This window comes from Paenibacillus lupini, from assembly GCF_011761355.1.
GTDB lineage: Bacteria > Bacillota > Bacilli > Paenibacillales > Paenibacillaceae > Pristimantibacillus > Pristimantibacillus lupini.
Genome location: NZ_JAASRW010000005.1, coordinates 576,714 through 626,769 on the forward strand (window position 1 = coordinate 576,714; position 50,056 = coordinate 626,769).

43 protein-coding genes (1 of these 43 running past the window's edge) are annotated in these 50,056 nt (G+C 46.7%); 36 read left to right on the forward strand and 7 right to left on the reverse strand.

The window, feature by feature from the left end; translation table 11 throughout:
• The 7 genes from FHS17_RS19075 to FHS17_RS19105 all read left to right on the forward strand — a co-directional run.
• Positions 1 to 352: the 3' portion of a DUF948 domain-containing protein gene (locus FHS17_RS19075; RefSeq protein WP_167280002.1), read on the forward strand. The gene continues 110 nt to the left of window position 1, outside the view; only the last 352 of its 462 coding nucleotides appear in the window; its start codon lies beyond the left edge, outside the window; the stop codon is at positions 350 to 352.
• 27 nt (positions 353 to 379) lie between these two features.
• A complete protein-coding gene (locus FHS17_RS19080; RefSeq protein WP_167280003.1) occupies positions 380 to 769 on the forward strand; it encodes a YtxH domain-containing protein in 390 nt (129 codons plus the stop codon).
• Positions 770 to 946: 177 nt separating this feature from the next.
• Positions 947 to 1,756, forward strand: a complete 810-nt coding sequence (gene racE / locus FHS17_RS19085) for a glutamate racemase (protein WP_167280004.1) — start codon at positions 947 to 949, stop codon at positions 1,754 to 1,756.
• Between the two features lie 163 nt (positions 1,757 to 1,919).
• On the forward strand, positions 1,920 to 2,816 hold the full coding sequence (locus FHS17_RS19090; RefSeq protein ID WP_167280005.1) for a M14 family metallopeptidase: 897 nt from the start codon (positions 1,920 to 1,922) through the stop codon (positions 2,814 to 2,816).
• Between the two features lie 71 nt (positions 2,817 to 2,887).
• Positions 2,888 to 3,121: a hypothetical protein gene (locus FHS17_RS19095; protein ID WP_167280006.1), complete on the forward strand. Its 234-nt coding sequence runs from the start codon at positions 2,888 to 2,890 to the stop codon at positions 3,119 to 3,121.
• A 42-nt stretch (positions 3,122 to 3,163) separates the two neighbouring features.
• A complete protein-coding gene (locus FHS17_RS19100; RefSeq protein WP_167280007.1) occupies positions 3,164 to 3,466 on the forward strand; it encodes an iron-sulfur cluster assembly accessory protein in 303 nt (100 codons plus the stop codon).
• Positions 3,467 to 3,557: 91 nt separating this feature from the next.
• Positions 3,558 to 4,970, forward strand: a complete 1,413-nt coding sequence (locus FHS17_RS19105; RefSeq protein ID WP_167280008.1) for a PDZ domain-containing protein — start codon at positions 3,558 to 3,560, stop codon at positions 4,968 to 4,970.
• Between the two features lie 333 nt (positions 4,971 to 5,303).
• Here the strand turns inward: FHS17_RS19105 and FHS17_RS19110 are convergent, their stop codons facing one another.
• Together FHS17_RS19110 and FHS17_RS19115 are read right to left on the reverse strand one after the other, a co-directional pair.
• The gene (locus FHS17_RS19110) at positions 5,304 to 7,364 is read right to left on the reverse strand and encodes an LTA synthase family protein (protein ID WP_167280009.1); all 2,061 of its coding nucleotides are present in this window, start codon (positions 7,362 to 7,364) and stop codon (positions 5,304 to 5,306) included.
• A gap of 21 nt (positions 7,365 to 7,385) precedes the next feature.
• Positions 7,386 to 8,522 (reverse strand): THUMP domain-containing class I SAM-dependent RNA methyltransferase, encoded by a 1,137-nt coding sequence (locus FHS17_RS19115; RefSeq protein WP_167280010.1) that lies wholly within the window; start codon positions 8,520 to 8,522, stop codon positions 7,386 to 7,388.
• A gap of 125 nt (positions 8,523 to 8,647) precedes the next feature.
• Between FHS17_RS19115 and FHS17_RS19120 the strand changes: the two genes are divergently transcribed.
• The 4 genes from FHS17_RS19120 to FHS17_RS19135 all read left to right on the forward strand — a co-directional run bounded on the left by FHS17_RS19120 (position 8,648) and on the right by FHS17_RS19135 (position 12,347).
• On the forward strand, positions 8,648 to 9,274 hold the full coding sequence (locus tag FHS17_RS19120) for an O-methyltransferase (RefSeq protein ID WP_167280011.1): 627 nt from the start codon (positions 8,648 to 8,650) through the stop codon (positions 9,272 to 9,274).
• A gap of 267 nt (positions 9,275 to 9,541) precedes the next feature.
• Positions 9,542 to 10,069, forward strand: a complete 528-nt coding sequence (locus tag FHS17_RS19125; protein ID WP_167280012.1) for a prepilin-type N-terminal cleavage/methylation domain-containing protein — start codon at positions 9,542 to 9,544, stop codon at positions 10,067 to 10,069.
• Entirely contained in the window at positions 10,053 to 10,583 is a 531-nt protein-coding gene (locus FHS17_RS19130; protein WP_167280013.1) for a prepilin-type N-terminal cleavage/methylation domain-containing protein, read from the forward strand. Before FHS17_RS19125 ends, FHS17_RS19130 begins: the two co-directional genes overlap by 17 nt.
• 12 nt (positions 10,584 to 10,595) lie before the next feature.
• The gene (locus FHS17_RS19135; RefSeq protein WP_167280014.1) at positions 10,596 to 12,347 is read left to right on the forward strand and encodes a hypothetical protein; all 1,752 of its coding nucleotides are present in this window, start codon (positions 10,596 to 10,598) and stop codon (positions 12,345 to 12,347) included.
• Between the two features lie 150 nt (positions 12,348 to 12,497).
• Here the strand turns inward: FHS17_RS19135 and FHS17_RS19140 are convergent, their stop codons facing one another.
• On the reverse strand, positions 12,498 to 17,180 hold the full coding sequence (locus FHS17_RS19140) for an Ig-like domain-containing protein (RefSeq protein ID WP_167280015.1): 4,683 nt from the start codon (positions 17,178 to 17,180) through the stop codon (positions 12,498 to 12,500).
• Positions 17,181 to 17,433: 253 nt separating this feature from the next.
• Here FHS17_RS19140 and FHS17_RS19145 point away from each other — a divergent pair, with 253 nt between their 5' ends.
• The 14 genes from FHS17_RS19145 to FHS17_RS19210 all read left to right on the forward strand — a co-directional run bounded on the left by FHS17_RS19145 (position 17,434) and on the right by FHS17_RS19210 (position 32,553).
• Positions 17,434 to 19,098, forward strand: a complete 1,665-nt coding sequence (locus tag FHS17_RS19145; protein WP_167280016.1) for a GspE/PulE family protein — start codon at positions 17,434 to 17,436, stop codon at positions 19,096 to 19,098.
• Between the two features lie 51 nt (positions 19,099 to 19,149).
• Positions 19,150 to 20,193 carry a type IV pilus twitching motility protein PilT gene (locus FHS17_RS19150; RefSeq protein ID WP_167280017.1) on the forward strand — a complete coding sequence of 348 codons (1,044 nt, stop codon included), beginning with the start codon at positions 19,150 to 19,152 and terminating at the stop codon, positions 20,191 to 20,193.
• Complete coding sequence (locus FHS17_RS19155; RefSeq protein WP_167280018.1) at positions 20,193 to 21,401, forward strand: type II secretion system F family protein; 1,209 nt, start codon at positions 20,193 to 20,195, stop codon at positions 21,399 to 21,401. The genes FHS17_RS19150 and FHS17_RS19155 overlap by 1 nt, the downstream gene beginning before the upstream one ends.
• Before the next feature lie 73 nt (positions 21,402 to 21,474).
• Positions 21,475 to 21,909, forward strand: a complete 435-nt coding sequence (locus tag FHS17_RS19160; protein WP_167280019.1) for a competence type IV pilus major pilin ComGC — start codon at positions 21,475 to 21,477, stop codon at positions 21,907 to 21,909.
• Positions 21,910 to 21,986: 77 nt separating this feature from the next.
• Positions 21,987 to 22,745, forward strand: a complete 759-nt coding sequence (locus FHS17_RS19165; RefSeq protein WP_167280020.1) for a prepilin peptidase — start codon at positions 21,987 to 21,989, stop codon at positions 22,743 to 22,745.
• 16 nt (positions 22,746 to 22,761) lie between these two features.
• Positions 22,762 to 24,258, forward strand: coding sequence for a pilus assembly protein PilM (gene pilM, locus FHS17_RS19170; protein WP_167280021.1), 1,497 nt, complete (start codon positions 22,762 to 22,764; stop codon positions 24,256 to 24,258).
• The gene (locus tag FHS17_RS19175) at positions 24,251 to 24,850 is read left to right on the forward strand and encodes a GspMb/PilO family protein (protein ID WP_167280022.1); all 600 of its coding nucleotides are present in this window, start codon (positions 24,251 to 24,253) and stop codon (positions 24,848 to 24,850) included. Before pilM ends, FHS17_RS19175 begins: the two co-directional genes overlap by 8 nt.
• 213 nt (positions 24,851 to 25,063) lie before the next feature.
• Positions 25,064 to 26,134, forward strand: a complete 1,071-nt coding sequence (hemE, locus tag FHS17_RS19180; protein WP_167280023.1) for a uroporphyrinogen decarboxylase — start codon at positions 25,064 to 25,066, stop codon at positions 26,132 to 26,134.
• Positions 26,127 to 27,074 (forward strand): ferrochelatase, encoded by a 948-nt coding sequence (hemH, locus tag FHS17_RS19185; protein ID WP_208420453.1) that lies wholly within the window; start codon positions 26,127 to 26,129, stop codon positions 27,072 to 27,074. Before hemE ends, hemH begins: the two co-directional genes overlap by 8 nt.
• 16 nt (positions 27,075 to 27,090) lie before the next feature.
• Positions 27,091 to 28,539, forward strand: coding sequence for a protoporphyrinogen oxidase (hemG, locus tag FHS17_RS19190; RefSeq protein WP_243865429.1), 1,449 nt, complete (start codon positions 27,091 to 27,093; stop codon positions 28,537 to 28,539).
• Between the two features lie 78 nt (positions 28,540 to 28,617).
• Positions 28,618 to 29,961, forward strand: a complete 1,344-nt coding sequence (locus FHS17_RS19195) for a CapA family protein (protein WP_167280024.1) — start codon at positions 28,618 to 28,620, stop codon at positions 29,959 to 29,961.
• Positions 29,962 to 29,988: 27 nt separating this feature from the next.
• Positions 29,989 to 30,732, forward strand: coding sequence for a glycerophosphodiester phosphodiesterase (locus FHS17_RS19200; RefSeq protein WP_167280025.1), 744 nt, complete (start codon positions 29,989 to 29,991; stop codon positions 30,730 to 30,732).
• A gap of 112 nt (positions 30,733 to 30,844) precedes the next feature.
• The gene (locus FHS17_RS19205) at positions 30,845 to 31,702 is read left to right on the forward strand and encodes a DUF92 domain-containing protein (protein WP_167280026.1); all 858 of its coding nucleotides are present in this window, start codon (positions 30,845 to 30,847) and stop codon (positions 31,700 to 31,702) included.
• A 95-nt stretch (positions 31,703 to 31,797) separates the two neighbouring features.
• Positions 31,798 to 32,553, forward strand: a complete 756-nt coding sequence (locus FHS17_RS19210) for a class I SAM-dependent methyltransferase (protein WP_167280027.1) — start codon at positions 31,798 to 31,800, stop codon at positions 32,551 to 32,553.
• Positions 32,554 to 33,302: 749 nt separating this feature from the next.
• Here FHS17_RS19210 and pepF read toward each other — a convergent pair.
• From pepF to FHS17_RS19225, 3 genes are all read right to left on the reverse strand, one after another.
• Entirely contained in the window at positions 33,303 to 35,093 is a 1,791-nt protein-coding gene (pepF, locus tag FHS17_RS19215; RefSeq protein WP_167280028.1) for an oligoendopeptidase F, read from the reverse strand.
• A gap of 185 nt (positions 35,094 to 35,278) precedes the next feature.
• Positions 35,279 to 35,455: a hypothetical protein gene (locus FHS17_RS19220; protein ID WP_167280029.1), complete on the reverse strand. Its 177-nt coding sequence runs from the start codon at positions 35,453 to 35,455 to the stop codon at positions 35,279 to 35,281.
• A gap of 255 nt (positions 35,456 to 35,710) precedes the next feature.
• Complete coding sequence (locus FHS17_RS19225; RefSeq protein ID WP_167280030.1) at positions 35,711 to 35,944, reverse strand: hypothetical protein; 234 nt, start codon at positions 35,942 to 35,944, stop codon at positions 35,711 to 35,713.
• 186 nt (positions 35,945 to 36,130) lie between these two features.
• On the opposite strand from FHS17_RS19225, the gene FHS17_RS19230 reads away from it, so the two are divergent.
• Both FHS17_RS19230 and FHS17_RS19235 read left to right on the forward strand, forming a co-directional pair.
• The gene (locus tag FHS17_RS19230) at positions 36,131 to 36,835 is read left to right on the forward strand and encodes a class I SAM-dependent methyltransferase (RefSeq protein WP_167280031.1); all 705 of its coding nucleotides are present in this window, start codon (positions 36,131 to 36,133) and stop codon (positions 36,833 to 36,835) included.
• Between the two features lie 74 nt (positions 36,836 to 36,909).
• Positions 36,910 to 37,107, forward strand: a complete 198-nt coding sequence (locus FHS17_RS19235; protein ID WP_167280032.1) for a cold-shock protein — start codon at positions 36,910 to 36,912, stop codon at positions 37,105 to 37,107.
• A 74-nt stretch (positions 37,108 to 37,181) separates the two neighbouring features.
• Here the strand turns inward: FHS17_RS19235 and FHS17_RS19240 are convergent, their stop codons facing one another.
• Entirely contained in the window at positions 37,182 to 38,366 is a 1,185-nt protein-coding gene (locus FHS17_RS19240) for an MFS transporter (protein ID WP_167280033.1), read from the reverse strand.
• Between the two features lie 249 nt (positions 38,367 to 38,615).
• Here FHS17_RS19240 and FHS17_RS19245 point away from each other — a divergent pair, with 249 nt between their 5' ends.
• The 9 genes from FHS17_RS19245 to FHS17_RS19285 all read left to right on the forward strand — a co-directional run bounded on the left by FHS17_RS19245 (position 38,616) and on the right by FHS17_RS19285 (position 49,914).
• The gene (locus FHS17_RS19245; protein WP_341805862.1) at positions 38,616 to 38,840 is read left to right on the forward strand and encodes a hypothetical protein; all 225 of its coding nucleotides are present in this window, start codon (positions 38,616 to 38,618) and stop codon (positions 38,838 to 38,840) included.
• A 78-nt stretch (positions 38,841 to 38,918) separates the two neighbouring features.
• A complete protein-coding gene (locus FHS17_RS19250) occupies positions 38,919 to 39,947 on the forward strand; it encodes a tetraprenyl-beta-curcumene synthase family protein (protein ID WP_167280088.1) in 1,029 nt (342 codons plus the stop codon).
• Between the two features lie 23 nt (positions 39,948 to 39,970).
• On the forward strand, positions 39,971 to 40,939 hold the full coding sequence (gene pfkA, locus FHS17_RS19255) for a 6-phosphofructokinase (protein ID WP_167280034.1): 969 nt from the start codon (positions 39,971 to 39,973) through the stop codon (positions 40,937 to 40,939).
• Between the two features lie 149 nt (positions 40,940 to 41,088).
• Positions 41,089 to 42,849, forward strand: a complete 1,761-nt coding sequence (locus FHS17_RS19260; RefSeq protein ID WP_167280035.1) for an ABC transporter ATP-binding protein — start codon at positions 41,089 to 41,091, stop codon at positions 42,847 to 42,849.
• Positions 42,850 to 42,868: 19 nt separating this feature from the next.
• A complete protein-coding gene (locus FHS17_RS19265) occupies positions 42,869 to 43,543 on the forward strand; it encodes a response regulator transcription factor (protein ID WP_167280036.1) in 675 nt (224 codons plus the stop codon).
• Entirely contained in the window at positions 43,540 to 44,613 is a 1,074-nt protein-coding gene (locus tag FHS17_RS19270; protein ID WP_243865430.1) for a HAMP domain-containing sensor histidine kinase, read from the forward strand. The genes FHS17_RS19265 and FHS17_RS19270 overlap by 4 nt, the downstream gene beginning before the upstream one ends.
• Positions 44,614 to 44,707: 94 nt before the next feature.
• Complete coding sequence (locus tag FHS17_RS19275) at positions 44,708 to 46,186, forward strand: sensor histidine kinase (protein ID WP_167280037.1); 1,479 nt, start codon at positions 44,708 to 44,710, stop codon at positions 46,184 to 46,186.
• Positions 46,164 to 46,853, forward strand: a complete 690-nt coding sequence (locus FHS17_RS19280) for a response regulator transcription factor (RefSeq protein ID WP_167280038.1) — start codon at positions 46,164 to 46,166, stop codon at positions 46,851 to 46,853. The genes FHS17_RS19275 and FHS17_RS19280 overlap by 23 nt, the downstream gene beginning before the upstream one ends.
• Positions 46,854 to 46,878: 25 nt before the next feature.
• On the forward strand, positions 46,879 to 49,914 hold the full coding sequence (locus FHS17_RS19285) for an efflux RND transporter permease subunit (protein ID WP_167280039.1): 3,036 nt from the start codon (positions 46,879 to 46,881) through the stop codon (positions 49,912 to 49,914).
• Positions 49,915 to 50,056: the final 142 nt, after the last annotated feature.

Consider the following 50,056-nt stretch of genomic DNA (forward strand, 5'->3'; position numbering starts at 1 on the left):
GGTGTCGATGGAAGAGACGCAGGCAGATATACGACAAGTATCAAGCAAGGTGGGAGCATTTGCAGATACCGCAGGGCAAACAGTCCAGACCGCTCATAATCAGCTGCAGCAGGCAGGCATCCTTTTCGAAGCAGTTGGTCAGATCGGGGAGACGATTGGGCATACAACCAAGGCGATCAATCGTGTATCGGGCGTCCTTTCGCAATCAGCGGTAAAGCATGCTGAAAGTGCTGCCGCAGAGCGTCAAGCTAGCACCATGCTGGAATGGATGGAGCTTGGTATGAGCTTCTGGCAGCAATGGCAGACTAACCGTAAACGTTATGACCAGCCAGGCAACGGGCAGGGCGAATAGTTCACCATATTGAAGGGAGCAATTAACATGGCAACTGGTAAACAAACAAGAGGATTTCTTTTTGGAGCTTTGGCAGGAGGTATTATTGGTTCTGTAACAGCATTATTGTTAGCACCTAAAGCGGGCAAAGAATTGCGCCAGGATATTTCGGAAGGTGCAAGAAAAGTTCAGGAGCAGACCGTTAGAGCAGCAGGTCAAGTGTCGGAGACGACTGTACGATTTGCCAAACAAATTGGCAGCCAAGCAACTGAACTTGCTGATACAGCCAAAGCAGCAGCAGAAGCGGCAGTAGAAAGTGTGAAGCAGCGCCGGATTGAAGCAGCAGACGCTATTGAAGAAGTGAAAGATGAAGTAGAAGAAGCTTTCGAAAATACAGCGGAAGTTGTGGAAGAAAAACAACTGCAAACCATTAATTAACAAGCTTACAAACGTATCGACGCCTGTTGCTGCATAATTCCTTTCACCACTTTCGATTTCCTTGAACCTTGTCCAATATTAATATAAGATGTAGGTACGTTTTTGTGCCAAATCTCATATAGTATTGAAGCTTCATGGTCATCCTTTACAACAAATGTTTAAGAAAGCGGTGTGTTTGTGCAGCAACCGATTGCGATACTAGACTCAGGCGTAGGCGGCTTAACCGTCGCCAGAGAGGTCATGCGCCAGCTGCCGCGTGAAAGGATCGTTTATTTTGGCGATACCGCCAGAGCTCCTTACGGTCCTCGGGATCCGGAGGAAGTAACTAAATTTACGCGTGAAATTGTAGATTATCTCACTCAATTCCGTCCAAAAATGATTGTTATAGCTTGTAATACCGCTACCGCTTTTGCTTTGGAAGATATCCGTGCAAGAGTTAATATTCCGGTTGTAGGCGTGATCAAGCCGGGGGCTAGAGCAGCAATTGGCCGGACTCTTACCGGCTGTATTGGTGTTATAGGTACGGAAGGTACGATTAACAGCGGTGCTTATGAGAACGCCTTGCGGGAGATCTCGCCGCATGTGCATGTGATCAGCGAGGCATGCCCGTTATTCGTTCCGCTCGTTGAGAAAGGGAACTTCAGATCCTTCGAAACGTATGAAACGATCCGACTTTCAATCGGTCATCTTCGCCAATATCCGATGGATAGCCTTATACTAGGCTGTACACATTACCCGTTCCTTGCAGATGTGATCCAGGAAGTCATTGGCCCTAGCATTAATCTGATTAGTTCCGCGGATGAAACTGCCCGTGAAGTAAGTGATATCTTACATGTTAAAGGGAACCTTGCACGCGGCGATGAGCTGCCGGTTCATCAGTTCTCCTGCAGTGGGGATCCACTCATATTCAAGTCAATTACCCAGCAATGGCTTGGGGAACAAATTGAGATGATACCAGTCGTGTGGCAGGTGCCGCAGATCGGTTGAGTCTTTCGTATAAAAGCTGTCCTGATTCGCCTAATTATGGCGAGGGGCGGCTTTTATTATTTTACATGCCTTGTGAGGCTCTCGTTTGGAATGTGCTGCCGAACCCATGAATAGCATGATAAAGATTGCAGCATATGTCCGGTAACTGAGGGAGGAAGTGGGGATGGTAGACTTATCGAGCGGGCAATATGGTTATTCGGAATTGGTCGGGGAATGTGACAGGCTGATGCGTGCTTTTCCTTTCCTTCGTGGCTATGTCATAGGACATAGTGTGCTTGGCAGACCAATTGTAGCCTTGAAATGTGGTGAAGGCTCAAGGCGTATTCATATGAACGCATCCTTCCATGCGAATGAATGGATTACGACTCCCTTACTCATGAGGTTTGTTGAAGAATGGGCGGAAGCATGCAGCCAGGATGGTCAGCTGTTCGGGGAACAGGCATGCCGGTTATATCGTGAGACGGAAGTATGGATCGTTCCGATGGTTAATCCGGATGGTGTCCAGCTCGCGCTTGAAGGGATCGAACCTGGTCATCCGTATCGGCAGCAGCTATTACAATGGAATAAAGGCTCCGAGCAGTTTGATCAATGGAAAGCGAATATACGAGGGGTTGATCTGAATGATCAGTTCCCTGCCCATTGGGAGGAGGAGCGGCTGCGCAGAGGAATGGAAGGTCCCGGCCCCCGAGATTTTCCTGGTCCATTCCCATTAAGTGAACCTGAAGCACAGGCACTTGCCCGTCTAACTCAGACTATCCCGTTCGACTCTGTTCTCGCTTTACATACTCAAGGTGAGGAGATTTATTGGAACTACCGTGAATATGAACCCGAGCAGGCAGAGGTGCTTGCGGACAGACTTGGCGAGGCGAGCGGCTACAAGCCGGTTAAGCTGACAGGCAGTGATGCAGGCTATAAAGATTGGTTCATTCAACGTTTCCGGCGGCCAGGCTTTACCGTTGAAGCGGGATTTGGTGCGAATCCGCTGCCTGTCGAGAAGTTCGAGGAAATCTATGCAAAGGTTGGGCCTTTATTGAAGGAGTTTATGGTGCTTCACCGTTAAATAGAGAAAGATGCTTCTGGGGCACACCTATGCTATAATTGTCGGCAAAAGTAATGAAGGTGGTGTGCCTCATGCGCAAATGGTTATCGCTTCGGCATTGGAGAAATACTTTTGTCCGAATATACAAGCTGTTAATCGCAAGAGATGTCGCCATAATCGACAAACTGCTTTTTCTTGTGCCGGTTATCTTGTATTGGGTGCTTCCCGATGCGCTTCCTTTTCTCCCGATTGATGATATTGCAGTGACGATGCTGCTCGCAGAATGGTTTGCCCGCAGAATGGAGAAGAAGTATAATAGACTGTAGGTAATGTTACCCATCGGCCGACCATAAAAAGGAGTGTAAATCATGAACATCAAAATCACGCGCAGTGCCGCTAAAGTATTAAAATTAGAGCTGGACAAGCCTGAACATGAAGGCAAAAAGCTTCGTGTATACGTAACACATTCACATGGTGACCATGCTCATTATGGACTAGCAATTGACGATCCTAATGAGAAGGACATTGTTGTTTCGACGGACAAAGAGATCGACGTTATCTTGGAAAAGGATAATGATTTCCTCGACGGCGTTCGCATCGACTACTTCTATACACCAGAAGAAGGCTTTGCTGTAACAAACCCTTCTAAAGGCAACAACGGCGAACACTAATAGCAGGAATAGATACGATTAGAATGGAAAGACTCAACAGAGATGTTGAGTCTTTTTTTGAATATTATTCCTTAGGAAGTTGGTGTACCCGATGCTTCGCTATGCTCGTTATTATTTTGCAGGGATTGCCTGTGTGATCTTGTATATTCTTGTTGCGGAGCTGATCTGGCTGCCTGCACCACTTCGCTTATCTTCTGGCCGTCTGTGGATGGATATGATCGACGAGCTTCTGTATGGTCTGGCGATTATTCCGCTATTATGGGGGATTGGCGCAGCGTTTGGTGTACGTAGGCTGTGGAGCTGTCGCAGCGGAAGCAGGAGATGGATGCTGTTAACCGTTAGGTGTATCCTTGTTGCTGTAAGTATCATTGGCTTTGTGTTTGTGCTGGTGAAACCGGATGATTTGATTATCGAGCTTGTGGTACTCGGAATCGGACTGCTCATCGTGTTCGTTGATCTAATCTGGAGTGATGCCATATACAGAAGGGTTGCTAATAAGGGGAGCAGACTCAGATGGCCATGGCGAAGCTTGGCCTGGTTGATTGGAACGGTACTTCTTTTCTTATTGTTTGCCTTTCCAACCTCCTATAATGTCACGTATCCCGGTCTTACGATGGCGATGAATCGGTACGCCCATGTAGATGGCGGGAAGCCTGAGGGGAGCATTAGCGGCGTTCTGGTGTTTGAACGTATTGCAGTGCCGGCCGATTGGATATATAGCAAGCTGCTGCCCATGTATACCTTCGAACGGCGGAGTAAGGATGAGCCACCTTTAACAGAGTCGTATACCGAAGTCGTTCAGATGAAGCAAGGGGCAAACGATGTAGCAGGTGCCATTGCGATGGGGAAGGCTGGCCTTGGGAAAGGAATCGAGCTGACAGGAGCCAGAGTGCTTGGTGTTGCAGAAGATGCTCCAGCAAAGTCACTTATTAAGGCTGGAGATGTCATTGTGGCGCTTAATGGGCAGCAAGTTAACAGCATCGATGAGATGACGACTTATATGATTAATCATGTCACTCCTGGTGATGAAGTGAAAGTAACATTACGCCGGGGAACAGATACATTAACGGTTGAATCGCCAACAGGTGAAGCAGAGGTGGTAGAGGACCTTCCAAAGCGTGCGGTCTTTGGCATTGGGGTAGAAAATGATTGGCATGCGGATATTCCTCGCGAGATTGAGTACCGACACTATATCGCGCATATAGGCGGCCCATCGCATGGGGCTATGCTTACGCTGGCGTTAATTGATCAATTGACTCCGGGAGGGGTTACGAATGGCGTACGAGTGGCTGGCACCGGTACAATCGAGCCGGATGGTTCCATTGGCATGGTTGGCGGCATTCCACAGAAGGCATATGCGATCAGCCGCACGGATGCCGATGTGTTCTTCGTGCCCGCGGAGGGACTTGCTGAAGCACGATCTGGTGCACCAGATCTGAACATCGTGCCGGTAACGACAATCGACGAGGTGCTTGCTTGGCTGAAGTCGCATCCGCAGAAATAGGTTGAAACCAAGCAAGACGAACAATATAATCAACCAGATTCCCTATATAAGTCATAGATTGGATTCTATCTAGCCTAACATAGGTTTAGGGAAAGAGATTACTTCTACGTTGGATTTCGTCCAACAATATTCGGTCAAGTATGGCTGCAAATGCTAAATCGTGCGGTAATTGCTGTATGAAATCCAGTGTAGACCAAGATGCTAGGCGGGTATGCAAAATAATGTTGTATGAACTCCAGTCTGGCGTTGGTGTGGACTAGGCCAGGTAAACAAAAGGGCAGTCTAATCGGTCTGAATACCCGATTAGACTGCCCTTTGTGGTGTGACACGGCGCTACTTGCCCGCGCCGTTGGTATTGGCGGCGGTTGCATCGCCGCCGTCCGCGCTCGCCTCTACAGCGGCTGCGCGGAAGGATGCAATCAAATCGTGCTGCACGATTTGATCAGACATTGACAGCTCGGTGCGTGCGTCTTCGACCGCACCGAGGCATTTCCCTACATCGCCCAGCGCATTCGCTGCGATGTTCCAGCACTTGCCGTTCTCGGCAACCGCATCGCCGGAAGGCATGTAGTAGACGGTGCCGTCGGTGAAGGCGCCGTTACGTTGAACGACCAGCTTGCTTTGCGGCTGGCTCGTAATAAGCGGCTGACCCAGCAAGGTCATGTCAGCCGTGGAGATGCCAAGCAAGTGCAGAATCGTTGGCGTTACATCCAGCTGGCCGCCTACATTTGTATGCGTGCCGGCATATTTGCCGTCTGGCAGATGGACGATAAATGGTACTTGCTTCAAGATCATTTCCCGCTGCAAGTCGCTAAGCGGCTGCCCAAGGAATTTCTCGAACAAGCTCCAGTCCCGGATGGAATTGTCGTGATCGCCGTACATAGCGACTATCGTATTGTCCCATAGACCTTCTGCCTTCAAGCGTTCAATGAAGGTTCCAAGTGAAGCATCGACATAATGGATAGCCTGCAAATAATCACCCATAAGGGTGCCGTCCAGCTCGCCAACATTAAGCTTCTTCTCCGAATCCTGTATCGTGAACGGATAATGGCTCGACAGCGTAATAAGGAACGAGTAGAATGGCTGCTGCTGCTGAGCGATAATATCGGAAGATTGCCGGAAGAACGAAGTGTCTCCAAGCGACCAGCCGATAGGCTCGTCGATTTGGTAGTTCTTTTTACTATAGAACGTGTCGTAGCCTATATTCGCATACATCGTATTCCGGTTCCAGAAGCCGCCCTCATACGCATGGAATGCTGCAGTCGTGTAGCCGTTATTTTTAAGCGTGCCCGGCATACAGTTGTACTGATGGTTGGCGTATTGAATAAATACGGAACCACTCATCATCGGCTGCAAAGAGCAGTTGCTCAGGAAGTCCGCATCCGAAGTTCGACCTTGAGCTGTCTGATGATAAAACTGGCTGAAATAAGCACTTTCCTTCACCAGCTTATTCAGATTTGGTGTGATTTCCTGACCACCAATCGATTTGCCGATCATGAAGTTTTGGAAAGCTTCCATTTGCACCATAATAACATTGCTGCCTTTATATTCCCCAAATGTAGGATCAGATTCAAGCGATTGGCGGTTGTCACCGCGAGCTTGTGTCCAGACGAGTGCTTCCGCTGTTTCCTCAGCTGAAGCCTGCTCGGAGTCGATCCAGTGCAGCTTCGCGTAGCGGTAAACATCATAGCCGTGGAAACCCACAATCCCCGTTACGTTATAGAGCGATACATTCCACCAGTTGCCATCGAAGAGGCCTAGTGCCCATGTCTTTTTGGCCTCATTAACGTTACCGATAGACATCGTCATCCCGATAGCGAAGATCGCTGCGCTTACCGTTACTCGAATGACGATTTTTCGCCAGATCGGAGGGCGCTTGGAGGAGTATCCAAATTCTTGCGTATCCCGGCGAAGATCAGACCGGCCTTTGAAAATCACATAGACTGCAAACGGAATAATAAGCAGCCAGTCAATGGCAAGCAGAAAATCTTTCGCATGGATCAGCGTACCGATGCTTTCACCAAGCGAATCTACCTGATTCGCCTGAAGAAGTACAGGTACCGAGATGAAGTCCTGGAAATACCGGTAGTAAATCAAATCCGCATACATGATGAACGATAGCAAGATATCCAGTACGATTAAGGCAATAATTCGGCCTCGAGCAGGCAGCCAGAACGTCCAGAATGTGACGAGAGCCAGCGTACCAATGGCTACGACTGTGTCGTAGCCATCCATATCCATATTCGGGACATGAACTAATCGGTTGAACCAGAGCTGCTTTAACAACATAACAACAAAAAAGAGTAAAACGTCGACGCCCTTCAAGTGATTCAACCATTCAAGCGTTGAACGCACAAGACGGCGTGCGGCGTTATGTTCGGTATGGCTTAACATATATAGTAAAAATCCTTTCCGTTATTTCCGTGGAGGCAATGGACCAAAGAACTGATAGTAGGTACATTCGATGCGTCCGTTGAACAACTTCCGTTTTTTATCCGCTGGCTTACCAAAATAATGCTCCATACTCTTCGAAGGGGTAATGGAGAAGAATGACCATGTTGGCAAATACAGAGCAGATCGGCCGAATTGCATCATCGCCATTTCCGCATCCTTGTCATCGCCAAGCCGTTCGCCGTATGGCGGGTTTGTGATGATGACGCCATAGTCGCCTTCTGGCTTCATCTTAGCAACAGGCTGTACTTTCAGTTTAATATCTTTGGCGAAGCCTGCTTTCTTCACGGCAGCTTCAGCGATCTCAATCGCGTGTGGATCAATATCAGAACCGGCAATTTGCAATGGAATATCGTCCTTCACCAGGTCAAAAGCTTCCTCACGTGCCTCATCCCACAGCTCATGAGGAACTAGCGGCCAGCCTTCAGCGTTAAACGAACGGCGAAGTCCTGGTGCAATGTTCCAAGCCATCATTGCGGCTTCTATTAGAATAGTGCCTGAGCCGACGAATGGATCATACAGTGGCCGCTCAGGAGTCCAGCGGCTGAGATCAACAAGCGCGGCAGCCATTGTCTCACGGATTGGTGCTTCTGTCGATACTTTACGGTATCCGCGCTGATGCAGGCCAATCCCTGTCGTATCCAGCGTGACCATGGCCATGTCATTCATTAGCGTAACTTCAATGACATAGACGCCGCCGTCCTCATGGAACCACTCGGTGCCGTAGCGCTCCTTCATTTTCTCAACTACGGCTTTCTTTACGACACTTTGGCAGGCAGGAACACTTGTCAGCTGGGACTTCTGGGAGCGTCCGTTAACAGGGAACTCGCCATCCTCCGGAATCCATTCCGGCCAGTCAAGCGCTTTTGTTCCTTGGAATAGCTCTTCAAATGTAGTCGCTGGGAACTCGCCCATATTTACAAGGATGCGTCCAGCAGAGCGAAGCCACAGGTTCGTGCGGCAAATATCAATCGGCTGCCCGGTGAAACGGACGCGTCCGTTCTCCACCTGGAGGTCTGTATAGCCGAGATTTTTCAGCTCGCGGGCAACAACCGCCTCCAGCCCCATCGGCGCGGTTGCGATCAGATTAATTGTCGTCATTATTTCTATTCTCCCCTTACCTGTGAAAACTTGAGTTGTATCCACACGGTCAAAATCATACAATCAAGTATAGGACAAACAGGGTAGCTTTTACAAATTGTAAAAATAGAGAGGTTGCGAGAACATTGACAGATGAGCAATATGTAGACGGACTGTATGGCGAGGATGAGCAGCTGGTCCATACAAAAAAAGGAATTGCCGACCGCGGCATGCCGGATATCTCAATAGCAGACGGGTACGGCAGATTGCTTACAATGCTGGCAACAATGTCAGGAGCAAAGACCGCGCTGGAAATCGGTGCGCTTGGCGGCTACAGCGGGATTTGTATCGCACGAGGGCTGGCAAGCGGCGGTCTTCTTACTTCATTAGAATTGAAGGCTGAGTATGCGGAGGTTGCGAAGACGCATATGACAGAAGCGGGCTTTGGTGACTCCGTTGAATATATTGTTGGTGATGCACGTGAAAGCCTAGTGACGCTGAGAGAAGAAGGTAGAAAATTTGACTTCTTCTTTATTGATGCAGACAAAGAAGGATATCCGGTGTATCTGGAGCATGCAATTGCACTTTCTAATCCAGGAGCGATTATTATTGGTGACAACATCTTGCTGCGAGGCCGTACGACTGATCCTGCGAAGGAAGGACCGTCAGTTAAAGCGGTTCGCAGCTTTAACGAGCAGGTTGCGCGCGATGATCGCCTGATGAGCACAGTGCTCCCGGGGTATGATGGACTTGCGATTGCGATAGTGAAGTAAATGATATGCACATGGCACCAGAATGTACAGATTAATGATGCATGACATCGTTAAGAGAATTGTAGAATATACAAACCAACAGGCTGTCCCTATGTCATCTATGATGACTTTGGGGCAGCCTGTTTTTCTTGATATATAGTTCTCAAGGCTTACAAACCAATCTTAAAACTATGAAAATAGTATCAGTCTACATGGTAAAAATAGCTAGATTATAGTAAGATAGGATTAGTTACAGCAATAAAAAATGCTTGTAGATCGTAGGTGCTGATGATGAAATGGATTCGTTATGGCGCCAAGGAATCGGGTTTAACCTTGGTGGAGGTATTGGCTTCTCTCGTTGTGTTATCGGTTGTAAGCCTGGTGCTCACCTCTTTCTTCACGAACGCACTTTCATATGCGAAAGGCAATCAAAGCAAGACTGTCATGGTCAATTTGGCACGCAATGCGTTGTTCTACATGGAGAAGCAGTCTTTTGGACCGATCGAGACTTATTTTTCGAACTCATCAAATATTAGCTGCCCATTATCCGGCTGTATTGAACCAGTCAGTCAGCTTGTCGAAGATTCTTCCGTTTTACAGCAGATTTTAAATCCCAACATAAACGGCGTGCAATACACGATTTCCGTTATTTATCAAAAAGACATGCGTGACCGTATGCTCAGTAATCCAGACAAGAAAAACATGGCTGAAGAGCTGCTGCCGATTCTCGTGCGGGTAGAGAAGGCGAACGGTACGGCCAGTGCGCGTAACGCGTCGGAAGTGGAGGGGTATATCGCCAGTGAGAGAGTTCGTTAGAAGATGGCGGAGTGAAGAACGCGGTCTGACGCTGGTCGAGCTGATTGCAGCCATGACCTTACTATCTATTGCAGCGGGGATTATTTTCTCGGTAATAACCTTTGGCATAAATACATACAACCGGATTGAAACGGAAAATGCCCTTCGGGACGATGCTGATCTGCTGATGTCCTCGATAATAACGGAGCTATATTCTTATGGGCCGGATTCGATAGCTATGGATTTGGATTCGGATGGTCTTAAACTCAAGCGGGAGACAGGCAATCCGACAGATCTGATCATTTATTTTCAGGATAAGCAGCTCCATATCGGTGATAAGACGGTTGATACGAGATCGGAGGTCGGGATGCCTGATCAGGCAACTCCATCGTCGGAGACTTCCTCGATAGAGCTGCAGTGCAGTACAACCGTAACGGAATGCAGCAGCGGTCTCATTGCGATCCGGCTGGTGCTCGAGCAAAATCATAACGGTCGTAATCAGCAGCTGACTCTGGAAAGTAAATTCGGGTTTTAGGGGGGAAGTTGCATGCCAAACGACAAGGAGCGCGGCTATGCTCTAGTTATGGTCTTGTTTATGATCTTGCTGTTGACGATTCTCGGAACGGCCGTTGTCAGCTCAACGCTGGGCGGTGCAACACGTGCCGAGACTCGAGAAAATGATGTGCAAAGCCTTCATTTGGCAGAAAAAACGTTAAGCGAAGCAGCTTCTTATCTCGTTACGAAGTACGATGGGAGGGAGGATATCTCTCCGGGGGAGCTCTCGCAGCTGATACAAAACGGCATTAATGAGTTGGAATCGCAGACGACAAGTACAAGCTTGCCGGAAGCTAGCGGGAAAATTACGAAAATCACGACGGAACAAGTGATCGTTGGCGATCAGATAAGCTATAAGCTGAATATGACAGCTGAGGCAGAGGTTAACCGTGTAACAAGGCGTCTTACTCAGCAGATTACGATAGGGGCGTATCCTGATTTTCTAAATTATGCCTTTGGATCGGAGAACGATGTTATTATTAACGGAGCTGCTTATGGGCTTGGCAACATTTATGCCGGTCATGAGTTTCTTATTGATAACACGGCTAAATATGTTTATAACAATGATCCCGATAAAACAAAAGAAACGAAATATCCTTATTTTGTTGGCGATATTTTTATTCAGAATAAGGATTCGATTAAAGTCTGGGATAAGGTCAGCGGCAAATACCAGCCTTATTCCCTGATAAATATGACTTTGCAGCAACTTCTTGGGGTGGATAACAGCCGGCTTCAGCTTCGCGATCAGCAAAAGTTTATGTCCATTAACGTAGCAGAGTCCTTTATTGATAAGGCAGAGGAAGCAACAAAGGTCGACCGCGATACAATTAAATCCGCAGTAGATTATGCCGTAGATCCGGCGCACATCGGAGAGTCGGGCAGGTTTGACAAGTTAGCGGCTGTTCTGAAGAACGGGAGTGGAGTCACGACCACAATGGGTTCACCGCCGAAACCAACTTTGCCTACCGATTTGGACGATACCAAACTAATGGATGATTATAACAAAGCTTTAGAGGATTATGATGCGTATTTTGTGCAGTTTAACTCATTATCTAATACAGTGCTGTACAACGGAAACCTGGCCTTAGATGGACTTGACTATAAAAGCTTGATTTATACCGATAATGCAAAGAAGAACCAACATAAATGGCTGATTGTAAATGGAGATTTGATGATTTCGAATTACTCCAGCGATCCGCTTGTCGTAAAGGCCAACATTTTGGTAACGGGCAATGTCTTTATCAGCGACCAGTTGAAGGTGGATTCAACAATCTTTACGCTTGGCAGCACAACGATTGAAGACGCGCAAATTCAAGGCATACAATCCAATGGTGAACGTCAGCAACTGATCCTTATTTCAGATGGACCGGTATTAGTTAATAAGGTTGATTCTTTCATAAATTTCGGCAAGTATGATCCTAGCAAGACTAACATTCTAGATGCTTTCTTTTATACCGATGAAGATGCGGAGCTTTACGGCGTAGGTTCAATCTTCTGGTTACGTGGAGGCTTCTTCTCGAAGGGTAATCTAACCATTAACGCCGTGCTTGGTAATGCTTCTGCAGGAGGTTCAGATATTATTTTTGATGCTAGGCCGCAAAGCTCTCTTACAAAAGAAGACTCACGGTTTATTGTCAACTATGACTATAATTTCTTTGCGAATCAGTACGAAGGCTTGCCGCGCGTTAAGAAGTTGAGTGTCATTGTAGGAAAAAAACAGCTTGTACAGTCTACGACTTCTTAGTACTTTCAATAAAAATGCCTCGTTCCCTTTTGTAGGAACGGGGCATTGTTGTTTTTTTAGTAACGCAATTACTTCGGATTTATACTAACGTAAAACTAAAAAAGAAGCTGTTCCATTGCCAATGGCATCTGGAACAGCGAACTTTTACTATTAGTATTTCTCACCGCTTGATTTTCTTTCCACGATAATTGTGGTCTCTGCGTAGATAGTAGGATCATTTCTGTAAGTAACTCTGACCACCACAGTTCCGGTCTTCACACCAGATACACGGCCGGTGCTAGGGTCTACAGTAGCGATTGACGAGTTGCTCGTCGTCCATTGTAAATCCGCCTTAATATTGATTTTGCCAACTGCAGGACTGGAGGCAAGGGCTGCAAACAGATCTTTGGATGTGCCGACCTGGATCCGATAAGATTTCTCCAGCTGCAATCTAACCGATTTGACAGTTACTTCTGCTTCTGAAGTAAAAATCTTACCGCTCTTCGTGCGTATTGTAACTTTTATTTTTGCTTTTCCTGCTTTTTTGCCGGTGAAAGTCACAGAATTGCTTGTAGTTGAGCCTTTCGTTGCAGCCTGTCCCGTACTGTCTGTAGATGTCCAACTATAAGAAGCTATTTCATCTCCAGGTATGGTTTGTATGGCGACAGAAAAAGTTCCATCTGTTCCGAGTTCAATTGTAGTAGGACCCGAAATGACGGGAACGGGATCAATAACTGTAATGGTCGCTGTACCCTTCACTCCGCTGCCGTCTTGGGCTTGTAAGGTAATCGTAGCTACTCCAGCACCAACGGCAGTTACAAGTCCGGAGTTATCAACGGTTGCTACATTTGAATTGCTGCTCGGCAGCCAAGTAATCGATTTATCGGTTGCGTCTGTTGGACTTATGACAGGCTCCAACTTATAAGTAGAGCCCACCAGCATCGTTGTACCGGTCATCGTAATGGAAGTTACCGGTTTAATAACTTTAATGACCGCTGAGCCTTGGACTCCGCTGCCATCCTGAGCTTGTACGGTAATTGTAGTTTCACCAAGACCAACAGCGGTAACAAGTCCGGTGTTGCTTACGGTAGCTACGCTTGGCTTGCTGCTTGACAGCCAAGTAACAGCCTTATTTGTTGCGTCAGTCGGACTTACGACAGGATTAAGCTGGTAGGTGGAGCCAACTAGCATCGTTGTACCGCTCATAGTAATCGAAGTTACCGGAGTAGGTTTATTAACTGTAATAACTGCAGTACCCGTTACTCCGCTTCCATCCTGAGCTAGTACGGTAATCGTAGCTGTTCCAACATCAACAGCTGTCACAAGTCCTGAGCTGTTTACCGTAGCTACGCTTGAGTTGCTGCTTGGCAGCCAAGCAATCGATTTGTCGGTTGCATCAGTTGGATTTACAACAGGACTAAGCTGATAGGTAGAGCCAATAAGCAAGGTGGTTCCTGTCATCGCAATTGAAGTTACTTTTTTATACACGGTCATTGTTATATCTTTCGTGTAAGTGTGGTTCTGGTCCGTAGCAACAGCAAGATGGACGGTAGCTGTTCCTACGTTTCTCCCAGTGACGGTGGCCGTGCTGCTTGTTGTCCCGGTTAAGCTTATGTTGTTAGTGCCTGTTGTTACACTCCATTGATAGCTTGTTATTCTCTCATAATCAGCCGTATACAGGTTCGCGGTCAAGCTAATCGAATCTCCTGTTGCGACTCGGTTCTGACCTACAATATTTAGTCCCGGAACAATGGCCGTAACGGCTGCTGTTGCAGTTAATCCGCTGCCATCAGTTGCTCTTGCTGTAATGCGTGCTGTTCCCGCTGCTATGCCTTTTATGATGCCGGTGTTGTCGACGGTTACAAGGTCTGTTCGGTCGGATTCCCAAATGAGCGCCGAACCGTAAGTTGCATTAAGCGGTGCAATAGTTGGAATCATTTTCCGGCTGTCGCCGACAAGCAAAGTTGAATCGGTTAAGCTAAGTGATGTCAGTCTTGTTACGGCTTCAAGAATGTAACCTGGGAATGTTAAGGATCTTGCAGTTTGCTGGCCAATATCGTTAAACGTAAGGACGGCATTCTGAAGCGGGTACAAGCCGTCAACCGTTGGCTTAACGCCAATCTGGAACGAAACAGGTACTGCTATGTAATTACTGCCGTTTAAGGTATACGTAATTTGGTTAAGTGTTCCAGAAACCGTGTAGCCGGTTGCTGCTGAGCCGCTACTTGTCCACCCTACAGGCAGGCTAGTGATTTCTAATTTGGCCGGCAAAATTTCACTAAATTTAATATTCGAAATTTTCATCTGTTCTGCGGACAAAGCTCCGCTTGATGCAATTGGTTTTGGAGTAATGGTATAAGTGAACGTAGCAGTTGTATTGGTTTGTACCCGGTTATCCTTAACGTTGCTAGATACCGTCCTGCTCAAATCAATATTGGACTCTACTTTAACGATTTTTACATTTATCGTTTTGCTAACGATTGCACCGCTTTTATCTATGGCAGTAATATCAATTTTCAGATCGCCACCGTTAGGAAGAGGATTGGCAATCTGTTTATTAATCGTCCCGCCGGCAAGCACTGTCTCGTTTTTTAACACATGATCAGTATTGCCGTTATAAGTGAAGTCGACAGATGTCTTCAGCTCGCGATCTCCAAGGTCAAAGTCATCCACCTGATAGTTCAGCAGAATGTTCTGATACGACGGAACGAAGTTGTTGCTTGTTGAGCTGTATTCAACAGGTGAGTTAACTGTCAGTTGAGGAGCATGGTTAGATCCTAGATAAGCCCGGTACATCGTATTGACAAAGAGCTGCTGCTCCCAATCCGGGAAGCGGCTGTTCGTGTGTCCGGAGCCTGAGTAAGTTACATTTCCTTTTGAATACGTATAGTAGGAGTTCCAGCTGTCCCCGGATGTACGTTTGCCACCGCTCATGTTATACCAAGGAATTACGGTGGGATCTTCCAGATTCAGCGTGTAATACTGATTATGAGTTGTAGCAACTTTAGTTGAGTTGCTCAGCAGGAAAGGGAATTGGGTCAATAAGCCATTGTTTACCTTTTCTGTAGTAGTTGAAGATTCAGGAGCTCCAAGACCAAGATCAGTCCGAGGAGCGATCTGGCCAGTTATGGTTTGGAATTGATTCAGCCAATTCCGGCTGTTCGAGTTGCTGCTGTTATAAATCGTATCATGCGTGAACATGACGCTTTGTCCTGTATTTATATATGTAATTACAGCCGCCGCGGCACTATCGTTAATAGGTGCATTGTTGTTATAAATATCGCCAAAACCAAAAATCAGCATATCGTATTTGCCGTTTAAAGTTTGGTAGCCAGTGCTGTTAAAAGTATTCATATTCATAGTATCGATGCTGATACTGTAAGAGTCTTTTGTGTTCCCGGTTGTTGGTACAAGATACGATGAACTCAAATTATTTGTATCCTTCAGTGAACTAGCACTACTGTCATTAGGCATGACTTGTAGGACTTTAATATTGATTTTCTGATCCTGGAAACGGTACACCCCCGAAGTGTAATCCTTCAGCTTAGTATTGAAATCTACTGTCTCAAGCCGCCAGTATTGGATGCCTGAATAACCTTTCGGCAGCGTGTAAGAGATCGTTCCGCTTGAGCTGTCTGCTTGTTTGGTTGCAACGATTTGTTCGGCACCAAACGGCAAGGCGCTGTCGGTACTGATGTACAGATTGACTTCAATATTCTTAGTGCTGATATCGCCTACATTATCGATCGTGTACCCGAAGCTAATGGTGTCGCCAGCTTTATATTGATTAGCTTGGTTGGCGGTATAGTCATTTGGCTTGCTGGTAACCGTTAATTGCGGTCTGATGTTTGCTTTCTCGAGTAAATTAGTCTTGCTCATGAAGTTATCCGCGGTCGAGATATTGGAGGAATCAACGAAAACAACGCTCGTGGTGCTTTGCTGCGACTTATAAGGAAGGAAATTCTTTTTCAGCAATGCTTTGTTAGTCGAACTTAAATCGGCTTGATATTCAATGCCGTTTGAAGTGCCCGAATCATTGTAGAAGATAACCGGAAGCCCTTTGGTAATAAAATCATTCGTAATCTCAGTGGCCTTTAGCTGTGTGATGTCGTTCTGAATGCTGCTGGTGTTATGGTTGTTGCTCTGGTTGGAGCTGCCTTGAGTTTGCGTGCCCAGCAAGGACATATTGTAAGTGCCTTTGCCAATGTATACCGCATCATATTTACCGTCCAGATCATCCCGTGAGGCTACAAATTCTTTCATGCTGTATGTATCAATAGTAATTGAGATAGGGGAGCCGCTTCCGATGATTGTAGAGAGATCCGATGTTCCGGATTCGGTCACCTCGAGAATGCGTATGGAACTGCGATATGAAGTGAGCTTGAACTTCAGCGAGCTATCGCTGAGACGCAAATTATTATCTTTAGTAGAAATATACCGGTCCTTACTTTTGGATTTTAAATAGATGGTACCATCCGAATTAGATGTGATTGTAAATTTCTGATTATCATTGGTATTGGAATCGCTGCTTGCGGTTAGTGATTTGTTGTTTTCGCTGCTAGCTGTTATGTATTTCCCCGTATTATTCGACTTCAAAGAGTAATAGCTGCCAGACTTCTCTATGACAAAAAGTTCCTCTTTCCAGACATCATTCGAGTCGACGACAGGCGTTGTGCTGTTCGAAGTTACCCTCGCATATTTCCCTCCTAAAGATTTCAGTGTCACAAGTCCCAGATCAAACGTGTCTGCCGCTTCGGCTTGTCTTGCAGGAAAGCCTATAAATGCGAATACCGATGCAAGGAGAGTAACGACTAAGGTAATGGAAATTTTTTTCTGAAAACTCACCGATTTCATAGTTCTATCCTCCTATTTTTACATTCTATATACATAGTTCTTCATGCCTAAAATACTTCTTGAAATCTAGTAATTATGCGCTATAATCAGTTTAAGTCAGAGGGTCTATAGATGCAATACGCAATATATTAAATATTGCCAAAAATGGTGCTGTGGTCTAAAACCCTGGGTACATAGGACCCTGCTTTGATAGATTTTTTATATCGCGTTTATATCTAGTAGTGAAGATATAAGAGAATGGGGCTGTTAAGAGATGGTGGCTATTAAGAAGAGACTAGGAGATTTATTGGTCGAAAGCGCCATAATATCCGAAGAACAGCTGCAAAAGGCGCTGCAAGAGCAGGGCAAATCGAAGCAAAAGCTTGGCGATTTACTTATCGCACAAGGCTACATAACTGAGCAGCAGCTCATTGAAGTTCTGGAATTCCAGCTTGGGATTCCGCATGTCAGTCTGTACAAATACCAGATTGATCCGGAAATTACCCAGATTATCCCCGAAAGCATGGCCAAGCGTTATCAGGCAATCCCGCTGCACAAAGACGGCGGCAAACTGATGGTTGCAATGGCAGACCCACTTGACTACTTCGCGATTGAAGAACTTCGCATGAGTACAGGCTTCCGAATCGAACCGGCTATTTCCAGTAAAGACGAATTGCAACGGGCGATTGCAAGACATTACGGCTTGCAGGACTCGATGAGTCAGATGATGATCGAGCTTCCGACACAGGAAGAAATCCGCGAGACCGAGATCACTGATGAAGATTCCCCCGTTGTACGTCTCGTTAATCAGATGATCCAACAGGCCGTTCAGCTTAGAGCTTCAGATATTCACGTTGACCCGGGCGAGACAAGCGTCATGATCCGTTATCGGATTGACGGTGTGCTTCGTACCGAACGTGCGATTCCAAAACAGATGCAAGGTTTTATTACAGCAAGACTTAAGATTATGTCCAAATTGAACATCGCCGAACGAAGGCTGCCGCAGGACGGACGGATGAAGATGCAGTTCGAATTCAAGACGGTGGATATCCGTGTCTCATCTTTGCCTACGATTCACGGCGAGAAGATTGTTCTCCGTCTTCTTGATCTAAGCACTGGGGTAAAAGCGGTTGATCAGCTTGGCTTTAATAACCACAATGTTCAGGTGTTTAAAGAAATGATTGAACGGCCTTATGGGATTCTTCTCATTACGGGGCCGACAGGCAGCGGCAAAACAACTACCTTATATTCTGCGCTAAGCCATCTGAATGAAGAGGACACCAACATTATTACCGTCGAAGACCCGGTAGAGTATCAACTGGACGGCATAAACCAGGTGCAGGTCAACCCATCTATCGGACTATCGTTTGCTACTGGCCTGCGGTCAATTTTGCGCCAGGATCCAAACGTTGTCATGGTCGGCGAGATCCGAGATACGGAGACGGCGGAAATTGCCATCCGCGCTTCGTTGACCGGTCACTTGGTATTATCTACATTGCATACGAATGATTCCGTTAGCTCGATTACAAGGTTCCGGGATATGGGGGTTGAGCCTTATCTCATCGCTTCCTCTCTAATTGGTGTTGTTGCACAGCGTCTTGTACGACGCATATGTAATGACTGTAAGGAAGCGCATGAACCTACAGATCAGGAAAAGCTATTCCTTAGAAGCAGGGGGATTCAAGCGGATAAACTGTTCCAGGGCAGAGGCTGTGGTAATTGCGGAAGCACAGGTTATCGCGGAAGGGTTGCTATTCATGAGGTTCTACATATCAATAACGAGATTCGCGAGTTAATTACGTTAACCGGTTCATTAAGCGAACTTCGCGAGGCAGCAGCCAAGCAGGGAATGATTCAGCTGATGGATGACGGACTGGAGAAAGTAACGCGCGGTATTACGACATTGCAAGAAGTTCTCCGCGAAACCGTGGCTAATTAAACCCATGCTTTCGTAGTGAAATTTACTTCGTAGATTTTTAGGAGGACCGCTATGCAGAATGAACAAATTTTTAGTTGGCTGCAAGAAGCCTATGAGCGGCGGGCATCGGATCTTCATTTATCGGTAGGGAATGTCCCGGCATTTCGGATTAATGGTGAGCTCCGCAAAATCGGAGATACTCCAATTGCCGCACAAGCTGCAGAATCGATGGCCATAAGTCTAATGACAAGTGAACAGGCAGAGAAGCTCCGTTTGGCAGGAGAGGTTGATTTCTCGATTGCGTTACCCGGCTGCTGTCGCTTCCGGATCAATGTCTACAAGCAAAGAGGATTTATAAGCCTCGCTGCGAGGATCGTTCCATCGCAGATCCCGACCTTTGAGCAGCTTCAATTACCAGCATCACTTGTATCATTAGCGGATAAACATCAAGGACTTATCTTAGTGACAGGTCCAACCGGAAGCGGGAAAACATCAACGCTAGCCGCGCTAATCGATCATATTAACCGAACACAAGCAAAACATATTGTAACACTTGAGGATCCGATTGAATTTTTACATACGAGCCAGAACTCCATAATTGATCAAAGGGAAGTTGGTCAGGATACACGAAGCTTCTCGAATGGCCTCAGAGCAGCACTCCGGCAGGACCCGGACGTGATTCTGGTAGGGGAAATGCGAGATTTGGAGACGATATCAGCGGCTATAACAGCAGCGGAAACAGGTCATCTTGTGCTGGCAACTCTTCATACATCCGATGCACCTCAGACGATTGACCGTATTATTGACGCATTCCCGACAGACCAGCAAGGACAGATTCGGACACAGCTAGCATCTGTTCTTGTCACTATCGTTGCGCAAAGACTGATTCCAAGGATGGCTGCAGACGGCCGGGCTTGCGCAACTGAAATTTTGATGAACACATCTGCCGTTGCGAACCTGATTCGGACAGATAAGGTGCATCAGATCAGAAGCGTCCTGCAGACAAGCCGTGCCCTCGGCATGCATACGCTGGATATGTCCGTGAAGGAACTTCTTCATTCCGGAATCATTCATCAAGGCACCGCTAAGCCATATTTGGCGGAAGGAGGCCTCTAATGCCGCAATTTGCTTATCATGTCAAAACCAGCGGCGGCAAGCAGCTGCAAGGAAAGCTGAGCTCCATGGACAAATCCTCGGCGGTAGAGGAGCTTCGCAAGCGCGGATTAATTGTAATGTCCGTTCAGGAAATCCGCAAAAGCGTGCTTTCCACCGAAATTTACATTGGCAATCCGGTTAAGAGCATTCACTTTATTATTTTTTGCCGTCAATTCTCAACGTTGATACGGGCTGGGGTAACGATTGTAGAGGCAACAAACATCCTGGCCGAGCAGACGGAAAGCAAGCCGCTCAAGAAAGCATTAGTAGAAGTCAGCTCAGCACTTCTGAGGGGGATTCCGTTATCACAAGCTGTTCAGGAGCATAAGCGGATTTTTCCTCCATTGTTTGTCAGCATGATCAGAGCAGGCGAGGAGACTGGCGACCTGGAAGGTACGCTGGACCGATTAGCTCTGTTTTTTGAAAAAGCGCACACGACGAAAGAGAAAATTAAGTCTGCCATGACTTATCCAATTGTTGTTGGCTTTATGTCTATTGCTGCGGTTATCTATTTGCTGCAGGGCGTTGTCCCGCAGTTCGTGACGATGTTTGAGTCCTTTGATACGGAGCTTCCAGCCATCACAAAGATTGTTTTGGCTCTAAGTAAAAGCCTGTCTCACCAATGGTATTTCTGGATCATAGGTCTCGTTGTGCTCCTATTGGCTTACCAGATTTACAAGCGCACAGAGCAGGGCAGTTATGTACTGGATTATGCCAAGCTCAAAATGCCGGTCTTTGGCAAGCTGGCGCAAAAGGGGGCGATTGCCCAAATGTCGAGGACATTATCGTCTCTTTATGCAAGCTCAGTGCCCGTACTCCAATCCCTGACAATTGTGGAGGAGGTGGTAGGCAATAAAGTAATCGGCGGATACATACGGAAGTCAGGAGAATCGCTAAGGCAAGGTAATTCCTTATCCGAGCCATTCAAGAAAGCATGGGTGTTCCCGCCTCTTGTGACGCAGATGATTGCGGTAGGCGAAGAGACCGGTTCGCTTGATCAGATGTTGGCTAAGATTGCGGACTTTTATGAGATGGATGTCGACAATACGGTCGACCGTCTGAAGTCGTTGATCGAGCCGCTGCTGATCGTCTTTTTGGCAGGTATAGTTGGATTAATCGTTATGGCGATTATTTTACCGATGTTCACCTTATATTCCAGTGTCCAGTAGCAGTAAGTCCAAGGGGTTCCAAAGCAAGACAACATAGAAGAGACAAAAAAACCATTATTAGGAGGAAACCAATATGTTGAAGAAAGTAATGAAACGTCTAAAAAAAGAAGAAAAAGGCTTTACGCTGATCGAGCTCCTCGCCGTTATTGTTATCCTCGCTGTGATTGCTGTCATTGCGGTTCCGTTGATTGGTAAAATCATTGACAATACGAAGAAAGATTCGGATGTTGCGACTGCACGTCAAGTATATGATGCGGCTAGACTTTATGTTACAGGTGAAAATAATGGCAGCTTTGGAACGAACGGTATTACTGTTACTTTTGCACAACTTGTATCAAAAGGGTACATCGCAGGAGATACGGTTCTGCCAAGTACTAAGGATGATATCGACCAGGACGCAGCTAAATCTTTTGTAACTTTTGATAAAGATGGAAAATTGACAGCGATAGAATTAAATGACAAGTCTATTACAGTTGCTGAAGTTCAGGATGGAAAGGCAGCTCGATAATTTAACAAAACGATGTACCTGGAATCTGAATCTAGCTGGTTCCAGGTACAACCTTCTACTAGAAAGCGAACCCGCCTATGCCCCTATTTCTCACGATCTATCTATTTTTAGTAGGAATGATTTTAGGCTCCTTTTATAACGTGGTTGGGCTGAGGATTCCGATTAAGCTGTCTGTTGTATCCCCGCCTTCTCAATGTCCGAAATGCGGGAACCGGTTGAAGCCTCGTGATTTGATACCCGTTGCAAGCTATTTACTGTCCCGTGGCCGCTGCCGCCAGTGTGGCAATAAGATTTCAGCCGTCTATCCACTGGGAGAGCTGGCTACCGGTTTGTTGTTCGTCTGGATGTACATAACAACCTTCGGAAACAGCTGGAATACGGTAATAGGGCTGCTGCTCGTCAGCATGTCCATCATTCTTACCGTCTCCGATTTGAAATATATGCTTTTGCCTAACCGTATTTTGCTTGCGTTTGCACCTTTCTTTATCGTTCTTATCCTCCTGTTCCCAACTGGTTCAGTATGGATGCATGTATGGGGAGCAGTTGCTGGCGGCGGCGTTTTACTGCTGGTTGTGATCCTATCAAAAGGCGGAATGGGGCTTGGTGACGTTAAGCTGTTGTTACTGCTGGGATGGATTCTTGGGCTGCCCCATTTGATACCAGCCTTTATTATCGCTTGCTTCCTAGGAAGTGTTGTGGGGGGCATGTTGATGTTGTTTAAAGTCGTCAAAAGAAAGCAACCCATCCCGTTTGGTCCCTTTTTGCTGCTTGGAGCTTTGTTGTCCTTTGCTTATGGCGATGCAATGATTGATTTTTACCGTTCAATTCTAATGTAGTGGGAAGTGATGAAGAATGCTCGACAGCAGCAAACGTGTTGGTCTAACGATCGATCATGGCGGAGTGCGTTACGCGAGGGTAAGGAAAAGGAAAAAGGGCTGGGAGATCGAAAAAACTGGCTTCCTGCCATTCGCTGATGGAGTCATTCTTGAGGATCAGTTCACGAACATGGATGAGCTTCGTTCCAGTCTTAAAGATTGGGTGAAGAAGGAGAAGCTTGCTGGCACGGCCGTTACGCTGTCCATTCCAACCTCACAGATTATTATCCGGAAGCTGCAGGTCGGCACAGTCAATCCGAAGGAGCTGAATCAGCTTATTCATCTGGAAGTGGAGACGGCTCTGCATCTTCCGTTTGAAGATCCGGTCTATGATTATATTGCTGCGGGATCTGCAGAGCAGTCCACGGATGTGCTAGTCTACGCTTCACCACAGAGATGGATTAAACAGAGCATTGACCTGCTCGAAAGCGTTGGCTTGAAGGTGAAATTCGCCGAGCTTGCTTCAACCGCGTTTGCCCGGGCAATTCAGGCGCAATATAAGGATTCGCTCGATAATACGATGCTGATCCATCTGGATAAAGCGAATGTCGAAGTGTATATGTTCCATCAGGGACATCCTGTCTTTATGCGGGTCATTAATGAATATGATTACAGCGGCGCTTCAGATGGAACGTTTACTCCCGAGCTGATCAGCAGTATTAATGCCGAGATAGCGAGATTGCTGAGCTTTTACCAATATAGCATATACGAAGGAAAAGATCGGATTGTTCAGGCGATTATTGCAGGTGAATTAGCTGGTAGAACGCAACTCGCCGCCGAATTGCAGCAGGTTCAGCCGGATATGAGAGTGGAGACCGTTGAGCTCGAGTCGCCTCTCCGTAAACGAGTGCGCAGGAAACTGGACGAATATATGATTCCTTTTGGCCTTGCCATTCGGGACAAGACAAGTCAAGGGATTAACCTGATGCCGGAGAAGGCTCGGAAAACAAAGCAAATTCCGGCCAAGCTATTAATTGCAGGAATCGTATGGCTGTTATGTCTCGGAGCTATTCTTGCTCTGAATACGAATAATAGGCTTCAAATCTCAGATTACAAGCATACGCTGCAGGTATTGAAGGATCAGACTGCCTTGCTTGAGAAACAGGTGACCACCCAGCAGGCAGAAGGACAGGTGGATGCCGATCCGCAAGCAGTAGTCCAATATATTGATGAGAACCGGCAGGATGCCGTTGCCGTGCTTAATGAATTAACAAGTCAACTGCCTTACGGTTCGCGGCTTACGAATATTGAATACAACAAACCCGGTGTTATTGCGCTCACTTTCAAAAGTCAGGATCTAACCGCTTTGTCTACCTATTTGACAAGTCTGCGTGCAATGTCATTTGTAGGCTCCGTGCAGTTGCAATCGTTTGCCGATAACGGCGGCGTATGGTTTGGCAGCTATGAAATTCATTGGAAATCCGAAGGAGCAGACAAGCAGGCTGAGACAGGAGGGACGGACTCAAATGGATAATTCCAAAAATCGCTCGGTTGGCCTTATTGTGATGATGCTGCTCTTTCTTGTGCTTCTACTTTTGTATGTCGTTCTACTACAGCCTACGAATTCTGAGCTGTCAGATCAGAAGGTGCAGGTTAAGGACACTGGGCTTCAGCTAAATGTGCTTCAAGCCAGCGTGGAGAAGAAGGAGGAAGGAAGCGATCTCCCTGAGCAGGACATTCAAGAGGCGCTCCCGCTATGGGATAACTCGGAACAGCTTGTGATTAGTTTCAAAACGTTAAGCCAGCAGACCGGTGCGAAGGTGAACAGCGCTACTATTGATTTGCCGGGAGACAACAAGCTGAACACCTTAATAGACAGTGCGGATCCAGTATATCCAACTGTAAAGGAAATCAATGTCCACGTCTCTCTGATTGGCACTCATGCTCAAGTAACGAGTTTGATGGATAAGTTGGAGCAGCAAAAGCGGCTTATTGTTGTCAATTCTTTTACCATACAGCAGACTGACAGCGGATTAGATACGGCTGAGCTCGCTTTCACGGCTTATTTTGACCCATCCTATCAACCCATGCTGAAAAATCCGATTTTACCGGAAACAGCAAAATAAAGTATAAAGTTCAATCACTAAGATCGGTGTACACATCCTTCTGGATGGAAGCATCTGGTCTTTTTTATTTCCAATTTTCATCGGGTCTTCATGCAGGAAAAGTTCGATTGTCATACTATTGTCATAGGAAACAAAGGGAGAGCGGTTGTTAGGGGTAACGAAAACGGGCATAATGGAAATTAGTGAAAAAATACAGAAAAGAGGAACGGCATAATGAGCTATAACGACCGTTTCATTCGGGCATGCCGGAAGGAACTTGTAGACCGTGTACCCGTATGGTACATGCGTCAAGCAGGACGTTATGATCCTGAATATCGCAAAATTAAAGAGAAATATTCGCTCCTTGAAATTTGCAAGCAGCCTGAGCTTGCGGCAGAAGTAACGATGATGCCAGTACGCAAGCTTGGCGTAGATGCGGCTATTTTATATTCTGATATTATGAATCCAGTTGCTTCAATTGGTATCGATTTCGATATTGTTGCTAATATTGGGCCTGTCATTGCGAATCCGATTCGGACAGCGGCTGATGTTGAGCGATTAAAGCCAATTGATGTGGAAGGTGATCTTGGCCATGTGCTGGAGACGATCCGTATCTTGGACAAAGAGCTTGAAGTTCCACTAATTACGTTCGCAGGTGCGCCATTTACCATTGCCAGTTACTTGATTGAAGGCAAGCCTTCGAAAAACTATCTGCGTACCAAAGCACTGATGTACAGCGAACCAAAAGTATGGTTCAGCCTTATGGACAAGCTTGGTGATATGGTTATCGCTTATTTGCGCGCCCATATGGCTAATGGAGGTAAAGCATTCCAGCTGTTCGACAGCTGGGTAGGAGCGCTTACTCCTGCTGACTTCCGCATATTTGTATTACCGACGATTGAGAGAATTTTCGCAGAGCTGTCGGATTTGCCGCAGCCGAAAATTTATTTCCCTGGCGTAAGCTCAGGAGAATTGCTTCCTGAACTTCACAATCTGCAGGCAGATGTAATTGGACTTGACTGGCGTGTATCGATTCCGGAAGGCCGCCGCCGTCTAGGCGGTAAGTATGCCGTACAAGGCAACTTGGATCCGGTCATCTTAACCGCACCAATGAGTGTGATTGAATCGTACGCTGCTGAAATTATTGATCAAGGTATTGAACAGCCTGGATTCATATTTAACCTGGGTCATGGCTTGTTCCCTGAAGCATCAATAGAGAAATTAACAGAATTAACGGCATTCATTCACTCCTATTCGGAGAAAGCTATTGCAGCGCGAGAGGGGAAAGAAACGAGCCATGTCTGATATCCATAACAAGATTGGTGTCCTTGTCATGTCTTATGGCACACCACAAAGCCTTGATGATGTTGAAACTTACTATACACATATCCGCCGTGGCCATGCGCCAACACCGGAGCAGTTGAAAGAGCTGACAGACCGCTATGAAGCGATTGTTGGCGGCGTGTTCCCACTGCGTGAGAATACGAACGGGCAAGTGGCAGGCTTGCAGGATAAGCTGGAGCAGCTGGCACCTGGTCAATATGTTTGTTACCAAGGCCTCAAGCATGCGGTTCCTTATATCGAAGACGGTGTAGAGCAAATGGCCCGTGATGGTATTAAAGAAGCAGTAGGTATTGTACTTGCACCTCATTATTCCGTAATGAGCGTAGGTTCGTATATCAAACGTGCGCAGGAAAAAGCAGACGAACTTGGCATCAAGATGTCGTTCGTCAAAGAATATCATCTTCATCCTAAGCTGCTTCAAGCGCTTAGTGAACGTGTAACAGACGGCTTGAGCCGTCTCGCGCAATCTTCCGGTGATGCTAAGCCTGTAAAAGTATTATTCAGCGCACATAGCCTTCCGGAGAAAATCCGCGAAATGGGCGATCCGTACGAGCAGCAGCTGCTGGAAACATCTGCAGCGGTAGCTAAGCTGTCCAATGTGGATGAGTCCACTTGGCAGTTTACTTGGCAAAGCGCTGGCCGTACAAGAGAGCCTTGGCTTGGTCCAGACATTTTGGATACGTTGAAGACACTTGCCGAGGAAGGCGTTAAGGCCGTCCTTGTTGCACCTGTTGGATTTGTGTCTGATCATCTCGAAGTGCTGTATGACCTGGATCTTGAAGCAAAGCAGGCGGCGAGCGAGATTGGGATTACCTTGGAACGTATTACGATGTTGAATAAAGACCCACTCTATATGGAAACGTTAGCGGAATCGGTGATGAATGCCGGTTCTTTGGAATAGTGAAAGGATGAAGAACATGCGGAGAATCGGAATGATTGATCGAATTGTCGTAATCGGCGGGGGGATCAGCGGACTGAGCTCCGCTTTTTATTTGCAGCGGGAAGCGGAGCGGCAAGGGAAAAAGGTGCAGATAACGATCGTAGATGGAGCACCCGTCCTTGGTGGAAAAATAAATACGCTGCAGCGTGACGGTTTCGTCATTGAGCGTGGGCCGGATTCATTTTTGTCGCGTAAGCTGCCTATCATTGAATTGGCAAAAGAATTGGGCATTGAGAATGAACTGACCGCGCAAAACGTAAACGGAAAAACCTCTTATATTATGCGTGATGGAAAGCTGCATCCGATGCCTAAGGGTATGGTTCTTGGGATTCCAACGAATTTGGATACGTTTATGCAGACGACTTTATTATCGGATGAAGGCAAAGAGCGGTCATTAAAAGATCTTGAGATGCCAAGTGAAGCGCCGGAAGGTGATGAGTCGCTAGGCGATTTCTTGTCACGTCGAATTGGGCCAGAGATTGTGAAGCATATTTCGGAGCCGCTGCTCGCAGGCATATATGCGGGTGATCTGAGTAAGCTGAGTATTCAAGCGACATTCCCGCAATTTGCAGAAGCAGAACGGAAGTACGGAAGTCTGATTCGCGGCACGCAGATGCAGCAGCAGAACAAAGCGCCGCAACAGTCTCCTGATTATTTGCCGGAGGAGATTAAGAGCAGTGTCTTCTTAAGTTTCAAAGAAGGTTTATCGACAATGGTAGACGCCCTTGATCAGGCGCTGCAAAGCGTTGAACGCCGGATGGGCGAAGAGGTAGTTGAGATCAAGCCGCTGGATGATGGGGATGCTTCCGCACGATACGAAGTTGTCTTAGCATCAGGGGAGGTTATACCAGCCGATCATGTTCTCGTAACTGTACCGGCTTTTCGTGCAGCGGATCTGCTTGAGCCTTTAGTAGATGTATCTGAGCTTCGGGCCATTAACTATGTATCGGTTGCGAATGTCGTAATGGCTTTTGAGAAATCGACCTTTAACGCTACTTTTGATGGATCAGGGTTCCTCGTACCACGCGCGGAAGGGCTTCGAATTACAGCCTGCACATGGACGTCGAACAAATGGCTTCACACGAGCCCGGACGATAAAGTGCTGCTCAGATGTTATGTTGGCCGATCAGGCGAAGAGGAGTCTGCGAAACTTCCGGATGAGGAATTAAAGCAGGCTGTCCTTGAAGATATTCAAAAGGTGCTTGGTATTAATGCGGTGCCGATTTTTACGGAAATTACACGTCTGCCGCGCTCGATGCCGCAATATCCTGTAGGGCATCTGGAAAAGACGGTCACGTTCAGAGAACGGCTGTCCGAGCAGCTGCCTGGCGTCTTTGTAACAGGTGCGGCTTTCGGCGGAGTTGGTCTGCCGGATTGTATTAAATCGGGGAAGGAAACGGTCTCTGCGATTCTAGCAACTCTATGAAACTTTCGCAATATGCCATTAACCTTGCTATAATGGAAGCGACTACTTTAAAAGAATTAGCTAAAAAGGAGCCGATCCATGTACGCATCCCGTACGGAAGCACATCAGCATGAAAAACGAAGACGCAAGAAGAAATTCCGCCTTCTGTTAACCGTGAATTTGATGATCATTGGCCTCATTATCGTAGCGGCTGCGGTTTGGGCCTCCATGCAGGACGGTGGCATCTTCAATAAGGATAACAAGCAGCCAACGCAGAATACAGCAGCTGTTGATGATCCTGATGCTACCCAGCCTGCAGCGGAAGAAGATCCTGTAGTTAGCACGGATCCTGTGGAGTCTTCTGCTTTAGATGACAGCAGTGCCGGTGGAGCAGCTAATGAAGAAGAAGGTACCAAGAGCGAGGATGACAGCCAAGGCGGCCAGTCTGATCAAGCGGCTACTCCTAACGGAGGCAGTACTTCGAGCGGCAGCGCAGCAGGCGATACCGTCAGTCTGGCGTTCGTAGGGGATATTTTGCTGGCGGAAAGTGTTGGCGACATGATGAAGCAGTATGGCGACGAATACCCGTATCAGAAAGCGCGATTCCATCTGAGTGAACCTGATCTGACCGCTGCTAATCTGGAATACCCGGTTACCGACCGAGGAGTTCCAGCTGAGAACAAGCAATTTGTATTTAAAGGTGATGCAGGAGCACTGCCCGCACTGAAAGACGCAGGCTTTGATGTTGTCACACTAGCTAATAACCATACACTGGACCAAGGTGTTGAGGGACTGCTTGATACGATGGATCATCTCGATAGTGCAGGGATTGATCATGTGGGAGCAGGTAAAAACGATACGGAAGCTTTTGCACCGGTTATTAAAGAGGTACAGGGCATTAAAGTTGCCTACATCGGGGTAAGCCGTGTCGTTCCAATTGGCTCATGGAAAGCAGAGAAGGATCGCGCAGGTGTAGCTGAATCCTATGATACAACAAGGGCGAAGGCAGCGATTAAGAAAGCGAAAGAAAAAGCTGACATAGTCGTTGTGATGGTCCATTGGGGGATCGAGAAGGCAGATCTACCGGAGGAGTATCAGCGGGATTTTGCACGGCAATATATTGATTCTGGCGCAGATCTTGTGATCGGCAGTCATCCCCATGTTCTACAAGGTTTTGAACAGTACAAAGGCAAATGGATAGCATATAGCTTAGGCAATTTTATTTTTAGCGCTTATCCAAAAGAAAAACAAGCAGATACTGGTGTACTTAATGCCGTGTGTACAAAAGCCGGCGATTGCGACCTGAAATTAGATGGAATGACAAATAATCTTGCACAGCCTAAGCCGCTTGAAGCAGAGTCGGCTAAAGCGCTGTTTGACCGTTTAAGTACGATCTCCTTTGGAGTGAAGCTGCGAGCGGATGGTACGGTTGTACCGAAATAACGAAGGCGAAAGGATGGTGAGCACCTTATGAGAAATTCATGTGTCGCACATCGCGGCTGGTCCGGACGTGCACCAGAGAACACACTTGCTGCTATTCAAATGGCTATTAATGAGCCGGATGTAGAGTGGGTAGAACTCGATGTGCAGCTGTCAAAGGACAATGTGCCTGTCGTCATTCACGATTACAAGCTGAGACGGACAACAAATGGTCGAGGCGAAGTGAAAAATTTTACAGCAGCGGAGTTGTCTGCGCTTGATGCAGGAAGCTGGTTCTCGCCTATGTTTAAGGACGAAGGCGTTCCACTCCTCAGCCAAGTGCTTGAGCTGGCATCCGGACGCATCAAACTCAATATTGAGCTGAAGACAGATGGCATTCGATATCCGAAGCTTGAGGATCATGTTATTAAGCTTGTTCAAGACTATAGTCTTGAAGACAGTGTGGTATTAACATCATTTCATGCTGGAACACTGTTTAATGCCAATAAGCTGACCGGCGGAAGTATTCGGACGGGTCTCATCCTGGACGGTTGGCGGAATACGCTGCCTCTGGAACTGAAGCAGATGGGAGCAGAGTTCCTGTCTATTGAACACGGCAGACTGAACTCTTCTCGTATGGAACAGTTGAAGCAATCGGGGATTCAGGTGATGGCTTGGACACCAAACGATGAACGTACGATTCGCAAGCTCATTTCGATTGATCCCGACCTAATGATCTGTACCAATTATCCGGATCGCTGGCAGAAGGCGATGGTTCTGGCTGGAGTTCGGTAGGGAACGGGGAGCTTTGCTGTTAGATCGAAAAGAGGCCTACATAGTGTTGATGGATGTAGAAGATGTATGATAGAAGAGATTGCCGTTCAAAGAGTGCTGAGGAGCGTAGAACATGGTTGGATGGATAGATGAATGGTGGCTTAGACTGCTTGCTGGACTTATTGGAAGTGGACTAATTGCTGCCGCGGCTTATCGGACACGCTCGTTATCAGGCTCAGGGGCTTTGTCTGCGATGATTATGGGTACCGGGTTCGTAACATTTGGTGAACCGGTATGGTTTGGCTGCCTCATAGCCTTCTTTATCTCTTCGACAGTGTGGTCGAAATGGAAGAAACGCCATAGAGCAAAGGCTGCCGCAGAGGCCAATTACGAGAAGACCGGCAGGCGTGATGCCGGTCAAGTATGGGCTAATGGCGGCATTGGTCTCTTGCTTTGCATCGGGAATGCAATACAGCCCGATGCAGCATGGCTCTTTGCTTATATCGGCGTAATGGCCGCCGTAAATGCAGATACATGGGCCACCGAGATCGGGGCCCTAAGTCGTACCGCGCCGCGATCGATTACGAGCGGCAAGCGGGTAGCCCCGGGCACGAGCGGCGCAATTACGCCGCTCGGCACGCTTGCAGCGCTGGCTGGCGCCGCCTTTATTGGCGGCGCCAGTGCAGCGCTGCTGGCGCTCCCGCAGCAGGCTGATGCCGCTGCGGGCAGCGCCCCTGGCGGCGCGGCGGCGGTAATCATCGCCGCAGCTGCCGCCGGCCTGGCCGGCTGCTTCGCCGACTCGCTGCTCGGCGCCACTGGCCAGGCCATGTACCGCTGCCGGGTATGCGGCAGCGAGACCGAGCGCGCTGCCCATTGCGGGGCGGCAGCGGAGCGTGTGCGCGGCTTAGCCGCGCTCAACAATGACAGGGTGAACCTCCTGTCGTCGCTCTTCGCCGGCCTGCTTGGCTGGGCCATCGGCGCTTTGTTTTAGAACAATACCCCTCCAAGAGTTAGCCTGCAAACACAGGGCTAGAGCCTGGCAGGGGTATTTTTTTAGTCCAAATTATTGGAAGAGGAGATGTACATATGAACAGCAAGGAGCGTTTCTCTGATCGAGTAGATCAATACGTCAAATATCGTCCAAGTTATTCGAAAGAGGTTATCGATTACCTTTACGAGACAATAGGCTTCCGTGAAGACTCGGTCATTGCCGATCTAGGAGCGGGAACGGGTAAATTCACTAAGCTGCTGCTCGAACGGGGGAGCGAGGTCATTGCGGTCGAGCCAAATGCCGATATGAGGCAGGCTGCCGTCGATCAACTTAGCACTTATCCAAGTTTTCATGCAGCTACAGGTTCTGCCGAGGAGACTGGTCTAGCAGCTAATTCGGTTGATTTTATCGTTTGCGCACAGTCCTTCCATTGGTTCGACCGTACGGCGGCGCAAGCCGAGTTCAGACGTATATTGAAGTCAGGCGGCAAAGCAGTTCTTATATGGAACTTGCGTTTAACAACCGGTTCACCATTCCTTGAGGGTTATGACCGGCTGCTCCGAACCTACGGTATCGATTACGAGAAAGTAGGACACAAAAATATTTCCCAGGATATATTAACGCCATTTTTCAAGGATGGAGGACTACACAAAGCAACTTTCCCTTTAGTTCAGCCGCTCAACTTCGAACAATTAAGCGGACGGATGTTATCCTCCTCCTATGTGCCATTGCCAGGACATCCAAACTTCGAGCCATTAATGGCAGAACTCCGGCAACTATACGACGCCACCCAAGAAAACGGCCTCATTTCCTTCGACTACGAGACCGAAATTTACTACGGCGAAGTCTAGTTTATAAAAATCCCCCTTAAGGATACCGACATCCTCAAGGGGGATTTTTCGCTTATCAATATACCTTACTGTCAAGCTCGGTCGAAACCACCTAACCAACACCCTTAACGATGCTGCACATCGTAAAGCTACCACAATAATCTTCAATACTCCAAAAATAACCATCAAACTCGCATCTTAACGATTCTCCATATCGTATAGTCTTACTAAAACCTTCAAATGATCTTTCTTAACGATATTTCACATCGTATAGTTATCTAATGCGACTCAACCGACTCCATCCGCATACGTACTATTCCAGGGAGGATGATGTCATGAAACACAAATCCCATGAAAAATCCGATACAACTTCATTTATTTTCGAAGTTTTCTTCGAGCTGTTGGTTTATGCCCCTCGATTTTTATTCCGTCTAGTCAGATGGATAATTTATTAGAGATGTAGAGGTTGGGGTATGTATTTACACCGATGGAAGCGGTGAAGAAAATCTCCAATCAAAAAAAGCCAGACTCGAAATAAATCGAGTCTGGCTTAATTCTTTCCCTTCACACGAAGTAAAGGGAGAACAAGCTTTGATGGCGGTGTGGAGAGAGAGGGAAAGTATCTTCTGTAGGAGCGGAGCGTCTGCCTTTGGAATCGAGAATGTACCGCTAGGTATAATTCAAATCATTCCCGATTCCAACAGCAGCCGAAAGGAGATACTTTCCCATCCTCGGAACCACCCATCAGAAACGTTTTCAAATGGAGGAGTTTACTTCGTCAACTCCTCCATTTGAGCAATCAAGCTCTCAAACACGCTCATCGCTTGCTCAATTGGCTCTGGCGTAGACATATCAACGCCAGCTTTTTGAAGGATGTTGATCGAGAAGTCGCTGCCGCCGCTTTTCAGGAAGCCGAGGTAACGATCCACAGCAGGTGCGCCTTCCTCGAGAATTTGCTTCGAGAAGCTTGTTGCTGCAGAGAAGCCCGTTGCATATTTGTACACATAGAAGCTGTTGTAGAAATGCGGGATCCGAGCCCATTCCATCTCAATATCTTTGTCTACGACCATGTCTTTGCCGTAATACAGCACGTTCAGATCATAGTAGATTTTGCTCAAATCCTGCGGAGTAAGCGATTCGCCTTGCTCGGTTTTCTCATGAATGATTTTCTCGAACTCGGCAAACATCGTTTGACGGAATACCGTCGTACGGAACTGATCTGCATAGTAAGTCAGCAGGTACATTTTTTCCTTGGTATCTGTGGACTTGCCAAGCAGGTAATCCATCAGAAGAGCTTCGTTCAGCGTCGATGCTACTTCCGCTAGGAAGATGGTGTATTGCGCGTCGCGGTAGTTCTGATTCGTATCCGAGTAATAGGAATGCAACGCGTGGCCCATTTCATGCGTCAACGTGAACATGCTGTTCAGGTTGTCTTTATGATTCAGCAGCACGTAAGGATGCGTGCCGAAGGCACCCCAGCTATAAGCACCGTTACGCTTGCCTTCATTCTCATAAACGTCGATCCAACCATTATCAAAACCATCCTGCAGCACAGTCAGGTAATCCTCACCAAGCGGCTTCAAGCTTTCTTTCACAGTCTTTTTCGCTTCATCATACGAGATTTCCATATCGAACTCGTCTACAAGCGGCGCAAACAGATCATACATATGGAGCTCGTCAACGCCAAGCAGCTTTTTACGCAGATTCATGTAACGGTACATAAGCGGCAAATGCTTATGAATCGTATCGATCAGGTTCGTATAGACGCTTTCCGGAATGTTATCGCCATACAGCGACATACCAAGTGCGGAAGGGTATTTACGAGCCCGTGCGTAGAAAATGTTTTTCGTAACGTTTGCATTCAGCGTTGTTGCGATTGTATTTTTCAATTTGCCGTATGTATCGTACATCGTATGGAAGGCATTCGCGCGAACTTCGCGGTTTTTGCTCTCCAGGAATTGGATATAGCGGCCTTGTGTTAGTTCAACTTCTTCGCCAGCTTCGTTTTTTACTTTAGGGAATTTAAGATCTGCATTGTTTAAAATGCTATAGATCGAGCCAGGAGCTGAGCTCACATTACCGACCTGCGCCATAAGCGCTTCTTCGGATTTGGATAGTACATGTGCTTTCTGCCGGCGCATTTCCTCTAAAGTATGTTTGAATACAGCGAGATCTTTATTCTCGATCAAAGCATCCAATTCAGCATCAGATAAGGATAATACTTCTGGAGTAACGTAAGAAAGGGCTTCGCCTGTTTCTACACTAATTTTTTTCGATTTGTCAGACAACGCTTGATAAGTAGGCTCAGCCGTATCTTCGTGGTGCTTCATGTTGGCATACACATAAAGACGTTCCACATGCAAAGAGAGTTCATCTTCGAGCTCGAAACAAGCCTTGAGCTGAGCAGGGTCTGCAAGCTTTCCTTCAAAAGCACCGACTTTCTTGATCAATGCTTTCGCCTCAGCGTATTCTTTATCCCAGGCAGCTTGATCGGCAAATAGGTCTTCCAGCTTCCAGCGGCTTTCTACTTCAGTTTCGGAACGCTTAGGTACGTGATTCATTGAACTCCTCCTCGATACGGTAATTGATGATTGGTTATGTGATGAATCTTGCTTACCGGCATCGGCAGCCGCCGAACCGGGAGCAAGGCATAACACTAATAGGACAGGCAGCCATTTCATTCGCGGAAGTTCACCTCTAGAACACATTTTGTCCTAGTATGTCCGGTGGAGCTTCCAATCATGTCTTAAGTTCCCAGTGTAAAGAAGCTCCACACAATAAGGAAAAAGGCGAATGCGATTAAAACGATGGAGAAGATGGCCATCCACTTGCGTAGTCTAGGTGCCATGGAATCGCGCTTGAGAATAACGAGGCCGCCCAGCACGAAGGCGGAAATAACAAAAATAACATTAGCTGAGCCCATTTGTACCTCCTAAAAGAATTGCGAAGCAATTCTTACTTCGTAAGCATTAGCTTAAGAATTGCGAAGCAATTCTACATCGTAAGCATTAACTTAAGAATTGCAAGGCAATTCTACATCGTAAGCATTAGCTTAAGAATTGCAAAGCAATTCTTACTTCGTAAGCTTTAGAATTACGAGCAAATCTTTGCTTCGTAATGGTCTATGCAGCACGATGTAACGATATGTTCGCCGCACAGGTTAATATTTCCTGCAACCTTACACTTCTTTGAGTGCTTTAATAATATTTTCGCGTTCCTCTTCGCGGCCAACAAATTTCTCTGGCTTGAAGCGGTTTTCGGCCCAATGCATCATTTCTGGACGGCTGACGAAGGTATGGCATTCCTCGCCCCATTGATCGGAAATTTCACGGACGATCAAGGTTTTTCCTTGAACCTCCACGGTAAGCATATTGTATTTATCTGTTTTAAAGATTTCATGTTTTTTAAACATAAGTTGTTCCACCTTCCATGCAAATTGATATACTCTTCATCATAGCCAAATTCAAGGGTGGAAATCAATAATAACTAATGGTAGAATTAGTCTATTCTGCCGGTTGGCGGAATTTCAGGGGAGTAAGCTGCTCACCTGACAGAGCTGAGAAGAGTTTAGATGAGACGAGATGAGGAGAGTGCAGGGATGAGTAATAACGTGTATGAGCAGGTTGGCGTGGCAATGACATGCCGGGGATTTGATGAGTATTTGAGCATGTTTGATTTAACAGAGCAGAATTTGGCCCAGGGTAAAATCCTGGATGTGGCCGGAGGCGGTTCTTCCTTTACAGCGGATGCGGTAAACAGAGGATACAATACGACAGCTGTTGATCCAAGGTACGTTCAGGATACAGGGAAATGGATCGAAGAAGCAGCAATTGAGATTGAATCTTCAACAGCAAAGCTTGAAAAGCTGAAGGAGCATTTCGACTGGAGTTATTATGGCAGTCTGGACCAGCATCGTGCTGGACGTATAAAGTCACTTGAGCGGTTTAGAGAACATCTCATGTCGGCAGAGGGGCGAGGCCGTTATATTGCAGGCTCATTACCTCACCTGCCTTTCAAGGATGATTCTTTTTCACTTGTATTATGCAGTCATTTCCTGTTCCTATATGCAGAGCACTTTGGATATGAATTTCACAAGCAGTCCATTCTTGAGTTAATGCGAGTATGCAAGCCGGGGGGAGAAGTTAGGATCTATCCGCTTCATTCCTTAAAATGGGATCCATTCGAGCGAATGAATGAACTGCTTGCAGCCATAATAAAGCAGGGCGGCGAGCCGGAACTGTTACCGTCATATCTTCCTTTTATCCCGGGATCCAGTCAGTTGTTACGGATCGCCATTTGTTGATTTTTCCAAATTAGGAAGATATAATGGGTTTACTCGTCGTTCAAGCGGCGGTTATTTTAGGAGGTTGTGTTCATTTGAAAGGTACAGTTAAATGGTTTAACGCTGAGAAAGGCTATGGCTTTCTCTCGGTAGAGAATGGCGAAGACGTGTTTGTGCATTATTCCGCTATTCAAGGCGACGGCTTCAAGGCACTTGAAGAAGGTCAGTCGGTAGAGTTCGATGTTACACAAGGCAATCGCGGTGCACAGGCGTCCAACGTCGTTAAATTATAAGATCAAAGACTTATAAGCACGCAAGAGAGCAAGAGAGATCCTTCTCATTATGAGAGGATCTCTTTTTATTTTCGCTATGATCGATTCCGTTCAAACAAATGCTTGCCTAAAAACAGGATCGCCGATAAGAGGGCTAATGCCGCACCAATCTGATAAAAAGCACTACGTCCATAGTGTTCGAATATAAATCCGCCAACCGTACCGCTGATTAGCCCGGCTAGTCCCGACCATACGACCGCATAAACGGCCTGCCCCGAAGAGCGATACTCATCAGGAATCAGATTCGATAGGTAACGAAGCGCTGTAGAAAAGTAGATGCCAAAGCTTACGCTGTGCATCAGCTGCGTACTCAGCACAGCTACTGGATTATCCAGCTCGGAGGCTAACCAGAAGCGCAGCATATACATAAGGCAGGCAAAGATGAGCAGCGGCAGTTCCTTAAATTTATGTCCGTACTTGCCCATAAGGAACAATACCGGAATTTCACTTACCGCAGAGAACAACCAGGCTAGTCCGACTTGTGAATCCGTAGCTCCCATTTGGCGCAGCGCGACAGCCAGGAAGCTTTCGTTCATCCGATGACTGATCGATACAAGTAATATAATGAAGAAGAAGAATAAGACCTCGGGTTTACGAAGCAATTTGAGGAAGCCGGAAAATTCGATTTTTCGCGTGCTTCCGCGATAATCCTTTAACAAGAAGGACAATAGTATCGTAATGGTAATCGTACATAAGCCTAAGGGCAGCGTCCATACTGATCCGATCTCCTTCAAGATCAGGCCAAACAGATATGCAGATACCGCAAAGCCTAGCGAACCAAAGATACGAATGAGTGCATACGGTGTTTTGATATGCTGGCTGGCAAGTAATATTAAGCTGTCGCTGAGCGGGTTCATTGGTGTCTGGAAGAAGTAAAATGCCGTCATGACCAGACAGATCAGTCCAAAATGATGAACCGGGAACAGCAATGAGAGCATCGCCAGCTGCCCGAATAACAGCAGAGTTAGCAGCTTCCTGATCGTTTGGAACTTGTCGCTCGCCATGCCCATCAGCAGATTAGCGAAGATTGAAATAAATGGACCTGTAGAGTAAATGATGCCGATCTGATGAGCAGAGAAACCTTGATCCATAAAATATAAGGGGATATAGGAAATAAGAAGAGCCTGCGTCGAATACATCGAAAAGCTGAAGGCCCTTAGAGAGAGGGTATCCCGTTTAGCCGATGCAACGGAAGGCGCCGTGTTGTCTGAATGATCCATGAGATTTCCTCCTGAAAAGAATTAACGCGCGTTCTTTGCGATAATTCTTACTTCGTAAGCATGTACTTTACAAAAACAACATTGTTAACCAGTATAGCATGATGTGCTGGATTATTGCTTGTTGAAATGGTACATTATTGTCTGGAGGTTCACGAATGTTGATGTATCGGTTCGAGTGGAATGAGAGGCTGTTGATTTGCGTTACCTGTCCTGGAAGTTGACTGGGAGCATTACGACTCCGCAGAGCAGATGGACATAGTAGAGCAATGGGAGCTCATTAGGGGAACAATCCCGGATCGGGTTATGGAGTTTGAACGAATCATTAACCACAAGCAGAATGAATTGTATGAGGAAGATGATTTCGAAGAGTCTTGCCGAATTAATGCGGAGATTGCAGAATATGCGAGCCGGATTAACGATTTGCATATCTGGTACCGGACGAATCAGGAGTTAGATTCTCGCCGGCATTCTTAATGCTGTTTATGAAGGGGGTGCCTTGTGAATTCATCAACAGTGGCTGGCAATCGGGTACCCGAAAACCCTCTCATCCTTATGCATCGTGTCTATAAGTACATATTGCCTGAGGTGAATATCGAGCTGCGTAAGCTGCGTCGAATAGCTGAACAGATTCCGGATCCAGAGCTTCGGACCCAAGCGCTCCAAAGCATGGACAGCAAGAAATTTCATTGCCAGGGCGGTGCCATCTATGCCGCAATGAATCTGGATCAGCGGTATGTTCTTATACCGCTTATTGTAGCGCTGCAAACGATAAGTGATTATCTGGATAATCTATGTGATCGCAGCACCTCGTTGGATCCGGATGATTTCAGGTTGCTGCATCAATCGATGCTGGATGCGATCAATCCAACCGCACCAATGCAGGACTATTATGCTTTACGTACGGAACGCAATGATGGTGGGTATTTGCATCATTTGGTAAATTTATGTCAACACTGTGTTTCAATGCTTCCTTCCTATTCTATCGTTGAGCCTTATGTTGCCGAGCTGGTTGGACTGTACAGCGATCTTCAGGTTTATAAGCACATCAGGCAGGATTTGCGGGAGGAGCGTCTGCTCACTTGGTGGGACAAGCATGCTAAGCGCTATTCTAATTTGTATTGGAATGAATTTGCGGCCGCGACCGGCTCGACGCTAGGCATGTTTATGCTGTTTACTGCGGCGAGTGAAGAGAATCTATCTCCAGAAGACGCGGAAGCAATTAAAAATATATATTTTCCACATGTGTGCAGCCTGCATATTATGCTCGATTACTTAATCGATCAGGAAGAGGATCTCGCCGGTGGGGATTTGAATTTCTGTCATTACTATGACAATCAGCATCAGCTAGTCGAACGCATTGTGACAATCGTAAATCGGGCCAGAGAAGATGTGAAGAGACTCCCGGCGTCCGGGTTCCATCGGCTTATTATTGAAGGGCTGTTAGCTCTTTATTTATCCGATCCTAAGGTGCGAACACAATCAGATGTGAAGGCAGCATCTCGCAAGCTGATGAAAAAAAGCCCGCTTACCCGCCTGTTTTTTTGGATTAACAGTGTTTGGATTCGAAGACTACAGGTTTAGATAATATTATTGGAGGAATGATTATGTCATCTGTAAAATCAATTGCTGTATTAACTAGTGGAGGCGACTCTCAGGGGATGAACGCGGCTGTTCGTGCCGTAGTCCGGAGCGCTCTGTATAATGGAATTGAAGTATATGGCGTACAACGTGGTTACCAAGGTCTGATTAATGATGATCTGTTCAAAATGGATCTTCGCAGCGTAGGCGATATTATCCAACGTGGCGGTACAATTCTTCAAACAGCCCGTTGCAAAGAGTTTATGACACCAGAAGGCCAACAGCGTGGTGCTGATGTGCTGCGTGCTCGCGGTATTGACGGCCTTGTTGTTATTGGCGGCGATGGTTCTTATCAAGGTGCAAACAAATTGTGCAAGCTTGGTATTAAGACAATGGGTCTGCCAGGTACAATCGATAATGATATTCCGTTTACGGACTTCACGATTGGCTTCGATACAGCAGTCAGCATTGTTGTTGATGCGATCAACAAAATCCGTGACACCATGTCGTCGCATGAACGTTCGTCGGTTGTTGAAGTTATGGGCCGTCATTGCGGCGATATCGCTCTGTATGCCGGTCTTGCAAGTGGTGCGGAGACGATTATTGTTCCTGAAGTGCCGATTGATATGGCGGAAGTGTCTGAGCGTATGAAGAGCAACTTCGCAAAAGGCAAGCGTCATAGTATCGTAGTTGTTGCTGAAGGTTCGGGCAAAGGCGAGGATGTTGCTAGAGAAATTACGAAGGGCTGTGGACTTGAGCCTCGCGTAACGGTTCTTGGTCACATTCAGCGTGGCGGCACACCAACAGCGATGGACCGGATTTTGGCAAGCCGTCTAGGCGATTTTGCCGTTCATCAGCTGATGCTCGGCGAATCCGGCAAAGCTTGCGGTATTATCCGCGGCGAGCTTGTAACTACTGATATCGATACGGTTGTTAATACGAAAAAACCTTTTAATATGGAAATGTACAACCTGGCCCTTCGTCTTTCCCAATAAGGATGGCGTGACTGTCCGGCTGAATACAATAAGTCTTACCACACCGCCAGAGCAGCCTTTGCTCTGGCGTCTTTTCGTTTAAATTGGGTTTACAATGACGATGTATTCTTAAGCAACAGAAGAAAGTCATGAGGAGTGGAATCAATACGATGAAGCAAGAAGAAAACAAGCGTAAGAGCGGAGGCACTTGGCGTCCGTTTGTGAAGATGATGATGGAGACAAAACCATCCAAATGGATGCTTGGAATAGCCATTTGCTTAAGCGTCATGTCTACAGTTGTTGGGCTGGCAGTACCGTTATTTACGAAAAATGTCGTCGATAGTTTCTCGATTACAAATATTAGCACCTCTCAAATTATACTGCTTGCCAGTGCGTTTCTAGGGCAGGCAGCTGCTGCCGGCATATCAATCTACATGCTGAACCGGATAGGTCAGACGGTTGTCGCACGTTTGCGTGATCGGTTATGGAAGAAGCTGCTCGTGCTGACTATTCCTTATTTCGATAAACATCGTACAGGTGATACAGTAAGCCGGGTTATTAATGATACAGGCATCGTTAAAGGGCTGATCACCGAGCATCTAACAGGCTTTTTCAACGGACTTATCTCAATTGCAGGTGCGGTAACGATCCTCTTCTTCCTCGATTGGAAGATGACGCTGCTGATGCTTACGGCTGTGCCGGTTGCGATGATTATCTTTATTCCAGTCGGCAGGAAGATGACGAAGCTTTCAAGAGAGATGCAGGATGAGACAGCCGTCTTTACAACGGTGCTCGATCAAGCGTTATCGGAGATCCGATTAGTAAAGGCATCAAATGCAGAAGACTATGAATACAACAACGGCAAACGTTCCATTAGCAAGCTGCTTCAATTAGGGATACGTGAAGGTAAGCTTCAGGCGGTTATTTTCCCGATCGTAGGGCTGGTTATGATGGGGATGTTGGTGCTAATCATTGCGTACGGCGGCATGCGCGTTTCTGCGGGCGAGTTGTCGGCTGGCGATCTAGTTGCATTTATTCTTTATCTGATCCAAATTGTGTTTCCAATTAATCAGATCTCGCAATTTTTCACTCAAATGCAGAAAGCAATCGGCGCGACAGAACGAATTGTTGCTACGCTGCATGCGGATGAGGAACCACTCCATAAGGGTCATGATTTGGCAGATGCGAGACAACCCATTATTGTCGACGATGTAACGTTTGCCTATGGGGATCATGAAGAGGTGCTGCAAAATATTGATTTTACCCTTCAGCCGGGTACAGTTACTGCTATTGTTGGTCCTAGTGGAGGCGGGAAAACAACCCTGTTCTCGCTTCTGGAGCGCTTCTACAAGCCTAAGCAGGGAAATGTGAGGATCGGGCAGGAGGATATTTTTAGCCTGTCGCTGCATTCCTGGCGGAGCAAAATTGGTTATGTCTCACAGGAAAGTCCAATTATTGCGGGGACGATTCGAGATAATTTAATATATGGCACGGACAGAGCAGTGACGGAGGAAGAAATAAAGCAGGCGTCTAAGATGGCGTATGCCGATGTATTTATAGAGGAGCTTGCCGATCGATACGAGACGGAGGTTGGTGAGCGCGGAATTAAGCTGTCCGGCGGGCAAAGGCAGCGGATTGCGATTGCAAGGGCTATTTTGCGAGATCCTCAAATCCTGATGCTCGATGAAGCGACCTCAAGTCTTGATAGTAAATCGGAGATTGTTGTCCAGCAGGCGCTTGATAACTTGATGGTTGGACGGACAACGTTAGTGATTGCCCATCGATTATCGACTGTAGTGGATGCGGATCAGATTCTGTTTGTAGAGAAAGGGACCATTACGGGACGAGGAACACATGACGAGTTACTACACTCTCATGCGCTGTACCGTGAGTTTGCTAATCAACAGCTGCGTTTGGAGCAGGATAATTAGATAAAGGGGGAGAGCAAGGATGGCAACAATTATGGTGGTAGATGATGATGCACACATCCGCGAGCTGGTTAGTCATTATTTGAAAGTAGAAGGCTTTGAGGTCATTGAGGCTTCGGATGGTGAAGAGGCGCTGGCACTTCTTGATTCTGCTAAAGCTGATCTCGTTGTGATGGATGTCATGATGCCGAACATGGACGGCTGGGAATTATGCGCCGAGATTCGTGATCACTATGATCTGCCTCGTCTCATGCTGACGGCAAAGGGAGAAACGACTCAGAAATTAAAGGGATTCGAGCTTGGTGCCGACGATTACCTGGTTAAGCCGTTTGAACCGCTTGAATTAATCGCACGTGTGAAGGCGTTGCTCAAGCGATACCGGATTTCCTCCTCACAATCCGTACAAGTGGGGGAGTTAACCCTTGATAAGAAGACGTATGTGGTTACTTCTAATGGGCTGAGTATGACGCTTCCACTTAAAGAATTTGAGCTGCTGTTCAAGCTGGCCAGCTATCCAGGCCAATCCTTCTCTCGCGGTCAATTGATTGAGGAGATCTGGGGATACGATTTCGAAGGCAACGAACGGACACTTGATGTGCATATTAACCGTCTTCGGGAGCGCTTCCCAGAAGCGATGCATACTTTCCGAATTACCACGATCCGCGGACTCGGTTATCGTCTGGAGGTGCAGGGTTGAAAGAAAAGCTGAAGCCTCTTCTTAAAGTTTTAATCAGGATTGGTCAAGTCAGCCTTATGATGCTGTTTATTACGAGCTGCTGGACTGCTGCTTATTATTTCAGTTACTGGTTATATAACAAAATTGATTGGACTCCTCATCATTATGTTGCACAACTGCTTAATTTATTGTTTGGATTTTTCTTAATGGGGACTGTGATCCAGATCATTGGGAGGCTGTTTTTCCATAAGAAGCAAAAAGAAGTTTCGGATTCGATGAAAAATGCACTTAGGCGGATTGCCCAAGGGGATTTTAAGGTTCGACTTGATTTTGGCAGAACGGACCCAAGATATGAGGAACTTCAGACCGAGATTAATATAATGGCTGACGGTCTTGAGAAGCTGGAGGAGCTTCGGCAAGAATTCATCTCCGACGTCTCTCATGAGATTCAAACGCCGCTGACTTCGATCAGCGGTTTTGCGCGTGCACTGCAAAATGAATCGATTGATTCTGACACCAGAAGCAAATATTTACGTATTATCGAAAGCGAAAGCTCAAGGCTGTCAAAGCTTAGTGAGAATTTACTCCGCCTTGCTTCATTGGATTCAGAGAAGCATCCCTTCGAACCAAAGCGATACCGGCTGGACCGGCAGCTTGGTACACTCATTCTCTCCTGCGAGCCTCAATGGGTGAGCAAATCGATTGATCTTGCTGCGGATTTAACGGATGTTTATGTTGAAGCAGATGAAGACCTTATGAGTCAGGTTTGGATCAACTTAATAAGCAATAGCATTAAGTTTACTCCTGAAGGCGGTCAAATCGATATCAAGCTCAGTCAGACGGCTGATCATGTGGAATTCCGGATTAAAGATACGGGTATTGGCATAGCCGAGGACCAGCAAGAACAGATTTTTCAACGATTTTACAAGGCTGACAAGGCACGGAACAGGAAAGCAGGGGGCAACGGGCTAGGACTTTCTTTGGTGAAGAAAATCGTAGAGATGCATCATGGCACAGTGAGAGTCGAAAGCGAGCTTGGGCATGGGACTGAATTTATTGTGTCATTGCCTGTCACTTTGCCCCATTTGTAAGAACTTTGTAAGAAATGGTTACGAGTTCGTTTAGAATTCAGCGTTATGATAAACGATAGATTCAATAACTTGCTTTAGTCAGGGTGAATATCGTTTGTCCATTCGAGTAAAGTTGTACATGTCGTATTTGGCAATGGTTTTTCTTCCGATGGTGCTTATTGCAGGCTTTATCGTTTTCTTGCTTAATGCAGGGGGGATGCAGGATCTTCGGGATTATTTCCGTGTGGAGAAAGAGGAGAAGACGAACCAGTCCCTCATTTATGGTGAGATGAAATATGTGATCGAGAATGATGCAGATAAGCTTTCGTCTCCCGATTATATTGAGAACCTGCAGAGTAGACTGGCTGAGCAATGGTCAGGTCTCATCATAGCCAAAGATGGTGTCGTCTCTGATGTTCCGATATTCCTGAAAGAGCTGGCACCGAATGAGAACTGGCAACGTTTATTTGACAGCTCGCCTGAATCGGTATCGTTCAAAGCTTTTAGATTTTTAACGAATGAGATTTCCTTCGTCTATTCTGATGGACATCAAGGGGAGATGATTCTCCTCAGACGTAATGATGTTGTACCTCCTCTATGGCGGCCGGTAGGCGCTTTGATATTTAGTGCGTTTGTCGGACTGACGAGTCTGCTCCTGACCTATTTTGTCTCCCGTAGTATCATTCGACCGATTCACGCGCTGAAGGCTGCTGCGCTGCAGATTAAAGACGGTGATTTATCTCAGCAGGTTGTAGTCAAGGGCAAAGGAGAAGTTAGTCAGTTAGCTGCCGCGTTTGAGGCCATGAGGCTTCAGCTTAAGATGTCCATTGATCAAAGCTTGCAGTACGAAGAGAATCGAAAGCAGCTCTTGTCCCATATCTCACATGATCTGAAAACACCAATCTCGGCCATTAAAGGGTATGTTGAGGGGATTAGAGACGGTATTGCAAATACCGACGAGAAGCGTGAGAGGTATATGCAGACGATTTATCATAAGGCGACTGACATGGATCAACTGATTGACGAACTGTTTCTATTTTCAAAGCTGGATTTGCATAAGGTTGCCTATGATTTCAAGACGATTGATATTGGCCGGTATTTGGAGCATTTTCTGGAAGAACAGCGTTTTGACATGGAAAAGTCTGGAATATCACTCCATTATGCCGCTGAGCTTACTGAGCCAATACTTATTACTGCCGATCCGGACAAGCTTGGCCGTGTTGTAACGAATATTTTGAATAACAGTGAGAAATATATGGGACAACTGCCTGCTGCAGTGCATAAAAGTATCCATGTTTCAGTTGAAGAGCAAGGTAACCAGGTACTGATCACCGTTGAAGACACGGGGCCTGGGATTGATAAGGATGATCTGCCTTATATCTTTGATCGCTTTTACCGGGCGGAGCAATCCAGAAATTCCGAAACAGGGGGCAGCGGGTTAGGTCTTGCAATCGTCAAACAAATTATTGAAGGGCATGGCGGTGCGGTTTGGGCGGAAAATGGTGAACTTGGCGGAGCGAGATTCTGCCTGCTTCTTCCCCTAGCGGTGCCGGTTAGAACGGTGATGGAGCATGAAGAGCATACTAATCATTGAAGATGAGAAGGCGATCGCCGAGCTGGAGCGGGACTACCTGGAGAGTCACGGCTTCTCCGTCGAGATTGAAGGGCGTGGAGATGTTGGGCTGCAGAAGGCAGTAGAGGGCTCGTATGATTTGATTATTCTGGATGTCATGCTGCCAAAGCTGGACGGATTCGAAATTTGCCGGCAGATTAGGCAATCGCATAACATTCCGATTCTGATGGTGACGTCTAAGAAGGAAGATATAGATAAAATCAGAGGACTTGGTCTTGGGGCGGACGACTACATGACGAAACCCTTTAGTCCAAGCGAGCTGGTGGCAAGGGTGAAGGCTCATCTGGCTCGGTATGAAAGGTTAACAGCTGATCGGGGAGATAGCCATGAACAGATTGGTATTCGAGGCTTGCTGATTGATAAAACGTCAAGGCGGGTAACGATTCATGACCGGGAAGCAATGCTGACGTCCAAGGAATATGATCTGCTTCTGTTGCTTGCGGCGCATCCAAATCGGGTGTTTGAGAAAGAAGAGTTGTTCGAACGGATTTGGGGTCTTGACTCGAACGGCGACGCAGCTACGGTTACGGTTCATATTCGGAGGCTGCGTGAAAAAATTGAACATGATCCGTCGAATCCGCAATATATCGAGACGATATGGGGAGTCGGATACCGGTTCAAAGTATAGATATTAGAGAAGGAGTGGGAAAAGGTTGAAGAGCATTATCAAGTTTTCATTAAACAACAAATTTGCTTTATGGATTATGACTGTAATCGTTCTGTTCGCCGGAATGTATTCAGGCTTGAACATGAAGATGGAGACACTTCCAGACATTACAGTTCCGATCGTCAGCGTGACGACCGTTCTTCCAGGTGCTGCGCCAGAAGAAGTGATGGAGAAAGTAACGAAACCAATCGAGCAGCGGACACGGAATATGGAAGGTGTCGACACAGTTAGCTCGACTTCATACGAGAATGCATCATCAGTTATTATCCAATATAAATTCGGAACCGATATGGATAAAGCAGAAAGCGATGTTAAGAGTTTGCTCGCTGATCTGTCTCTGCCAGAAGGAACACAAGATCCAGATGTATCCCGTATCAGCTTGAATGCATTCCCTGTTATTTCACTCAGTGTTGCTAATGACTCGCAAAGCTTGGATCAGTTGACGGATCTAGTGAACAGCAGCATTCTTCCGGAGCTGCAAGGTATTGCTGGTGTAGCTGATGTGCAAATTTCCGGTCAGAACGTGATGCAAGGCCAGATCGAATTTGATCAAGCGAAGCTTGCTCAGCATGGCCTGACAGAAGATATGGTTAAAGGCATTATTCAAGCATCTGCAATGAAAGCTCCGCTTGGTATTTTCGAATTTGGCGATTCCGAGAAAACGGTCGTTGTAGATGGTAACGTATCGACTGAAGAAGATCTGAACAATCTGATCCTCATGCCATCCGTTAAGTTAAGTGATGTGGCGAAGGTATCTGTAGAAGGTAAAGCCGAATCCGTCTCCCGTACGAATGGTAAGGATTCCATTGGTATTAACATTGTTAAAGCGGCGGATGCAAATACCGTAGACGTTGTTAACAAGGTGAAGGATGCCATTAAGGTAATGGGAGAGGATAACGATGGTCTTACTATCGTAACTACTCTTGACCAAGGTGCTCCAATTGAGAAATCGGTTGAAACGATGATCACTAAAGCGGTTATTGGTGCGTTATTCGCTGTTCTTATTATCATGATCTTCCTACGTGATATCCGCTCTACGATTATCGCTGTTGTATCAATTCCGTTGTCGATTCTGATTGCACTGCTTATTCTCAGTCAGATGGATATTACGCTAAACATTATGACGCTTGGCGCGATGACCATTGCGATAGGACGGGTAATCGATGACTCGATTGTCGTAATCGAGAACGTGTACCGCCGTATGGCATTAAAAGGCGAGAAGCTGAAGGGTAAAGAACTTATCCTTGATGCAACTCGTGAAATGTTTGTTCCGATCATGTCCTCAACGATCGTAACAATTGCTGTATTCCTGCCTCTTTCGTTCGTATCAGGTATGGTAGGCGAAATCTTTACACCGTTTGCTTTGACTGTTGTATTCGCTTTGCTGGCTTCCTTGCTGGTTGCCATCACAGTAGTACCAATGCTTGCGCATATGATGTTCCGTAACGGCATCAAGCCAGGTAAAGCTGTAGATCACGACAAACATGGCCGTATGGCAACTTGGTACAAAGGTGTTCTGAGCTGGTCGCTCAACCATAAAGTCATTACGTCCGTTATTGCGATTCTGCTGCTGGTAGGCAGTATTGCGCTGACTCCTCTCATTGGCATGAGCTTCCTGCCAGGCGACGAGCAGAAGTCGATGATTGTGACGTATAACCCAGCTCCGGGTGAAACGAAGGAGCAGGTCGAAGAGATGGCTCTTACGGCTGAGAAAGAATTGATGGAGCGCGATGGAATCAATATCGTACAGTACGCTGTAGGCGGAGCAAATCCGTTTAATCCAGCTGCATCGAAGCAAGCCCTGTTCAACTTGACTTATGATGAAGATATGAAAAACTTCTCCGATGAGAAAGAACAAATCGTTCCGCTTCTTCAGAAGCTGGGCGGTAAAGGCGAATGGAAAGAACAAGACTTTGGCGCAGGCGGCGGCGTAGGTGGTTCAACCATTTCGATGGTCGTTTACGGCCCTGATATGGACTCCTTGGACCCAGTAGTTGATGAGCTGATGACGAAACTGAAGGCAAATACGGATCTTGAGAAAGTGGATTCCAGCTTGTCGGCTCGTTATGATCAATACCGTCTTGTAGCCGATCGTGCAAAGCTGAGCCAATATGGTTTAACAGCAGGTCAAGTAGCGATGGCGCTTAGCCCTGTTAGAGATAATCCGGTTCTGACCACAATCAAGAAAGACAATGAAGATGTGAATGTGTACGTGAAAGTGGATACGAAGACGTACAAGGATAAATCCGATCTGGAAAATGTAACAATCAAGTCGCCGATAACAGGTGCTGACGTTGCGTTGAAAGATGTTGTAACGATTGAAGAAGGCAAGTCACCGAATACGATCACGCGCCTTGACGACCGTATTAATGCTGAAGTAACAGCAGATGTAGTCTCGTCGAATGTAGCTGCCGTATCAAGTGACCTGCAAAAAATGATTGATGAATTGAAACTGCCAGCAGGTGTTGATATCGAAATTGGCGGCGTAACAGAGGATATGCAGGAATCGTTTATGCAGCTTGGACTTGCTATGCTCGCCGCAATCGCTGTTGTATACCTTGTTCTTGTAATCACATTTGGTGGTGCACTAACACCATTTGCAATCTTGTTCTCACTGCCATTCACCGTTATTGGTGCATTGGTTGGCTTGTATATCGCAGGCGAAACGATCAGCGTTACCGCTATGATTGGTATGCTGATGCTGATTGGTATCGTCGTAACGAATGCGATCGTTCTCGTCGACCGTGTTATCCATAAACAAAAAGAAGGCATGTCGGTTCGCGAAGCCTTGCTTGAAGCAGCTGGAACGCGTCTGCGTCCAATTCTGATGACAGCAATTGCTACAGTAGGCGCACTCTTGCCGCTGGCACTTGGTTTCGAATCAGGCGGCCTAATCTCTAAAGGTATGGCGATCACCGTTATCGGCGGCTTGATCAGTTCGACGCTGCTCACGCTGATCTTTGTACCGATGGTGTATGAAGTATTTAACCGTAAGAAAAAAGCAAAAGCTATTGCTGAGTAATTGGTTGGGATTTTGCTCATAAAATAATAAAACGGCTTCTTCGGTTATGAACTGTAACCCGAGTTATGGACACGTAATAAAAAGGGCTTAGGCTGTAAGAAGATGACTTCTGTATTCATCAGGAGTCATCTTTTTTAATCCC

Coding starts and splice junctions, on each gene's coding strand:
- FHS17_RS19115 (WP_167280010.1), bottom strand. CDS start 8,522: ATGACGACAATTAATCTGATCGCAACCGCGCCGATGGGGCTGGAGGCG.
- FHS17_RS19230 (WP_167280031.1), top strand. CDS start 36,131: ATGAGTAATAACGTGTATGAGCAGGTTGGCGTGGCAATGACATGCCGG.
- hemG (WP_243865429.1), top strand. CDS start 27,091: ATGCGGAGAATCGGAATGATTGATCGAATTGTCGTAATCGGCGGGGGG.
- FHS17_RS19225 (WP_167280030.1), bottom strand. CDS start 35,944: ATGTTTAAAAAACATGAAATCTTTAAAACAGATAAATACAATATGCTT.
- FHS17_RS19090 (WP_167280005.1), top strand. CDS start 1,920: ATGGTAGACTTATCGAGCGGGCAATATGGTTATTCGGAATTGGTCGGG.
- FHS17_RS19265 (WP_167280036.1), top strand. CDS start 42,869: ATGGCAACAATTATGGTGGTAGATGATGATGCACACATCCGCGAGCTG.
- pilM (WP_167280021.1), top strand. CDS start 22,762: ATGCTCGACAGCAGCAAACGTGTTGGTCTAACGATCGATCATGGCGGA.
- FHS17_RS19160 (WP_167280019.1), top strand. CDS start 21,475: ATGTTGAAGAAAGTAATGAAACGTCTAAAAAAAGAAGAAAAAGGCTTT.
- FHS17_RS19240 (WP_167280033.1), bottom strand. CDS start 38,366: ATGGATCATTCAGACAACACGGCGCCTTCCGTTGCATCGGCTAAACGG.
- FHS17_RS19260 (WP_167280035.1), top strand. CDS start 41,089: ATGAAGCAAGAAGAAAACAAGCGTAAGAGCGGAGGCACTTGGCGTCCG.
- hemE (WP_167280023.1), top strand. CDS start 25,064: ATGAGCTATAACGACCGTTTCATTCGGGCATGCCGGAAGGAACTTGTA.
- FHS17_RS19100 (WP_167280007.1), top strand. CDS start 3,164: ATGAACATCAAAATCACGCGCAGTGCCGCTAAAGTATTAAAATTAGAG.
- pepF (WP_167280028.1), bottom strand. CDS start 35,093: ATGAATCACGTACCTAAGCGTTCCGAAACTGAAGTAGAAAGCCGCTGG.
- FHS17_RS19140 (WP_167280015.1), bottom strand. CDS start 17,180: ATGAAATCGGTGAGTTTTCAGAAAAAAATTTCCATTACCTTAGTCGTT.
- FHS17_RS19175 (WP_167280022.1), top strand. CDS start 24,251: ATGGATAATTCCAAAAATCGCTCGGTTGGCCTTATTGTGATGATGCTG.
- FHS17_RS19205 (WP_167280026.1), top strand. CDS start 30,845: ATGGTTGGATGGATAGATGAATGGTGGCTTAGACTGCTTGCTGGACTT.
- FHS17_RS19150 (WP_167280017.1), top strand. CDS start 19,150: ATGCAGAATGAACAAATTTTTAGTTGGCTGCAAGAAGCCTATGAGCGG.
- FHS17_RS19105 (WP_167280008.1), top strand. CDS start 3,558: ATGCTTCGCTATGCTCGTTATTATTTTGCAGGGATTGCCTGTGTGATC.
- FHS17_RS19155 (WP_167280018.1), top strand. CDS start 20,193: ATGCCGCAATTTGCTTATCATGTCAAAACCAGCGGCGGCAAGCAGCTG.
- FHS17_RS19080 (WP_167280003.1), top strand. CDS start 380: ATGGCAACTGGTAAACAAACAAGAGGATTTCTTTTTGGAGCTTTGGCA.
- FHS17_RS19145 (WP_167280016.1), top strand. CDS start 17,434: ATGGTGGCTATTAAGAAGAGACTAGGAGATTTATTGGTCGAAAGCGCC.
- pfkA (WP_167280034.1), top strand. CDS start 39,971: ATGTCATCTGTAAAATCAATTGCTGTATTAACTAGTGGAGGCGACTCT.
- FHS17_RS19200 (WP_167280025.1), top strand. CDS start 29,989: ATGAGAAATTCATGTGTCGCACATCGCGGCTGGTCCGGACGTGCACCA.
- FHS17_RS19210 (WP_167280027.1), top strand. CDS start 31,798: ATGAACAGCAAGGAGCGTTTCTCTGATCGAGTAGATCAATACGTCAAA.
- FHS17_RS19245 (WP_341805862.1), top strand. CDS start 38,616: ATGGACATAGTAGAGCAATGGGAGCTCATTAGGGGAACAATCCCGGAT.
- FHS17_RS19220 (WP_167280029.1), bottom strand. CDS start 35,455: ATGGGCTCAGCTAATGTTATTTTTGTTATTTCCGCCTTCGTGCTGGGC.
- FHS17_RS19250 (WP_167280088.1), top strand. CDS start 38,919: ATGCATCGTGTCTATAAGTACATATTGCCTGAGGTGAATATCGAGCTG.
- FHS17_RS19165 (WP_167280020.1), top strand. CDS start 21,987: ATGCCCCTATTTCTCACGATCTATCTATTTTTAGTAGGAATGATTTTA.
- FHS17_RS19125 (WP_167280012.1), top strand. CDS start 9,542: ATGATGAAATGGATTCGTTATGGCGCCAAGGAATCGGGTTTAACCTTG.
- FHS17_RS19195 (WP_167280024.1), top strand. CDS start 28,618: ATGTACGCATCCCGTACGGAAGCACATCAGCATGAAAAACGAAGACGC.
- FHS17_RS19280 (WP_167280038.1), top strand. CDS start 46,164: ATGAAGAGCATACTAATCATTGAAGATGAGAAGGCGATCGCCGAGCTG.
- FHS17_RS19095 (WP_167280006.1), top strand. CDS start 2,888: ATGCGCAAATGGTTATCGCTTCGGCATTGGAGAAATACTTTTGTCCGA.
- FHS17_RS19110 (WP_167280009.1), bottom strand. CDS start 7,364: ATGTTAAGCCATACCGAACATAACGCCGCACGCCGTCTTGTGCGTTCA.
- FHS17_RS19135 (WP_167280014.1), top strand. CDS start 10,596: ATGCCAAACGACAAGGAGCGCGGCTATGCTCTAGTTATGGTCTTGTTT.
- hemH (WP_208420453.1), top strand. CDS start 26,127: ATGTCTGATATCCATAACAAGATTGGTGTCCTTGTCATGTCTTATGGC.